The sequence below is a fragment of the Mucilaginibacter sp. UYP27 genome (assembly GCF_040547175.1).
GTDB lineage: Bacteria > Bacteroidota > Bacteroidia > Sphingobacteriales > Sphingobacteriaceae > Mucilaginibacter.
On sequence record NZ_JBEPPE010000002.1, the window covers coordinates 633,498 to 691,168 of the forward strand.

The 57,671-nt window shown below is 43.0% G+C and carries 51 protein-coding genes (1 of these 51 only partly in view); 35 read left to right on the forward strand and 16 right to left on the reverse strand.

All coding sequences use genetic code 11. From position 1 onward, the window contains the following. The first annotated feature begins 250 nt into the window (after positions 1–250). The 8 genes from ABIB39_RS10790 (at position 251) to ABIB39_RS10825 (ending at position 12,503) form a co-directional block, all read left to right on the forward strand. A complete protein-coding gene (locus ABIB39_RS10790) occupies positions 251–1,333 on the forward strand; it encodes an LLM class flavin-dependent oxidoreductase (protein WP_354429822.1) in 1,083 nt (360 codons plus the stop codon). Between the two features lie 159 nt (positions 1,334–1,492). Next, complete coding sequence (locus ABIB39_RS10795; RefSeq protein ID WP_354429824.1) at positions 1,493–2,863, forward strand: serine/threonine protein kinase; 1,371 nt, start codon at positions 1,493–1,495, stop codon at positions 2,861–2,863. A 52-nt stretch (positions 2,864–2,915) separates the two neighbouring features. Next, positions 2,916–3,860: a hypothetical protein gene (locus tag ABIB39_RS10800; RefSeq protein WP_354429826.1), complete on the forward strand. Its 945-nt coding sequence runs from the start codon at positions 2,916–2,918 to the stop codon at positions 3,858–3,860. 95 nt (positions 3,861–3,955) lie between these two features. Next, positions 3,956–5,413, forward strand: a complete 1,458-nt coding sequence (locus tag ABIB39_RS10805) for a PP2C family protein-serine/threonine phosphatase (protein WP_354429827.1) — start codon at positions 3,956–3,958, stop codon at positions 5,411–5,413. Beyond that, a complete protein-coding gene (locus tag ABIB39_RS10810) occupies positions 5,400–9,470 on the forward strand; it encodes an FtsW/RodA/SpoVE family cell cycle protein (RefSeq protein ID WP_354429829.1) in 4,071 nt (1,356 codons plus the stop codon). The genes ABIB39_RS10805 and ABIB39_RS10810 overlap by 14 nt, the downstream gene beginning before the upstream one ends. A gap of 65 nt (positions 9,471–9,535) precedes the next feature. Continuing rightward, positions 9,536–10,327, forward strand: a complete 792-nt coding sequence (locus tag ABIB39_RS10815) for an FHA domain-containing protein (RefSeq protein WP_354429831.1) — start codon at positions 9,536–9,538, stop codon at positions 10,325–10,327. Continuing rightward, a complete protein-coding gene (locus tag ABIB39_RS10820; protein ID WP_354429833.1) occupies positions 10,320–11,735 on the forward strand; it encodes a serine/threonine protein kinase in 1,416 nt (471 codons plus the stop codon). The genes ABIB39_RS10815 and ABIB39_RS10820 overlap by 8 nt, the downstream gene beginning before the upstream one ends. Before the next feature lie 9 nt (positions 11,736–11,744). Then, entirely contained in the window at positions 11,745–12,503 is a 759-nt protein-coding gene (locus ABIB39_RS10825; RefSeq protein WP_354429835.1) for a ThuA domain-containing protein, read from the forward strand. On the opposite strand, the gene ABIB39_RS10830 is transcribed toward ABIB39_RS10825, so the two are convergent. Then, the gene (locus tag ABIB39_RS10830; protein WP_354429837.1) at positions 12,504–13,652 is read right to left on the reverse strand and encodes a hypothetical protein; all 1,149 of its coding nucleotides are present in this window, start codon (positions 13,650–13,652) and stop codon (positions 12,504–12,506) included. It abuts the gene before it with no gap. 224 nt (positions 13,653–13,876) lie between these two features. Here ABIB39_RS10830 and ABIB39_RS10835 point away from each other — a divergent pair, with 224 nt between their 5' ends. The 3 genes from ABIB39_RS10835 to ABIB39_RS10845 all read left to right on the forward strand — a co-directional run bounded on the left by ABIB39_RS10835 (position 13,877) and on the right by ABIB39_RS10845 (position 15,498). Further along, on the forward strand, positions 13,877–14,329 hold the full coding sequence (locus ABIB39_RS10835) for a DUF4395 domain-containing protein (RefSeq protein WP_354429838.1): 453 nt from the start codon (positions 13,877–13,879) through the stop codon (positions 14,327–14,329). Between the two features lie 150 nt (positions 14,330–14,479). Then, entirely contained in the window at positions 14,480–15,073 is a 594-nt protein-coding gene (locus ABIB39_RS10840; protein WP_354429840.1) for a cupin domain-containing protein, read from the forward strand. 77 nt (positions 15,074–15,150) lie between these two features. Then, positions 15,151–15,498, forward strand: a complete 348-nt coding sequence (locus ABIB39_RS10845) for a cupin domain-containing protein (protein ID WP_354429841.1) — start codon at positions 15,151–15,153, stop codon at positions 15,496–15,498. 114 nt (positions 15,499–15,612) lie between these two features. On the opposite strand, the gene ABIB39_RS10850 is transcribed toward ABIB39_RS10845, so the two are convergent. Continuing rightward, a complete protein-coding gene (locus tag ABIB39_RS10850) occupies positions 15,613–15,831 on the reverse strand; it encodes a DUF6965 family protein (protein ID WP_354429842.1) in 219 nt (72 codons plus the stop codon). Between the two features lie 128 nt (positions 15,832–15,959). On the opposite strand from ABIB39_RS10850, the gene msrA reads away from it, so the two are divergent. Next, positions 15,960–16,451 (forward strand): peptide-methionine (S)-S-oxide reductase MsrA, encoded by a 492-nt coding sequence (msrA, locus tag ABIB39_RS10855; RefSeq protein WP_354429844.1) that lies wholly within the window; start codon positions 15,960–15,962, stop codon positions 16,449–16,451. A 272-nt stretch (positions 16,452–16,723) separates the two neighbouring features. Here msrA and ABIB39_RS10860 read toward each other — a convergent pair whose 3' ends face one another. Then, on the reverse strand, positions 16,724–18,193 hold the full coding sequence (locus ABIB39_RS10860) for a DUF3863 domain-containing protein (protein ID WP_354429846.1): 1,470 nt from the start codon (positions 18,191–18,193) through the stop codon (positions 16,724–16,726). 202 nt (positions 18,194–18,395) lie between these two features. On the opposite strand from ABIB39_RS10860, the gene ABIB39_RS10865 reads away from it, so the two are divergent. From ABIB39_RS10865 to ABIB39_RS10890, 6 genes are all read left to right on the forward strand, one after another. After that, positions 18,396–19,394, forward strand: coding sequence for a FecR family protein (locus ABIB39_RS10865; protein WP_354429848.1), 999 nt, complete (start codon positions 18,396–18,398; stop codon positions 19,392–19,394). Positions 19,395–19,434: 40 nt separating this feature from the next. Next, complete coding sequence (locus ABIB39_RS10870) at positions 19,435–23,079, forward strand: SusC/RagA family TonB-linked outer membrane protein (RefSeq protein ID WP_354429850.1); 3,645 nt, start codon at positions 19,435–19,437, stop codon at positions 23,077–23,079. 13 nt (positions 23,080–23,092) lie between these two features. After that, complete coding sequence (locus tag ABIB39_RS10875) at positions 23,093–24,562, forward strand: RagB/SusD family nutrient uptake outer membrane protein (RefSeq protein WP_354429852.1); 1,470 nt, start codon at positions 23,093–23,095, stop codon at positions 24,560–24,562. 19 nt (positions 24,563–24,581) lie between these two features. Beyond that, the gene (locus tag ABIB39_RS10880) at positions 24,582–25,925 is read left to right on the forward strand and encodes a zinc-binding metallopeptidase (protein WP_354429854.1); all 1,344 of its coding nucleotides are present in this window, start codon (positions 24,582–24,584) and stop codon (positions 25,923–25,925) included. A gap of 21 nt (positions 25,926–25,946) precedes the next feature. Continuing rightward, entirely contained in the window at positions 25,947–27,260 is a 1,314-nt protein-coding gene (locus ABIB39_RS10885) for a DUF4302 domain-containing protein (protein ID WP_354429856.1), read from the forward strand. Positions 27,261–27,483: 223 nt separating this feature from the next. Continuing rightward, complete coding sequence (locus ABIB39_RS10890; RefSeq protein WP_354429858.1) at positions 27,484–28,047, forward strand: RNA polymerase sigma-70 factor; 564 nt, start codon at positions 27,484–27,486, stop codon at positions 28,045–28,047. 113 nt (positions 28,048–28,160) lie between these two features. Here ABIB39_RS10890 and ABIB39_RS10895 read toward each other — a convergent pair whose 3' ends face one another. The 5 genes from ABIB39_RS10895 to ABIB39_RS10915 all read right to left on the reverse strand — a co-directional run bounded on the left by ABIB39_RS10895 (position 28,161) and on the right by ABIB39_RS10915 (position 34,792). After that, the gene (locus ABIB39_RS10895) at positions 28,161–28,301 is read right to left on the reverse strand and encodes a hypothetical protein (RefSeq protein WP_354429860.1); all 141 of its coding nucleotides are present in this window, start codon (positions 28,299–28,301) and stop codon (positions 28,161–28,163) included. Between the two features lie 27 nt (positions 28,302–28,328). Further along, positions 28,329–29,219 (reverse strand): hypothetical protein, encoded by an 891-nt coding sequence (locus ABIB39_RS10900; RefSeq protein WP_354429862.1) that lies wholly within the window; start codon positions 29,217–29,219, stop codon positions 28,329–28,331. Positions 29,220–29,266: 47 nt separating this feature from the next. Further along, positions 29,267–30,493 carry a family 16 glycosylhydrolase gene (locus tag ABIB39_RS10905; RefSeq protein WP_354429864.1) on the reverse strand — a complete coding sequence of 409 codons (1,227 nt, stop codon included), beginning with the start codon at positions 30,491–30,493 and terminating at the stop codon, positions 29,267–29,269. Positions 30,494–30,510: 17 nt separating this feature from the next. After that, positions 30,511–32,385, reverse strand: coding sequence for a glycoside hydrolase family 30 beta sandwich domain-containing protein (locus tag ABIB39_RS10910; protein WP_354429866.1), 1,875 nt, complete (start codon positions 32,383–32,385; stop codon positions 30,511–30,513). Between the two features lie 496 nt (positions 32,386–32,881). Then, positions 32,882–34,792: a 7TM diverse intracellular signaling domain-containing protein gene (locus tag ABIB39_RS10915; protein WP_354429868.1), complete on the reverse strand. Its 1,911-nt coding sequence runs from the start codon at positions 34,790–34,792 to the stop codon at positions 32,882–32,884. Positions 34,793–35,131: 339 nt separating this feature from the next. On the opposite strand from ABIB39_RS10915, the gene ABIB39_RS10920 reads away from it, so the two are divergent. The 11 genes from ABIB39_RS10920 (at position 35,132) to ABIB39_RS10970 (ending at position 46,084) form a co-directional block, all read left to right on the forward strand. Continuing rightward, on the forward strand, positions 35,132–35,821 hold the full coding sequence (locus ABIB39_RS10920) for a VIT1/CCC1 transporter family protein (protein ID WP_354429870.1): 690 nt from the start codon (positions 35,132–35,134) through the stop codon (positions 35,819–35,821). A gap of 464 nt (positions 35,822–36,285) precedes the next feature. Further along, positions 36,286–37,164, forward strand: a complete 879-nt coding sequence (locus ABIB39_RS10925) for an extracellular catalytic domain type 1 short-chain-length polyhydroxyalkanoate depolymerase (RefSeq protein ID WP_354429871.1) — start codon at positions 36,286–36,288, stop codon at positions 37,162–37,164. 53 nt (positions 37,165–37,217) lie between these two features. After that, positions 37,218–37,598 (forward strand): holo-ACP synthase, encoded by a 381-nt coding sequence (acpS, locus tag ABIB39_RS10930; protein ID WP_354429873.1) that lies wholly within the window; start codon positions 37,218–37,220, stop codon positions 37,596–37,598. Further along, complete coding sequence (gene flxY / locus ABIB39_RS10935; protein ID WP_354429875.1) at positions 37,595–38,872, forward strand: flexirubin biosynthesis putative acyl-CoA ligase FlxY; 1,278 nt, start codon at positions 37,595–37,597, stop codon at positions 38,870–38,872. The genes acpS and flxY overlap by 4 nt, the downstream gene beginning before the upstream one ends. A gap of 114 nt (positions 38,873–38,986) precedes the next feature. After that, the gene (flxA, locus tag ABIB39_RS10940; protein ID WP_354429876.1) at positions 38,987–40,537 is read left to right on the forward strand and encodes a flexirubin biosynthesis tyrosine ammonia-lyase FlxA; all 1,551 of its coding nucleotides are present in this window, start codon (positions 38,987–38,989) and stop codon (positions 40,535–40,537) included. Positions 40,538–40,547: 10 nt separating this feature from the next. Further along, entirely contained in the window at positions 40,548–41,276 is a 729-nt protein-coding gene (gene flxB / locus ABIB39_RS10945; RefSeq protein WP_354429878.1) for a flexirubin biosynthesis SDR family reductase FlxB, read from the forward strand. A gap of 8 nt (positions 41,277–41,284) precedes the next feature. After that, positions 41,285–41,698, forward strand: a complete 414-nt coding sequence (locus ABIB39_RS10950) for a hotdog family protein (protein WP_354429880.1) — start codon at positions 41,285–41,287, stop codon at positions 41,696–41,698. Continuing rightward, positions 41,698–42,825: a beta-ketoacyl synthase N-terminal-like domain-containing protein gene (locus ABIB39_RS10955; protein WP_354429882.1), complete on the forward strand. Its 1,128-nt coding sequence runs from the start codon at positions 41,698–41,700 to the stop codon at positions 42,823–42,825. Before ABIB39_RS10950 ends, ABIB39_RS10955 begins: the two co-directional genes overlap by 1 nt. Positions 42,826–42,832: 7 nt before the next feature. Continuing rightward, positions 42,833–44,656: a beta-ketoacyl synthase N-terminal-like domain-containing protein gene (locus tag ABIB39_RS10960; RefSeq protein ID WP_354429884.1), complete on the forward strand. Its 1,824-nt coding sequence runs from the start codon at positions 42,833–42,835 to the stop codon at positions 44,654–44,656. Between the two features lies 1 nt (position 44,657). Continuing rightward, complete coding sequence (locus ABIB39_RS10965) at positions 44,658–45,722, forward strand: beta-ketoacyl synthase chain length factor (protein ID WP_354429885.1); 1,065 nt, start codon at positions 44,658–44,660, stop codon at positions 45,720–45,722. After that, the gene (locus tag ABIB39_RS10970; protein WP_354429886.1) at positions 45,716–46,084 is read left to right on the forward strand and encodes an ApeI family dehydratase; all 369 of its coding nucleotides are present in this window, start codon (positions 45,716–45,718) and stop codon (positions 46,082–46,084) included. Before ABIB39_RS10965 ends, ABIB39_RS10970 begins: the two co-directional genes overlap by 7 nt. Here ABIB39_RS10970 and ABIB39_RS10975 read toward each other — a convergent pair. From ABIB39_RS10975 to ABIB39_RS11010, 8 genes are read right to left on the reverse strand one after another with little or no spacing between them, the layout of a single operon-like run. Next, on the reverse strand, positions 46,077–46,340 hold the full coding sequence (locus ABIB39_RS10975) for a phosphopantetheine-binding protein (protein ID WP_354429887.1): 264 nt from the start codon (positions 46,338–46,340) through the stop codon (positions 46,077–46,079). The two genes, ABIB39_RS10970 and ABIB39_RS10975, sit on opposite strands and share 8 nt — an antisense overlap. A 14-nt stretch (positions 46,341–46,354) precedes the next feature. Further along, on the reverse strand, positions 46,355–47,635 hold the full coding sequence (locus ABIB39_RS10980; protein ID WP_354429889.1) for an ABC transporter permease: 1,281 nt from the start codon (positions 47,633–47,635) through the stop codon (positions 46,355–46,357). Further along, positions 47,628–48,377, reverse strand: a complete 750-nt coding sequence (locus tag ABIB39_RS10985) for an ABC transporter ATP-binding protein (RefSeq protein WP_354429892.1) — start codon at positions 48,375–48,377, stop codon at positions 47,628–47,630. The genes ABIB39_RS10980 and ABIB39_RS10985 overlap by 8 nt, the downstream gene beginning before the upstream one ends. Next, positions 48,374–49,387, reverse strand: a complete 1,014-nt coding sequence (darH, locus tag ABIB39_RS10990; protein ID WP_354429894.1) for a BtrH-related acyltransferase DarH — start codon at positions 49,385–49,387, stop codon at positions 48,374–48,376. Before darH ends, ABIB39_RS10985 begins: the two co-directional genes overlap by 4 nt. Then, the gene (gene DarG, locus ABIB39_RS10995) at positions 49,377–49,784 is read right to left on the reverse strand and encodes a flexirubin biosynthesis protein DarG (protein ID WP_354429896.1); all 408 of its coding nucleotides are present in this window, start codon (positions 49,782–49,784) and stop codon (positions 49,377–49,379) included. The genes darH and DarG overlap by 11 nt, the downstream gene beginning before the upstream one ends. A gap of 9 nt (positions 49,785–49,793) precedes the next feature. Continuing rightward, positions 49,794–50,936 (reverse strand): dialkylresorcinol biosynthesis protein DarB, encoded by a 1,143-nt coding sequence (darB, locus tag ABIB39_RS11000; protein ID WP_354429898.1) that lies wholly within the window; start codon positions 50,934–50,936, stop codon positions 49,794–49,796. 10 nt (positions 50,937–50,946) lie between these two features. Next, positions 50,947–51,846 carry a hypothetical protein gene (locus ABIB39_RS11005; protein ID WP_354429900.1) on the reverse strand — a complete coding sequence of 300 codons (900 nt, stop codon included), beginning with the start codon at positions 51,844–51,846 and terminating at the stop codon, positions 50,947–50,949. A gap of 2 nt (positions 51,847–51,848) precedes the next feature. After that, the gene (locus tag ABIB39_RS11010) at positions 51,849–52,343 is read right to left on the reverse strand and encodes a hypothetical protein (RefSeq protein ID WP_354429901.1); all 495 of its coding nucleotides are present in this window, start codon (positions 52,341–52,343) and stop codon (positions 51,849–51,851) included. 227 nt (positions 52,344–52,570) lie between these two features. On the opposite strand from ABIB39_RS11010, the gene ABIB39_RS11015 reads away from it, so the two are divergent. The 6 genes from ABIB39_RS11015 to ABIB39_RS11040 form a co-directional block, all read left to right on the forward strand. Further along, entirely contained in the window at positions 52,571–53,389 is an 819-nt protein-coding gene (locus ABIB39_RS11015; RefSeq protein WP_354429903.1) for an SDR family oxidoreductase, read from the forward strand. 18 nt (positions 53,390–53,407) lie between these two features. Beyond that, positions 53,408–53,878, forward strand: a complete 471-nt coding sequence (locus ABIB39_RS11020) for a 3-hydroxyacyl-ACP dehydratase FabZ family protein (protein WP_354429905.1) — start codon at positions 53,408–53,410, stop codon at positions 53,876–53,878. After that, positions 53,875–55,146, forward strand: coding sequence for a beta-ketoacyl-[acyl-carrier-protein] synthase family protein (locus ABIB39_RS11025; protein WP_354429907.1), 1,272 nt, complete (start codon positions 53,875–53,877; stop codon positions 55,144–55,146). Before ABIB39_RS11020 ends, ABIB39_RS11025 begins: the two co-directional genes overlap by 4 nt. Before the next feature lie 2 nt (positions 55,147–55,148). Continuing rightward, positions 55,149–55,406, forward strand: a complete 258-nt coding sequence (locus tag ABIB39_RS11030) for an acyl carrier protein (protein WP_354429909.1) — start codon at positions 55,149–55,151, stop codon at positions 55,404–55,406. Continuing rightward, positions 55,403–56,053, forward strand: coding sequence for a 4'-phosphopantetheinyl transferase family protein (locus tag ABIB39_RS11035; protein WP_354429910.1), 651 nt, complete (start codon positions 55,403–55,405; stop codon positions 56,051–56,053). Before ABIB39_RS11030 ends, ABIB39_RS11035 begins: the two co-directional genes overlap by 4 nt. 1,297 nt (positions 56,054–57,350) lie before the next feature. Beyond that, on the forward strand, positions 57,351–57,671 hold the 5' portion of the coding sequence (locus ABIB39_RS11040; protein ID WP_354429912.1) for an FAD-dependent oxidoreductase. The gene runs 1,227 nt beyond the window's last position; the window shows 321 of its 1,548 coding nt (coding positions 1–321); the start codon lies at positions 57,351–57,353; its stop codon lies off the right edge, out of view.

The window sequence follows — 57,671 nt, forward strand, 5'->3', positions numbered from 1 at the left end:
GCAACGACCGGGTAGTAAATTAGCCGATGGAGGAGGTTTTTTTCACCCTGTCTGCTTCGCAAAGAGGATGAGAAAAAATATTTTTTTTAAACCCTCTTTCCGCGTAGCGCAGAGAGGGTGGTCTGGCAAAGCAATGACAGGGTGAGTAAATTAGCCGATAGGGAGGCTTTTTGTCACCCCAACCTGATTTTGTGACCGCAACGTCATATAAACGTGGTATAGGTGCAACAGCGCCTGTTTAGCACTAATTTTGAATAACAATTACAACAAAGCGGCTGTTATTATCAGCAGTAATATGACTACCATGAGCGCAAACAATTTAGCAGATATAAAATATTCGGTATTAGACCTGGCGTCGGTTACGGAGGGCAGCACCCCGGCAGATAGCTTCAAAAAAAGCATGGACGTAGCCCAACTTGCCGAAAAGATTGGATACACCCGTTACTGGTTTGCCGAACATCATAACATGATGAACGTTGCCAGTTCGGCTACATCGGTACTTATCGGGTATATAGCCGGTGGTACGTCGAAAATTCGTGTTGGCTCAGGTGGTATCATGCTGCCCAACCACGCGCCGCTTATTGTTGCCGAGCAGTTTGGCACGCTTGCATCACTTTACCCCGGCAGGATAGATTTAGGTTTAGGCCGAGCGCCGGGCACCGACCAGGTAACCGCCCTTGCCATTCGTGGTGAAAATTTTAACGCGGCGCATAATTTCCCCCGGGACATCGTAAAACTGCAAACTTATTTCTCGGCAGATAACGCCAATAGTAAGGTAAGGGCGATCCCCGGTGAAGGGTTGGACATCCCTATCTGGGTATTAGGTTCCAGTACCGATAGTGCCAAGGTTGCCGCCGCGTTTGGTTTGCCGTATGCCTTTGCCAGTCATTTTGCGCCAACTTATTTTAAAGAGGCTATCCAGATCTACCGTGATAACTTTAAACCATCGGAATACCTACAAAAGCCTTACGTAATGGCTTGCGTTAACGTGGTTGCTGCCGACACGGATAAAGAAGCGGAATACTTGTCTACCTCCGTGAAGCAATTTTTTATGGGTGTAGTAACCGGCAAACGCCAACTATTGCAACCTCCTGTTAAAAGCATGGATAGCGTTTGGAACGTTTTCGAAGAAGAAGCCGTAATGCAGATGCTGGCTTATTCGTTCATTGGCGGCCCGGAAAAGATCAAGGCAGAATTAGATGCTTTTGTAGAAGAAACCGGCATAGATGAGATTATGGCGACCACGCATATCTTTGATCATCAATCTCGTATGTACTCTTACAAGGTTTTTGCGGATATCATTCGCACAGCGGCCTTTGCGCCTTTAGCATAATTAACCATAACAGTATATACTGCCCGCATCCGCAAGGATAGCGGGCTTTTTTGTGAAAATTTCTAAATTTCTTAACAATTACCTACAACAAACAGGCGTATTAAATGTACTTTAGTCTGTAAAATGCTGTTTCAATAATTTTCGGCACAATATCTATCAATGAGCAAAGTATTTACAATAACAGAGGGACTTGAAAACTTAGGCGCCATGAGCACCGGTGGCCAGGGCTCGGTATATAAAGGCCGACGCATGGGGCCCGTACTAACAGCCATAAAACTGCTGCCAACACCGATACATACCGAAAGCGAGGATGATAAAAACTTCCGCAATTTTAGGAATGAGGTTACCAAGCTGCAAAAGGTAAACGAGCAGCCAAACCCAAATGTGGTAAAGATCTTAAGTTCGGGTATTACCGATAGCGGCTCGTTCCCTTACATCGAGATGGAATACATCGAAGGTCCCGACCTTTGCGAACTGCTTAAATCGCCACACGAGAAGATCTTCATGCTTAAGGAAGTGATCCGCGTGGCAGATCAGTTGGCGAGTGCCCTGGCGCATTGCCACAACGTAGGGGTAAAGCATGGTGATGTTAAAAGTAATAACGTAAAATATAACATCCATAACGGTAATTACGTGCTCCTGGACTTTGGTTTAGCTATTATGAGTGAGGAGCAGCGCCGCACCAGCATTCGCCATGCGGGGGCTATCGAATTTATGGCGCCCGAGCAGCACGAGGGCAAAATGCTGATGGAAACCGATATTTATAGTTACGGTATTATCTTGTACGAACTGCTTACCGGCGAGGTTCCATTCCCGCTGCATGGCGGTGGCGATGCAGGCCGTAACGCGGTAATGCTGGCTCATATAGAAACCCCTGTACCCGATCTGCTCACCGCCCGCCGTAATTCGCTTCCTGATAGTTGGGATGATGAAAAGAAAGGCCACGAAATGCAGGTACCCAAATGGTTATTGAACCTGATCGAAAAATGCCTGCAAAAAGCACCTAAAGACAGATTTAGCAATGGTACGCTTTTGCACGATGCGATTATAAAGGGCAGCATCAGCGCATCTGATGGTTTCGACTTGACAGGTGGATTAAGTAACGCCGCCCTGCGCAGCGAGAATGAACGCCTCCACAACCAACTGATGCTGTACCAACAGGCTGGCCCGCCGCCTGCACCGGTTGTTAGCGAACCTATTGAAGATTCATCGCGGGTATCGCTGTCCAAGCCATATTATTATACGGTGATGACTTTGCTGGTTTTGTTTATGGGCTTTTCGGTTTATTCAACCCTGTTGAAAAAGCAAGGTCCGCCAAAACAGATCAACCAGGATTCGTTACAGAATAGTGCGAGCAAAGGTGATACAGGTGTGAATTTCGGCTCAAAATTTCCGACGGATAATGCAGCCAAAGTGGATAGTGTACCAAAGGTTAAGGATACGGTTGTTAAGAAGCCTGTAGTAATACCACCACAAAAGCCCGAGCCGGATACTGCTAAAACAGAACCGGACACAACAATTAACCCGTAAGGAATTCCCGTGCCGATAGTTATCGGGATTATTAATTAGAATTGAAATATAAATGACCTCAACACCAAATTTTTGGCAACGAATAGGTATTCAGGATTGGTTTTTGACCAACGAAAGCACTGAGAAGGCAAAGGCCAAAGCCCTTACGCCCGATACGGTTTACAGCTACATTGTAGAAAAATTCCGCGACTCTATCAAGGACCTTTCCTTTGCAGACCGGGTGGTGTTTTATCACGAGTTTATCATCAGCTTTAATGCCGACGATTACAAGGAGTTTGTAGCCGATAAACAGGGCATCTTTGGCTTGATAGTACAGGAAACGGTTACCAAGTTTTACGAGATCCTGAAGGAATACCGCGCTCAGGGTAAAACTGTAAAACCATCGGGTTCTAAGTGGGTGTTCCGCCTGGTATCGCACCCGGATTATGCCCGTGGCGATAAAGGGTTTATAGGTAAATTACTGCCCGATAATAACCAGAAGGAGCAAAACCTGCGGGTGACTTTTATCCCCCGCCAAACGGGTATCGCCCAAACATTTGATGTAAGCCAGGAAGCTTTAAAAGGCTTTACCTACTACAGCGAAGGTTATTTCGAGATCCCGTATGAAGAGGAACTGGAGCCACAAGAAGAAAAAGCCGCCAAAGCATCGGCTAATATCGCAAGGTTAGAAACCATTATTCCCGACCAGCAATTCGCAGGCAAAAAGGTGGAATACTTTATGACGGATGAAGACCTTATCGTATCCGGCAGTGAAGAAACCCGCGAGGATTCGAACATATTTACCATCCCAAGCGATTGGGTGAACGCGCCGCACCTGCACATCAGGTATAACAAGGCCGATGGTAAATTTTACTTGGCATCTTTCGGTGAGATAACTACATTGAATGAAGTTACGGTTGAGCGTAGTGAGATCAACGCGCCAAAATGGGTGGAGTTGCCCGTTAACTCGCGTATGTTGCTGAACGGTATCATCGGTTTAAATCTCTTTAAAGCATAAGTATATGTCGCAAATATTATCCATAGGCTTATTAGGTATAGGGTTTTGCCTGCTGGTAACCCATTTTATTGATATTAAAAAATCAGGTAAACGCAATGGCTGAAAACTATTTTGGATTAACCGACACCGGCAAGGTACGTACCAATAACGAGGATACCTTTATCACCCAAAAGGTAATGGGCGGCCGCATGTTATTGGCTTCGGTAATAGACGGGGTTGGGGGCTACAACGGCGGCGAAGTTGCTGCGGCCATAGCTAAAGATATTTTTATTGATCGCCTTAGCGGCCTGCAGGGCGAGATCATCCCGGGTATGATAGATGCCTTTAAACTGGCAAGTGCTAAAATCTCTGATAAAAAGGCAAGCGATAAAGAACTGGATAGCATGGCCTGCGTAGCAACCATGGCTTTGGTTGATATGGAGCATAACCAGTTTTTTTACGCGCATGTTGGCGATACCCGTTTATATTTATTGCGCGATAATTCTCTGGTGAAGATCTCTGAAGACCATTCTTTTGTAGGCTTTTTAGAGGATAGCGGGAGGCTTACAGAAGATGCCGCCATGAACCACCCCAAACGTAACGAAATAAACAAAGCCCTTGGTTTTACCAGCCAGATAGATACCGACGAAAGTTTTATAGAAACAGGCCAATCGCCGTTTTTACCGGGGGATATGCTGCTGCTTTGCAGCGATGGCCTTACCGACATGGTAGACCGCACCGCTATATTGGATATTATCACCCAGAATATTCCGTTGCAGGAAAAAGCTGTTCAGCTTATAAATACCGCCAATGATAACGGCGGCCGTGATAACGTAACGGTTGTATTGGTGCAAAACGATAAACCACAACAAAGGCCGCAGGCCACCATGCCGGCGTCATCGCCCTTAAAAAGGAATGATGAAAACGATGATGGGATAACATCGGTGCGTACTGCATCAAAACCACTCCAACAAACAGAACCACCTATGGCTCAAAATAAAAGTAACGGACTATCTATTATACTCGGGCTGCTTTGCCTCGTGTTTTTAGCTTCAACCATTTGGTTGTATATGTCGCAACACAAATCGGCAAAAGCAATGGTTGCTGGCGGTACACCAACACAAAAGCTGCGCAACGCCGATGAGGTGAAACTACAGGATGCCATAGATGCTTTTAAGGGTGATACATTAGTACTGTCTGACACTTCATTTAAGAAACCTATCATTATTACCGATACCCTGCACATTGACCAGGATAGCATATATATCCATATAAAAGGTGATATAGTTTTGCAGCGCGATACCGCATACAAAGGCCCGGCATTATCCATAGCTAAGGATAGCAAAGTGGTGGTTTTAGAAAACCTTAAATTTGAGGGTTTCGATGTAGCTATCGACCTGCAAAATACGGACTTGTTTTTAAAAAACACGCAGTTTATGAATTGCCGCCTGCCCCTCCAACGTAAATACGAACTGGTTGCCAATAAATCCGTAACCGCCGATTTCCCGGCTACAAAAATTAACCCGCAAGCTGTTAAACCCAAAACCCCTGAAAAGCCAAATGGAGCCCGATAAGATCCAAACGGAAACCCGCTGGAAGGAAAGGGTTTTCCTTTTACTGATAAGTGTTTTATTTGTGTTTCTGTTCTTCAGGCTTTACACCGTTGTGCAAACCCGTTTTGCTGATGTGGATAAGCGGATGGGCGACGGCACCATGATAAACCTAAACGCGCCCGACCCGGCAGGGCAGTTAAAAACCTTGCTTACCAAAGGCTATTACTTTGAAGATAAGCGCGATATTAACCTTATTACCCAAACGGTTGCCAACAACATAGGCACCGGGCAAAAAATTGATAATATAGGAGAACTAAACAAGCGCAAATATTTTATTACTGCCGATGACGCTTTTCAGCAAGGCGGCGAATCATTTAAGGCGCGGGTTAATGCATCGCGGTCGTTATTAGGATACACGGGCGAAGATTCCACGCTGTTTGTAAGCGAGCGTAGTAATCCTGTAAAAGTACCTGCCGTTACTGATTTGGCTATGGGCAAGTACAGTATCAGCGGCATTATCACTAATAAAAAACAGCCTGTGGCGGGCGTGTTGATCCGTATGGATATGATATTGCCGCAGGATAGTATTTTTACCGATGAAGAGCTTGACGAACTAAAGCCTGTTACCGAAACCGGCAATGGCTTAAAAAAAACTTACCTGCCCGATAGTTCCGGCAAAAAACGCCTGCAAGCCTTAACTGCCTATGCCCGTACTAACGAGCAGGCCGTTGCCGAGTTTAAAAATTTACCCGAAGGCAAAGCCTTTAAATTATTGCCATTGCAACCCGGCTTTCAGTTTGGTACATCGCAGGGTGTGCAAAATTTGGATGAGGATGCAAATTTAACTTTTAGCCAGTCGCCCCATACTATCAGGTTGTTTTCTACAAGAGACTTTAACATCCTTAAGAAAGAGAAATCTCTCATTATCCGTACCCCGGCCGAGTTTAATAAATGGTTCCTGATTATCGCGGGTACGTTTATTGGGGCGTTCCTGTTTGTGCATGTTTTACTGTCGTGGAAGTTCAGCACATCAGATCAGCTGATCTTACCTGTGGTGATGATTCTCGCTGGCTTGTCATTCCTCACCTTGCTAAGCTTACAAGACCCGCTTCGCGATAGGTTTTTGGCGAAAGATATGCTGGTTTTCCTGGGCATTGGTTTGGTGGCCATGCTGGTAATGCTGCAATTGAAGCTACGCCGCTTTACGCCCGATTCGTGGATTTATCGCATGCTGGTATTCAAAAACAGCCGTAACGCGGCTAATGGCTGGCCATGGGTGGTGCTTGCTGCAACCTTATTAGCCATGACCATTAAGTTTGGCACCGGCCCGGAGGGTAGCGGTGTAAAGGTTAACCTCTTCGGTTTTCAGCCTAGCGAGATCGTTAAATACCTCATTATCCTTTTCCTGGCGGGATTTTTTGCCGCTAATGAAAAGTTGATCAGCGAGTACACCAGTTGGAGCAAACGCTGGTCGTTTTTCTCCTTCGCGTTAATAGCCATTTTGGTTACGCTGCTGTTGTTCCTGCTACTGGGCGATCTGGGGCCGGCGATGGTGGTGTGCTTTACGTTTATCGTATTGTTCTCTTTCTCTCGTGGCGATTTTATGTTTATGGCGGGCGCGGTGGTGCTATACGTCATCGTATCATGGGTAGTGAAGAATGTTTGGCTTTCGGCGTTGATAACCGCTGCTATTGCAGCCCTGTTCATGCTTTTCAAACGCAAGCAATTGAGCGAATCTGCCATGATGGTACTCATTATTATGGCGGCCTTTTTAACTATTGATCAGATACCATACTTAGGTAAGCTGTTCCCCGGCCCGGTACAGCGTCTTGTAGATCGTAAAGCCATTTGGCAGGATGCCTGGAATAACGAAGTTTACGGTGGTGACCAGGTTGCCAACGGCCTTTGGGCCATGAGCAGCGGCGGCGTAAGCGGCCAGGGCGTAGGCGAGGGCTTTGCCAAAACCATTCCCGAGGCGCATACTGATATGATATTGCCATCAATGGGCGAGGAATTTGGGTGGACTGGTATCGTCTGCATCTTCGTATTGTTTTTGGTTTACCTGCACCGGTCTATACTTATAGGGCGGCGAACGGGTACACCGTTCCTGTTTTACCTTTGCGCGGGGGTAGGCGTATCTACTTTTGTGCAATTCCTGCTGATTGCAGGTGGCTCAACCGGGGCATTGCCATTGTCGGGGGTGTCGTTACCATTCCAGAGTTACGGCGGGTCGTCGTTGGTGGCAAACTTGCTGGCGTCTGGCTTTTTGCTGTCGGCATCGTTGGTGAGGGGTACACCGATACAAATGAATTATATATCCCGCCAGCAGGATAAAAACCTGGTGCCGGCGTTGATAGCCGCTTTTGTAGCCGTTACATTATTAACGGTAAACGTATCGCGTTACCTGTTCAACAATAAAAAGTGGGTGGTACAACCGGCTTTAGTTGCCGATAAAAGCGGCGCGAGGATGTTCAGTTACAACCCGCGGATAGCTATTTTGATGAACAGGCTACAAGCGGGTGATCTGTATGACCGTACCGGGACATTACTCGCAACCAGCAAGCCCGACATGGTGAAAAAGCAACACCGCAAACTGGTACTGGCGGGTGCACAGGATTATAACATCGATTCTGCCATGCATAAAAGGCTGGACAGGTATTACCCGTTTGACGCGCAAATGTTCTTTTGGACAGGTGATGCCAATACCGGCGTTTTCAACGGCAGCCCCAACGGTTACTTTGCCGAATATGAGCATGCTGCAGAACTTCGCGGTTTTAAAATGCCCACGGAAAAATATAATGTTACCGCCAACCGCTATCAGGAAGACCGCTTTTTAGCGAGAGGCGTTAAAGAAATGGCAGTAGTTAAAAAAGACTATAGCGAGATAGCCCCATTGCTTATTGCAGGTATCAACAGTAAAGAGGTGGAAGCCTTTAAAAACCGTAACCGGGATGTAAAACTGACGATGGATGCAGGCCTGCAAACCAGCATCCAAACTTCTATGGCTACCGATACTTCCTTGCTGGATAACCGCGTATCTGTAGTGGTGATGGAATCTAACACAGGGGATGTGCTTACATCTGCCAATTACCCGTTGCCACCCGTTCACGATTGGGAAAAGCTGACCATGAGTTACTACGAGCAAAACCAGCTTTCGCAATGGACAACCACGCAGGACCTGGGTTTCACCCTCGCAACGCAACCCGGCTCAACAGCTAAATTGGCTACATCCATAGCGTCGTTCAATAAATTGGGGTTGGCCGCTGCCGATAAAAAGTTTAATGTTGAAAGTTACGAGCGCATCCGTACCAAAGGTTTGGAGCCTGATGAAACAGGTTTGATAACCTTGGAGCGTGCCGTAGCTAAATCAAATAACGTGTATTTTATTAAGTTGGCTAACCAGGAACACTTGCAGGAGGATATGGCAACCGTGTACTTAAAAACCGGGATGTTCCTTCATGGGGTAGGCGGTTACTACTACGGTCGCGGTAAAGAAAACGCCGCGCAGGAAGATAAGTGGCGCGAGCTATGGCGCAAAACAGAGTTTAACACCAAACCGAAATACAACCCTAATAATATCCGCAAAACTCGTGCAAAGGGTATCTCGGGTATGGCATGGGGGCAAGGCGAGTTGATCGCTACGCCGGCATCTGTCGCGCGTATGGCATCGGGTATCGCCAATCAGGGTACGATACTGCCAAACCGATATGTGTTAAAGGTGGCAGATTCTGCAACAACGGTTAAACCCGGCATCAAACTGACCAATGATCCTAAATACGCTGCCTTGCTTCGCCAGTATATGATAGAGCAAAGCGCGCCGAAAGAATCGATCTTGGGCCTTGCGGTTGCAGGTAAAACAGGTACGCCCGAACGGATCTGGAAAAAACAGCAAATAAATGATGGCTGGTATGTATTTTTCGCGCCAAAGGCGGACGGCAGCGGTAATATGGTGGTTTGCGTGCGGATAGAGTCGACAAAAGGCTCGTCTGATGCGGTGAGATTGGCAGCCAAGCATGTGATACCGTTCCTTAAAGAAAAAGGATACATTAAAAGCATCAAAGAGCAAACAAGTAAATAACCCTTGGGTTTAGGATAATATATATAGGATTTTTGGTTCAATAATAAGTACTACAGCGCAGCATTATGTTTAATTTGTTCAAGAGTGATAAAGCCGACAGGCCGGCAGATGTAAAGAGCATCCGTTACGAGTTGCTGCAATTTATTAAACAGGAATTGCAAAAGGCCGAAGGCGGCGAGGGTGGCAATATAAAAGGCTTGAACCTTTATGTGAATGCCCCCGCATCTGATATCCCGATGTACGAGGCTGCTGTTTACGCAGAACAACCTGAATTATTTAAGGATGAAGTACAGCGTATTGCCGATGATTACGCGGTTAACCTGCCCCAGAGCTGGTTGATGGAAGTGGTGTTTACAGAAGATTTTCCGCCTGAGGCAATAAAGTCGAACAAACTGGATGCAGCGTTCTTTATCAAAACAAGTAAAAATTTTATTAAGCAAAGCGCTATAGCTTATATCCGTCCATTAAGTGGCGAAACAGAGCAGAAGGAATATCAATTAACATCCGGGGGGGAGAAGATGCATATTGGCAGAGATAAAAAAGCGCAGGGCGATGACGGTTTTTTCCGCACCAACCATATTGCGTTCCCCAGTGAAAGCCAGAGCGATGGCAATAAATATGTTAGCCGCCAGCACGCCCGGATAGAATGGAATAATGATGCGGGCAGGTTTATGCTTTTTGCTGATGAAGGCGGTGTGCCTCCACGAAATAAGATCAAGATCCGCTCGGAAAAAAGTGAGGAGATCATCAAACTTACCTCTACCCATATCGGCCACCAATTACAGGAGGGCGACCAGATCATCCTGGGCGAATCGGCAGTGTTAGAGTTTAGTTATCAACCGGGAGCAAATGAGTAAAGTTTTTACCATAACAGAAGGCTTAGAAAACCTGGGCGCGCTACGCACAGGCGGGCAGGGCTCGGTATATAAAGGCCGGCGCATGGGGCCTGTGCTTACCGCTGTTAAGCTGTTGCCCACACCTATCCACTCGGAAAGCGAGGATGATAAAAACTTCCGCAACTTTAGTAACGAGGTTGCCAAACTGCAAAAGGTAAACGAAGAACCCAACCCCAACGTCGTAAAGATATTAAGCTCGGGCATTACCGAAAGCGGCTCGTTGCCATATATTGAGATGGAGTACATTGAGGGGCCAGACCTTATTGAACTACTGCAGCCCCCACATGAGAAAATTTTCATGCTAAAAGAGGCCATCCGCGTGGCCGACCAGTTGGCTGGGGCTTTGGCGCATTGCCATAAGGTGGGCGTAAAGCATGGCGATATTAAAAGCAATAACGTAAAATATAACGTCCACACCGGTAATTACGTACTGCTTGATTTTGGCCTCGCCATTATGAGCGAGGAAGAGCGCCGGAGCAGCATCCGCCATGCCGGGGCTATTGAATTTATGGCACCCGAGCAGCATGATGGCGCTATGCTATTGCAAACGGATGTTTATAGCTACGGTATCATCCTGTACGAATTATTGACAGGCCAGGTGCCGTTCCCGCTTACAGGCAATGGCGAAACCGGCCGTAATGCCATTATGCTTGCCCACATGGAAGCCCCCGTGCCAGACCTGCGGGATGCCCGGAAAAAAAGCATGACGAATGCATGGACTACCCTAAAGCAAACCCAGGAACTTCAAGTACCCCAATGGCTGTTGAATGTAATAGATAAATGCCTGCAAAAATCACCCGATGCCCGTTTTAAAAATGGGATGGAACTGCATGATGCCATTATTAATGGCAGCCTATCTGCAGATGGTAAGTTAAGCACCGCCGCTATCCAGGTAGAGAACGAGCGGTTGGAGATGATGGTAGCACAATACCAGCAGGACGAAGCTAAAAAAGAAGGGCAACTGATTTCCTTAAAACATTACGCCAACGAAACCGGAGCGCATTTTAATGATGCCAAAGGTGTTTACGAGCGTAACAACGAACTGGTGTTTTTGCCTAAGAAAGCGCTTGCAGGCATTGTAACCGTATCATTAATACTTTTAGCGTTTTCAGTATATTCGTTTTTTAATAGGTCCGCTACAGATAATGTTAAAACAGTTTATATAAGCCCTACAGATTATTTAAAACCGCCGATGATATTGAGGCCATATGCTCACGATAGCGTGATGAGGGCTTACAACCGCAAGCTAAATGCAGCGAAAAGAGCTACCGCAAGCAAGGCAATACTTGCTGCCTCAACAGATTCTATAACTGTAAAACCTTATCCTGTTAAGAAGAAGAAGCGTAAAAAGTTCCTCGGAATATTCTAAATTTCGGAGATGAAAAAGATTTTGCTGCTTTTGTGGATTATTTGCATTGGCTTCACTACCGTTGCTCAAAAGGTTAAGCCCTTTAAGGTGCTTGCGCTTTATGAGAATGGCGGCCATCATGTGGAATATTCTAAACGCGCCAAGATTTGGCTAAACCAATTGGCAACCAAAAAAGGTTTTACGATAGATTATATCCAAAACACCGACGAGATCAACGAGGCTTTTTTAACCAAATACGAACTTTTCATTCAGCTTGATTATACCCCCTATGCCTGGAAACCGGCGGCATCCGCTGCGTTCGAAAAATACATCAACGAGGGCAGGGGAGGCTGGATAGGTTTTCATCACGCCACTTTGCTGGGCGAGTTTGACGGTTACCCTATGTGGGATTGGTTCTCGCGATTTATGGGCGGCATAAAGTGGAAGGATTATATAGCCACATTTGCAAGCGGTAAGGTAAATGTGGAGGATAAGCAGCATCCGGTGATGAGGGGTGTGCCGGCATCGTTCATCGTTAAACAGGAGGAGTGGTACACTTACGATAAAAGCCCACGGCCAAATGTGCATGTGCTGGCCGGTGTTGATGAAAAAAGCTATCGGCCCAAACAAACCAAAGTTACCATGGGCGACCATCCGGTAGTGTGGACAAACCCGCATTATAAAGCACGAAACGTTTATATTTTTATGGGGCATTCACCCTACTTGTTTGATAACCCGGCTTACACCAGGTTGTTTAGCAACGCTATTTTTTGGGCTGCAGGCAGGTAATTATTTAACAGGAGAGTCGATATTCAAACTCTTGAATATGTTGGTATCCGGTTGTTTATCGGTATTGTTATAGCCACCGTTTAAAATACTTTGACCAGTTGTAGCGGGATTAGCACCATAACCTAAAGGCCATTTACCTTTAGTGTTGGTGATGTTTAAACCGGCCATTGAAGCGGCTTGCAAGCAAAAATCAGTACAGTTATTATTGCTAAGATGATAATCCAGGTCGCCGTATTTTTTGGTAAGGTTAAGGATGCGTTCAAAACTCTTTTTAGAAATAAACTTGCCCACTACCTCGTCCCACTGGTGGCTGGCATCGTCTTTCAGTTGCCCTTCGGCAGATGGATCCCACGGAGTGGCGAACAGGATCTTTTCTTTTTTTGGATAAAAACCGAATGAACAGGTTACGTAGGTAGAATCAGCGTTATATTTAATCAGCGTAATAAAAGTATGGCCTGTATTGCTGAATTTAAATACCTGCGGCTTGCCAGATACCGGTTGCTTCACGTGGAAAAGCAAGGCGTACGCAACAGTAGCTTTACCGTCATTAAAAGTACCTGCTATCTTTTTGTAATTTGTAAATTTGCTTTTGGATCTTTTTAAAATCTCGTTTTGCCGGTTAAGTAACGAATCATCTTTGGCATTGATGGGCAGTTCTTCTATATTAAGATCGTCGTCGTCTTCGGCTAAATTAGCTTCGCTTTTGCGGGCTTTTTTATTAGCCTTGTCAATTGTTTTGAAAAAACATTTCATAGCCAGTGGGTACAGTTTTAACCGTGCAAAAAGGTTGGCAAAACGATATAGGGCTTTATTGTTCTTTTCGTTCTCGGCTACGGTGTTGCCTAACTCCAGTTGTTTTAAGTAACTCATTAACTGCTTGCGCTCCTGTGATTTGTTCAGGTTTAGCGATATTGTTTTTTGCAGTTTATTATCATCATCGTCATCAAAAATGTTGGCGGCGGTGGCGGGAGTGAAAGCGGTAGTTTCTTTTCCTTCGCTAAATGGCAGGGGTTGGTTGGTGGTATCGGGCCTTGGTGCACGGTAAGGCATAGATGCCGACATTTGGGCACGGGCTATTGTAAAGCTGCTGCTTATGAGCAGTACTAAAAGTATCGGCTTAAATAAAAAGTTTAGTGTAGGGCTCTTCATTTTTAATATTGTGATTGATAAGGTAACGCGTTTAGGCGGGAGGAATCCTATCAGCAACAACAATATGCTTTTATTATAACACATACCAACATACATGCATTATGTGATAAATATAGTAACTAATAAACGCGTTACACAAACGACACATTAATTTTACATTATTTAACATTGCAACTACATATCTTTAGCTTTGCGCTACGTTTAATAGCTACTAATTAATTTGAATGAGCAACGACCTGCAATGCCCGGTAGACCATATTAAAGTGAACGAGAATAAAATTAGAATGATTGCCTTGTTGGTACTTATTCTTGCCGTGTTCTTTTTGTTCACAGGTTATAATTTCATCATAATGCTGCTGGTGTTCGATTTTTTTACCCGCACTTTTAATAAGCAAAAGTATAGTCCGCTGGGATGGCTGGCCGATAGGTTGGTAGTCCGTTTCAAGATTCCCTACAAACCTACCGACCGTGGCCCCAAGCGCTTCGCGGCAGGCATGGGTTTCTTTTTTGTATCGATAATGCTTACTGGGGCTATCGCAGAATGGACAGTTTTGTTGCTGCCTATTGCCGCGCTGCTCTGCATTTTTGCCTTCCTGGAGTCGTTCAGTGGGTTTTGTGTGGGGTGTTATGTATATACAGGTTTAAAATGGGTAAGAGGGAGGTTTGCTAAAGGGTAATCCAGAACCACTACATTTATAACCTATGTAGTCCTATACAACTAATTAGAATAATTTACTCTTAAAACGGCTAACATTGAATAACAATGCTAATAACCAAATACTTACATTTGTTTAACGTCAATTTTATTTGACGTGCCCGGTTAACTAATGGATATAAAACAATATATAGAAAGCGGCATCCTCGAGGAGTACATCCTTGGTTTACTTAACAATGAACAACAACGAGACGTTGATCGCTTAAGCTTACTATATCCTGAAATTAAATCTGAGCTAACCGCTATTGAGCTCGCTATAGAAAAACTGGCAACCCTTACCGCTATTGCGCCGTCTGAGAATGCTAAAAGCAGGTTGCTGTCTACCCTTGGTTTTTATGAGCCATTGGACATTAACAATCTACCGCTAACCAACAGCGAAGCTAATCACCTGCAATGGTTAGAGGCCTTGAAACATCTTATCCCCGAAAATCCCGACCAGGATGTTTTTGCTGAGGTTTTAACTAACGTTCCACAATTGTCCCAAGTATTAGTGGTGACAAAATGTGATGTTCCCGAAGAGATCCACGGCGATCTAATAGAAAGTTTTTTTATTTTGAAAGGCGAATGTGTGTGTACTGTTGGTGATGAAACATTTCACCTGCACGGCGGTAGTTTCCTGGAGATCCCGTTGAACGTAGAGCATACTATCAAAATTGTATCGCCTTACGTAGTTGGTATTTTGCAGCACAGGATGCTGGAGGAATAAGCTAATCCATAATTATTCTTTGGTTTTATTTAATTGTCAGTTTTTGTCGACCTTTAGAGTTTGCAACACCTAAAACCATGGAAACTCAACACCTCACTATAATTGATATCGCGCAACACGCCAATACTGATGTTTACAAGAATATCCCGGTTGCGTTGGTGAACAGCCATGTGGTGAGAATGAGTGTGATGACCGAAGCTTACTTCTGGCATCTCCATCCAAATTCAGACGAAACCTTTCTGGTTATAGAGGGTTCGATATTTATTGATTTGGAAGATAAAACGGTCGAACTGTCAACAAATCAGATATTTACTATCCCCAAAAACGTAATACACCGCACCCGCCCAAACGGGCGCAGGTCCGTTAACCTAACGTTCGAGAGCGGCAATATGGAAACGGTGCGTATAGAAGCACCTGCGAAGTAAATATATCGCCTTATAAAATAAGTAAATACCCCGCTATCATGGATTAATACGCCTTGAGTTTTGCATGCACATTGGTGACGGGTTATAATGACTTTGGATGTATTAAAAAGCCTTTTAAAATCTAGGTATCTCTGGTCCGTCGTAGGGTTTCTCAAATGCTGCGGCTATTCTGTGCAAACGGTGCCTGCAACGATGGTTACTTAAGTCGGCCATTAGATCCATATTGTTTTTTACGGCCTGTGCTACGTTATGCTGTGTGGTAGCGCGGTCTACACGTAAGGTTTCGGGTAATTTGGCGTGCTCAAAATATGCCATCAGTTCCTCATCTGTCATGCATCAAAAGTAAAAATAAATGCCATGCTGCGGTCAACATTTAAAAACAATTTGCGCTTTACACCGCTTCTGTTTATAATTGATGTAACAGGGGATATGCCCCTGATATGCTATTTAAACTATAATATATGAATATTGAAAAAGCCATTTTGGCTGGCGGATGCTTTTGGGGGGTTGAGGAATTAATAAGGCACCAACCGGGAGTTATTTCAACTATAGTGGGTTATACAGGCGGCGATGTACCTAACGCCACATATCGTAACCACGGCACACATGCCGAAGGTATAGAAGTTACTTTTGACCCTGCAGAAACATCTTATCGTAAACTGCTGGAGTACTTTTTCCAGATCCACGACCCAACTACCCGCAACAGGCAGGGGAATGATATAGGGGCATCGTACCGGTCCGCTATTTTTTATTTGGATGAGGCCCAACGCGAAACCGCAAACGCTTTAATTGCCGAAATGGAAGCATCGGGCAAATGGCCGGGTAAAATTATAACCGAGGTGGTACCCGCAAGCGATTTTTGGAACGCAGAAGCAGAACACCAGGAGTACCTGCAGAAAAACCCATATGGCTACACTTGCCATTTTGAACGCCCGGAATGGAATTTGAGTTAAATGATCTTAATTAAACAAGAAACGCCTTTAGATTTTACCTAAAGGCGTTTCTTGTTTAATTCTGATTGCATAATTTACTTACCTGCAAAAACGAGAGTCATTTTGTTTTTACCGGGTTTGATGCGAAAGATCTTGCCGTTATCGGGTTTAGAAAATTTGGCGTCGGGGGTGGCTACCTTGTATGCTAACCCCTGGAATTTGCTGTTGATGCTTTTACTTTCAATTGTGGTGAACGGCAGTTAGGCTTTTGGGGCTACGTTCAGATCTAAAAACTAATTGGTAGCATCCTTACCATTTACCGTTATGGTTAGTTTACGCTCATCCAGATCCATTACCAACATCCCGTTACCAGATTTTAACGGCCAGGCAATATGAAGCTTGCCAGGTTGGGGGTTGGTAATCTTTGGGTTGCCGCCTGTTAGCAAAACCTCTTTGCCGTTCTCGATAGTTTTAAACCGCAGCCCTGCAATATCATCAGGTGTGCTCCATAAGTAGCCATCAACAAACGGTAGGGTATAAAACGAACACACATTGGTTTCTACCTTTTTGGTAAGATAAGCCGATGGTAGTTTTTCATCAAATAAATGGATATCCCTAAAAAGCAACGTGCCCTTTTCCCAAAGCAAATTGGCGCGGTAAAACCTGCTGTTAAACCAAACGGTTTTACGATCGCTGGTGCCAAGGTCATTATTAACCGTTATGGATGTTGCCGGGGTAGTTTTATACTTTTTACGGAACCAGGTGCCCGATTCTAAAAGTGTTTCAACTTTAACTTTCTTCTCATCCCTCAGCTTTGCTATCAAAGGCATTTGTATCTCAAATCCTTTAAACATGGCATCCCACGTAAACGAATTTTCCTGCCCGGCCTGCGTATATGCAAATTCCATCGATTCGCCCTCTACCATTTCTTTAAAAAACCAATCAACCCATTCCTTGCTTCCGCCTGCTTTGGGGTACACGGGTTCAAGGGTTATAACGCCCTGCCAGGTTGTGCCAAAGCCGGTATCATATTGCCTCACCGGGTCGCTGCCCAGCATCCTGAAAATAGGTACAGGGATTTGGTTCTCGGCGTTTTGGGCCGGCATGTATGAGTTTAACTTGCTTGGGTAATAGGCTTGGTTCCAGTAACCGCCCCAAAGAGTGTACCCATCGGTGCCATACTGGTCCTTACAGTTACTGGATGCAACAATGTGATATTTTTGGTAAAGGTAATTTAACGTATGCTCATCAATAAACCACGAGCCAACAGATTTTGGATAGTAACCAAAGATCTGTTTAAAATCTTCCATGTAAACGTCGGCCAGTTTTTCTCTTTCTTGGGGTGTGTAACCTGTAGAGAAGCCGATGTTGGCGTGCCAGTCCCAGGGGTAGCGGCCGCGCCATTTTAGACCCGCTTTTTCTACCATTGGTTGCGGGATCTCCCACCAGGCGCCAATTTCGAAAGAACCGGGAGCAAGGCTTTTAAGTAATTTTTGATAACGTGTATCCATCAGCGCATCATATTGTAACAAAAAGGTTCCGCGCAGTTTGTACTTGTTCATGATCTGCACTTGCTTTACCACGGTTTGGTACAACACGTCCTCGGTCACCAGCGGGTCTCGTGGCTCTAACAGGCGAATGAAGTTTACAATGTTTACTATTTTGGGTTTGACCTTTGGTTTAGGCTTTTCGTTAAATGATGACAGCGCAGCAATGCAGCTTATGCCCATTATTAAAGCTTTGGCCTTTACGTTTAGTTTCATAGTGATAGTATTGTTTTGTGTATTGTTTAGGCAAACACTACTGGATCAATATCCGAAAGTACGGGTAAAAAAGAATATACAGCCAGTCAACTGTGCCCATCTGTTTCTGTAAGGCTTTTTTTACGGGCAAAAATTAAATTAATTGAAATTTCTTTAGGGGTAAGCATACCGGTTAATTGTCTAATGTCGAAAACCGCGATATATGCAACTGAAAGATTCTGATTTATTAAGAATTACCCGCCATTTAAATGAACCGGCTGATGAACAATTGGGCCATGAAATTGATGTATGGCGGTCTGAATCACCTGACAACGATAAAGCGTACAACGAGCTTTTAAAAGTTTGGAACCTTACCCCGGGCACCCGTGTGCTGGAGCAAATAGATGTAGCGGCAGCTGTTAGCAGGCTCGCTCTTGAATTAACTAATCACGAAGAATACGAACCTGAACCAACAATAACTCCGATACGCAGATCAGCCCTTTGGGGCTGGGCTGCCGGTGTTGCAGCTGCTCTGTTGGTTTCATTTGCTGCTTACTTGTTTTACAGCAGTTACAACACTGTAAATTATCTAACCAAAACCACGCAGGGCGCAAAAGATTCGGTATTACTGGCAGATGGGTCTAAAGTTTATATGGATGCCTATACCACCGTAAAATATCCCGAAGAATTTAAGGGTAACACCAGGCAGATCTCTTTTGTATCAGGTAACGCGTTTTTTAAGATAGCCAAGAATCCGGCTAAGCCATTCCTGATCCAAATGGATAGTGTAACAGTAAAGGTTTTGGGTACATCCTTCAATATTCACGACACTAAAGACATGGTTAACATTGATGTCAAGACCGGGAAGGTAATGTTTTTTGTGAAAGATGTACAAAAAACGGTTTTGGTAGCCGGCAAAGGGGCGGAGTTTAACAAACATAATGGTAGTCTGCAATTTTTTGACAGCGTTAACCAAAACAGCGATTCGTGGTTAACCGGCGAACTGATCTTTGTAGATGAGCCACTTGCCAAAGTGTTCAAAAAATTAGCAGACCAATATAAGGTAGAGATCGACCTTGATACAAACCTTAGCGCCCTGGGCAAGCTTAACGCGAAATTTGACAACAGCAAGTTGGAAGAAATTACCGGCGTACTGGTACAAACTTATCCTATTGTTATTAATCGCCTGCCGGGTAAACTGGTGATAAGAAAAGCAAAATAAAACAACTTTAACTAAACTATATCTACTTACTACTGACTCTATGAAAGAAAACTTTTACAAAAAGAAAGCTTTTACGGCTCGTAACTTACTGCTTCCCGGGCTATTGCTTTTTTCGGCAGTTAGCGGTAACAGCAGCGCGGCACAGGTTTCGCAGCCATCGAATGGAAAACTCGAACCCTATCTCAAAACCCTTGAGGGCAAGTACCATGTTAGCTTTGTGTACGATGCTGCAGAAATTAATAAGGGGGCATTTATCTCTTACAATCCGCGTTCGTCCAGTATTAATGATGCGTTAAGGCAGTTGCCTGCTACAGCCGGTATTAACTACACCATTGTTGGCGACAAAGTAATCCTTAAAAAAAAATCGGTGTCATCTATTCCGGACGATTATGTTATTGTAAGGGGAAAGGTATCGGCCAGGGCAGGAAAAGGCATCGAAACATTGCCGGGTGCAACCGTATCTGAAAAAGGTACTAAAAACGTGGTTTCTACCAACAATAACGGCGAGTTTAGCATTCGGGTAAAAAATGATGCAGTTTTAACCATTACTATGGTGGGATATAAACCACAAGAGCATAAGGTTACCGCGGCAAATCTATTTGTTGATATTTTGCTGGTTGAAGATAATATGCAACTTGAAGATGTAAATATAGTATCTACCGGTTATCAAAAACTGGATAGGAAACTATTTACCGGCGCTGCAGCCAGCTTAAAAGGCGGCGATGTAAAACGCGAGGGTATTACCGATGTAAGCAGAATGCTTGAAGGCCGCGTAGCGGGTGTATCGGTACGAAATGTTTCAGGTACATTTGGTGCCGCGCCAAAGATCCGCGTACGTGGGGCTACTTCTATCAACGGCGATAACAAACCTTTGTGGGTGGTTGATGGTGTGGTGTTAGAAGATGTGGTGAACATATCTAATGAGCAATTATCAACAGGTGATGCCAATACATTGATCGGCTCATCGGTAGCTGGTTTAAATGCCGACGATATCGAGAGCTTTACCATCCTGAAGGATGCTGCCGCCACCGCGCAATACGGCGCAAGGGCCATGAACGGTGTGGTAGTAGTAACGACTAAAAAAGGTAGAAAAACTGATGGTAAGCCAATTGTATCGTACACAGGTAACTTCTCCAGCTACCTGAAACCATCTTACAGTAATTATGATATCCTGAACTCTGCCGACCAGATGAATGTTTACCTGGAAATGCAGAACAAGGGCTGGTTAAATCATTCGTCGGTTGCCAATAACCCTACCGGTGGCGTATTTACCAAAATGTTCAATGAAATGTACAAGTACGACCCGGCTACGCAAAAATACGCGCTAACCAACAACGTACCAAGCCAGAAAGCTTTTTTACAACGTTACGCAAATGCCAATACCGATTGGTTTGATGTATTGTTTAAAAATTCGCTGATGATGGAGCATTCACTAAGTGTAACATCGGGTACCGAAAATTCGCAGTACTATGCATCAACCAGTTTTTTAAATGATAACGGGTGGACTATTGGCGACCACGTAAAGCGTTTTACAGGTAACCTTCGCGGTACTTTCAAGATCAGCGAAAAGCTATCTTTCGAGTTATTAACCCAGGGATCTGTTCGTGACCAGGTTGCTCCGGGTACACTTGGCAGGAACAGCAACCCTGTTTTTGGCAGTTACGACCGCGATTTCGACATCAATCCGTTCAGCTATTCTTTAAATACCAGCAGGGTACTAACCCCTTATGATGGTAACGGTAAACTGGAGTATTTTACAAGGGATTACGCGCCGTTCAACATCATTAACGAACTGCAAAATAACACACTTGGCTTAACGCAAATTGATTTTAAAGGGCAGGCAGGCGTTAAATACAAGATCATTAAAGATCTGCAATACAGCTTTGACGGTGCGTATCGTTTCGCCAAAACCAACCAGGAGCATAAAGTTACCGAAAACTCTAACCAGGCGCAGGCTTACCGCGCTGGTTTGGCCGAGCAAAATGCTACCATTATGGGTGGCAACCGTTTCCTTTACCGTAACCCGGATAACCCGAATGATTTGCCGGTAACGGTATTGCCATACGGTGGTTTTTACAACACGGTAGATGATAATATCACCAACTATTATTTCAGGAACGCGCTCGAGTATAACAAAACCTTCAATGGCGTGCATTTGGTAAATATTTATGGTGCACAGGAGTTGCGTTATATAAACCGCCAACACAAAACATTTGACGGCTACGGTTACCAATATGATCAAGGTGGTGTACCGTTCATCGACCCAAACATTGTAAAGCAAAATGTTGAATCGAACTTCAACTATTACAGCATGAACTATAACTACGAGCGGTATTTAAACTACCAGCTTCGAACGGCTTATTCATATAAAGGCAAATATAGCATCAACGCGACAGGCCGTTACGATGGTTCTAACCTGCTTGGCGAATCGCGTACTGCACGCTGGTTGCCTACCTGGAACATCTCTGGCGCCTGGAACATGGACACCGAAGATTTTATGATGAAAGAAAGCATCAGCAAAATCATTAACCGTGCTACCCTACGCGCTACTTACGGCCTTACAGCAAGCATGGGCCCGGCTACAAACTCGAGCCTGTACCTGTTGGCACGTAATACTAACCGCCCGTATGCATCAGAGAAGGAAACCGCTTTATATATTGCAGGTTTAGAAAACTCTGAACTTACGTTCGAAAAGCAAAAAGAACTGAATATTGGTGTAGACCTTGGCTTTTTTAAAGATCGCCTTACCTTAACGGTTGACTGGTACAAAAGGAGGGGGTTTGACCTGATCGGCTTGATCCGTACATCTGGCATCGGTGGCGAAGAAACCAAAGTAGCCAACTACGCCGACCTACAATCGAAAGGTATAGAGGTAACCCTTGGGGCTGCAATTATCAAACAAAAAGATTTTTCGTGGAACACACAGTTAAACTTTGCACATAATACCAATAAGATCACTAACCTTAAAAACCAACCGTTAATATTTAACCTGGTTAATGCTGATGGTGGTGCGCAACAAGGCTATCCGCAACGTGGTTTGTTTTCTATCGATTTCCAGGGCTTAGACCATGATACCGGCAAGCCGTTGTTTATTAACGAGAATGGAACTTTGGGTACCAACGTTTACATGCAAAGTGATGTTACAAAATACCTTAAGTACGAAGGCCCTATAGATCCAACCTTAAACGGTGGTTTTTATAACGCGTTCAAGTATAAAAACTTTACCTTCTCAGCGTTGGTAACCTTTAGCGCGGGTAATAAAGTAAGGTTGTCTCCACAGTTTAAAACAAGTTACAGTGATCTGGATGCTATGTCATCGGTATTCCTGAACCGTTGGGTGATGCCAGGCGATGAGACCCGTACCAACGTACCATCTATTTTAAGCCCGCGCGAAGTGGGTCAGTTGGACGGTTACCCATATAATAATTACAATTATTCATCGGCACGTGTTGCAGATGGTGGCTTTGTGAGGCTTAAGCAAGTATCAATGGGATATTTTATCCCAACCCAGTTGATCAAAAAGTTTGGCTTTAATAACGCATCTTTAACTGTAGTGGCCAATAACGTATTATTGCTTTACAGCGATAAAGCATTAAACGGGCAAGATCCTGAATTCTTTGGCTCGGGCGGGGTTGCTTTACCTATACCACGTCAGTTCACTTTATCACTAAAGGTTGGATTTTAATTAGCATCATATCATGACAAAAAAATACTTTATTATCATACTTACACTTGCAGCTGTATCAGCCACATCCTGCAAGAAATTTTTGGAGCAGGCACCTGATCAGCGAACCAAGTTAAACACGGTTGAAAAGGTTAGCGAAATACTGGCTACAGCTTACACCCAGGCAGATTTTGCAACCTTTACCGAAGCAGCATCAGATAATGCCGAGGATAAAGGTGTAAATGTTGGGGAGTTAAACCCTGCCAACCAGGACCCTTACTTGTGGAAAGATGTAGAAAGCAGGGATACCGGCACACCAACGTTTTTCTGGAATGCAAGTTACGCCGCAATTGCCGCGTCGAATGCTGCACTTGCCGCTATTGACGAGGCGCCCGATCAAACAGATTACCTGCCATACAAAGGCGAAGCGTTAATTGCCCGCGCATATGCACACTTTATGCTGGTAACGTTATACGCCAAGGTGTACGACCCTACAGCGGCTAACGATTCGCCGGGGATACCTTACGTAACTACTCCCGAGAAAGTAGTTTTTCAGAAATACAGCCGTGGAACCGTAGCATCAACTTACGCGGCTATAGAAAAAGACCTTTTAGAAGGTTTGCCGCTAATTAAAAACAGCGCTTACAGGGTAGTTAAATACCACTTTAACCAAACCGCGGCTTATGCTTTCGCGGCACGTTTTTACCTGTTCAAACGCGAGTACGATAAGGTTATCCAATATGCCACGCAGGCTTTCCCGGGCAATAGTTATGCAAGTAACCTGCGCCCATGGAACACCAAGTATTACGAAGCATCGGCAGGTGAGCAAGAGATTATGTTTACCCAGGCAGCAGAAAATCCAAACCTTTTGTTAACAGAAGCGCCTTCATCATGGGCACGCAGCTATGCAGGTTTCAGGTACGGTATGGGTTTAACCTTAAACGTTGCCCTGCAGCAGCCAAATGTAACCGGCAGCAACTGGAGCGGTATTAAGGTTTACTCGGTTGGCGTGCCAAACTATAAGATACTGAAATACAGGGAACTATTTATCCGTTCGAGCCCCAACGCCAACATCGGTTTGGCTTTTACCATTTTGCCACAATTTACGACCGATGAAATGCTTATAAACAGGGCAGAGGCCTACATTAACACCGGCGATTACACCAAGGCCCTTGCAGATCTTAACACTTTTGCGAGCGTACGGATAAGGGATTATGACCCGGCTACCGATGCGGTAACTCTTGAGAAAGTAGCGCTCTTTTACAATACCGACGATATTAAACAGGGCTTGATAAATACCGTGCTCGATTTTAAAAAGACAGAATTTATACAAGAAGGCTTACGCTGGTTAGATATCGTAAGGCTTAAGTTACCTGTAACGCATAATATAAAAGCGGTTAACGGTACCAACACTTATATCACTTTAGAGGCTGAAGATCCGAGGCGTTTATTCCAGCTCCCATCAGAGGTCTCGCTTTCAGGCATCCCGTTAAACCCAAGATAATCACTCTTAATACAAGAAAATGAAAAAGATATTTTACAGATCAATCTTAATGCTCGCGATAGTAGCGATGGCATCATGTAAAAAGGAGGGCACGCTAAATGCTAATCTGGATGCTATTGACCGTAACAACCCGGCTAATATCGCGGTTGATACCTGGCTGAACGATAATTATGTTGTGCCTTACAACATCGAGGTTAAATACCGCTGGGATGCTTTTGAATTAGACCTTTCAAAAGATATGACCCCGCCAAAAGAAGAAATGGTGATTCCCGCCATGGAAACCGTACGCGATATATGGATAAAGCCTTACGAAAAAGTTGGCGGTGCCAATTTTATGAAGGTTAACTCGCCCAAGCAATTTGTTTTGGTGGGTAGTCCGCAATTTAACGGTGATGGTACCATAACATTAGGTACTGCAGATGGTGGCCGTAAGATAGTATTGTATGTGATAAACAACTTCTCTAAAACCAACCGCAGCGGTATCAAAGGCATGGCTAACCTGATGTACCACGAGTTTACGCACATCCTAAATCAAAAGCTTGCTTTTCAAACACAGTTTGCTTTGATAACCAAGGCAGATTATACCGCCAATTGGAACATCCCAAGTTTGGAAGAAGCACGCTCGTTAGGTTTTATCACCCAATACTCGCGCTCTAACCCTATTGAGGATTTTGCCGAGATGGTTTGTAACATGATCGTAATGGGCAGGCCCTTGTTTGATGCTACCGTTGATGCCCTGCCTGATGATCCGCGTACCAAGCTTCGTAAAAAAGAACAGTTAGTGGTAGAGTATTTTAAAACCGCATGGAACATCGATTTTTATGAGTTACAGAGCACCGTGCAGGATGCGATAGACCAACTGGCACCTGTCATCCTTAAAAACTCTATCGGCCCCAACAATTTGTATTCCACCTTTACTGCTAAACCTTCAGAGGAGCCGCAATCGGCAGATTTCCTGGCCAAATGGAATACAGCTAAGGCCTCTATGGACGCTGTTGGCTTTAAGTTAAAAGAATATAGCTTTACTTACCTGGCTAATAACATTGTAACGCTGCGTTACACATTCACCAATAGTGCCGGTACTACAACTTACTATGGTGATGCCGATTATAAATACACGATAGACAATGCCGGGGTTACGAAGTTTACGTTAGTTAATCCTCAAACCAGCGGAACAACCTATGGTAATATGGGTGTTATAAAACCATTTATGACAGCTGTTGACAGTTATATACAAGGCAACGATTTTAAAATTGATTGGGCGCCGGGTATCGATAACAGCACCAAAGGGTTGCCGGGGGCGAGGGGCGCGTTCTATAAGGTAACCGATCCAAGTTCGTATTTAACCGGGGCTTTAAACTAACCTCTTTAATCTTACTTACAAATGAAAAAATATTTAATATATAGTTTTATCACTATCGCCCTATTTGCAAGCTGCAAAAAAGGCGTAGACCCTGCCGCAGGCGAAAGGCCCGAAGAGCGAACAGCCACAGCGTTAAAAACGTACGATGATGCCCTAACGGGAGCTCCATACGGCTGGAAAGCGTTCCTTTACCCGTCAGGCGGCAGTGGTTTCTCTTTTTACATGACGTTTAACACCAGCAACCGGGTAAGCATGTATGCCGACATCAACAGCACATCTACCCAAACAAGCTCGGAAAGCAGCTACCGTTTAAAAGCAGTGCTGGCGCCGTCGTTATTGTTCGACACTTACAACTACATGCATATCCTTGCAGATCCTGCGCCTGAAGTTAACGGTGGGACAGCGGGGTGGGGCTTGTATTCAGATTTTGAGTTTACGTTCGATAAGTTATCAGGCGATAGTATCCTGTTGCACGGCAATATGTTAAAAAGCCAGTTAATATTGGTAAAGGCAACTTCGGCCGAGGCTGATGCCTACAAAGCCAAGCAACTAAATATATTGGTGAACAGCATTGTTGATTATACAGCCGCCAACAAAAACTTATACCTGCAACTTGGCGACGATATCAAGGTCCAAACCACGCTTAACATTACCTCAAAAGTATTGAGCTTGAACTGGGTTAAAGATAATACGGTATCGCAAAGCACTTCGGCATTTGCATTTACGCTTACCGGCGTGGTGTTAAAGCAACCCGTGGTTTACGAGGGTAAGAAGATAACCGAGTTAACCTGGGATGCAGCAGCCAAAAACCTTTACACTACAGTAGGCGGGGAGAAGGTTGTTATACAAGCATCGCCAACACCTATTTTGCCTTTACATTTACTTATTGGGGTAAGTTATAATAATATTATTGTACCTAACGCCACCAATTATGCGGGCTGGTCTGTAGATTTTGTAACCAGGCGCGCAACTGCCGCATTGGCAACACAAAAAGGCCCTTACGGTTTAAGGTTGGATAGGATGCAGTTTATATTTAATGTGTTAGAAAGTAGCCTAACCGTTACTGTAGATATTTACCAGGGCAACAATAAATTTTTGGCCGATTTCCCTTACGCTTACATCAAAACCGGCGACGGCGTTTACAAGTTTAACGCAATCCCGCCTACGGGTAATGCAGGGCTTATTGTAAATGAGATGGCACCGCTTACAACACAACGTATAGGTGCCGACCACTTTATATTAGACTATTTCTTTGACGCTAATACCGGCCAAACATTAGGGCAGTTCAAAAGTGTTGAACATCCCGATTTTGCTTTTACTGGCTCACTAAATTAAATAACAATTCAAACAGGGCCGGCTAATTACCGGCCCCGTTTTATTCAAATCGTGCGCTGTTGTCGTTTAAGTAAACATTTCATAAATTAATTTCGTATCTTGAAATATCATCTGTCCTGAAAAAATGCAATTAACTGTTAAGCTTAACAGGGTGTTTATCAATTGTCTGTGTCCAAATAATGTTTTAATTATTTGATGTTTTATGTTTTAATAACGTACGGAATTGAATATTGTAACTGATCAAAACACTTTTACAAAATTTTACGGCACTCATTTTCAAACATATGCGCTACTTGCTATGCAATATGTCGACGATATATTTGTGGCAGAAGACATTGTACAAAACGTATTTGTTAAATATTGGGAAAACCCCGCTGTATTAGAAAATCCATCTGCATTAAAGGCCTACCTGGGCCGTATGGTAATAAACAATGCTATCAATCATTTGAAAAGAAATAAAGACCTGGAGAGGCACCACAACACTATCGGTAATGACTTTGACGAACAAGATGTTTACCAGCAATTTTACGAGCAGGAACTTAAAGTAGCCATCTATAAAGAAATTGATCTGCTGCCCGAGCAGTGTAAAAAAGTATTTAAACTAAGCCGGTTTGATGGCTTAAAGTACAAAGAGATAGCCCACATGCTTGACCTGAGCGAGCGTACTGTAGAAAACCATATTGCCAATGCGTTAAAAGTGCTCCGTAAAAAGATCTTTACCGATACCGTAACCGTAGAAGCAAATCTGGCTAAATATAAATTTCTGCTGGTTTTTATTGGTGTTTAATAGTCTGTTAAAAAATATAACCACTATAAGCCAAACCCTTTGCTACGCTTTTAAAGTTATCGCCCGGGTTTAAGTTAACATGCGGAAAACGCTTCTGGAGCAACTTTTGAATACTACCAACTATAGATATACCACCCGTTAAAACTGAGGCTATCGATGTTTTTTGGGTCGATATCATTTTGCAGCATAAACGCATCAAGATAGTTTGCTATGCGGTTTACATCCTTTGCAATAATACCTTTATAAACCTTCATTCGCTTCAAAAATTAAGGTTTGCATCGTTACAGGGTTAATGTTATCCCCATTGATATCTGGTAACCATTACGTTCCACTTTATTTAGTTGTGTTTTATTGCTTTCCCCACTATTAAAAAAAAGTTCATCTATGCCTTTGCCGGTTTGCCATGTGTAGTAATTACCCCCGGCTTGGATAGTGATATTTTTAAAAAGTCTGTATGCCAAAAAAAGCTCACCGTCGATACCAAAACCTTTAGCGGTGTGACGGTAGCTGACTGGGTGCTGAAAGGTTTGGATCAGGTTCCAATCCGCGGCGGCATTATAGCTTACCTGGTTGTAGGTAGCAGCTAAGGATACTTTAAGTTTATTGGTGATGCCAAATGCTGATTCCGCTCTACCGAAAGGGCCTTTCCAGTTGGCTTTATAGGTGCTGTTAAGGTCAGGGAAGTTACCGGTCCGGTCCAAAATATAAAATGACTGTGTGCTGATGCCGTAACCTGCATAAGCATTCAAATTAAACCTTGATTTGTTGATTAGTTGGTATCCTGCCGCCGCCGACCAATCCCTTGAATATCCTTTATCAGCATTGAAGCGTTCATTATAGACCACATCGGTCCGGTTCTCGCCGTTATAATCATTATCTGTAACCGTACCCGAATGAACAAACACATGTGAGTAACGGGCATCTAACAATAGCTTGCCCCAATAATTCCATTGCAAAGCCGCGGTAAAAGTTTTTCCGGCAACTTTTTTCCATTGCAATTCCGAGTAAACATTGGGGCTTTCGCCTGCAAGATTACCCGCGATAGACCACTTTAGGTTCTGCTGGGCATAGCCTGTAGTTAAGCTTAACGATATTTTTCGGGGTATATTTTGCGCAAACACAGTGCTTATGCAGGTGACTGCAAACAGGCCGGTAAAAAAGGATCTTCTCATCAGAAAAATAAAAAGCCTGCCCTTTAGGGCAGGCTTAAACAGGTGATCTATTGGTTAATGCCAAACGCTTCCCAACCAGATGCCGTAGCTCTTGTACAGGTCATGGCCTGGGTGCCGTTCTCGCTGGAAATGAACTTGCCGTTATTGCCCCTAAGCGTTATTTTACCATCGCCGGTGGGCACCCAGTCAAACTTTTCCCAGTCGCCAATGGTGGTTCGGTTACAGGTGATCGCTTGTGTTCCGTTTTCTGATGATACGTATTTATTCATAGCGCGCAAGGCAACCTTACCATTGCCCGCATCAACTATAGTAAATTGCTCCCACGCTTGCGCGGCTGCGCTGGTACAGGTCATAGCCTGAGTGCCATTCTGGCTATTAACGTACTGGTTGTTAAAGCCTTTAAGCGTAACCGTTTGGCCAACTGGCGCTGTGGAACCAGTGCCGCCGGTTATGTTGTACACACGCACATAATCTACCAGCATGTTGGCTGGCAGCGCGCCGTTATTGATCGTGTTCCCGGGCAGGTCGCCGCCTACTGCAAGGTTCAGGATCAGGAAGAAGGGTAACTGAAACTCTTCGGTGCTATTGATGTTGTTTTGGATACTGCCCGTATGAAACAGTGTGCCATCTACAAACCATTTAATACTGTTGGCGTCCCATTCAACCGCGTACAGGTGGTAATCTGTAACGTTATTGACCTGGGTGTTGCCGCCGTAATAAACATGGCCATTATTGTTCCAGTGCATGGTGCCCAGTGTAGTATTGCTGGTATTGGTTTGCTCCATAATATCAATTTCGCCACACTGCGGCCAGTTTACCTGGCCTATATTGGCGCCCAGCATCCAAAATGCAGGCCAGCTCCCCTGAAAAGCGGGTAGTTTAATACGCGCCTCTATCCGGCCATACCTGACCGTAAACTTACCTGCGGTGGTTATTTTACCTGATGTGTACGGCTGCCCGCCCATGCTTTGGTTTTTACCAGTTATAACCAGGTTGCCACCGGTTACGGCAACGTTTGCCGATGAATAATACTCTTTTTCGTTATTTACGTTCGGGTTGCCGTTGTCAACGTTCCATTTGCTGCCGTCTACGCCGCTGCCGTTAAATTCGTCCGACCATGCCAGCGTTAAAGCCCTTGGCGTGGTGGTAGCATTTTCGGCACCTGCCTTAACATCCGCGGATTGGCTGATATCCTTCTTACAGGATATTAGAACGATCCCCGCCGCCAGGACAAGGCCGGCGCCTTTTAGCATTTTCATTAATCGCTTTTTCATATAGTTTAGTGTTTGGTTTATTGGTTAATGCCAAATGCTTCCCAGCCCGATGTAGTAGCGCGGGTACAGGTCATTGCTTGTGTGCCGTTTTCGCTGGAAATGAATTTGCCGTTATTGCCCCTGAAGGTAACTTTGCCATCGGTTGTAGGCACCCAATCAAACTTTTCCCAGTCACCAATGGTAGTACGGCTACAGGTTATGGCCTGCGTGCCATTTTCTGAGGACACATATTTATTCATTGCGCGGAGCGCAATTTTACCGGCGCCGGCATCAACTACGGTAAACTGTTCCCAGGTAGAAGCAACAGCGCTGCTGCAAGTTATGGCTTGCGTGCCGTTTTGGCTATTTACATATTGGTTATTAAAACCTTTTAGTGTGATGGTTGACCCTATTGGTGCACCGGTTCCGCCACTACCGCCGCTGCCCGGTGAGCCGGTCCATATAAAGGTTGCAACTGCACCCGCAGCTAAAGTATAACTAAACGATTCGCTGCCCCATTTTACCTTGAAGTTTACATCGCCGCTACCGCTGTTTGAGGCGATAAGCACTTTTGAACCATCACTATTTTTAAAGGCCACGTTCTGGATGCTCCCCGCGATGTTAGAGCTGATACGCACTGCGCCCGGCCTAACAAATTTTGAAGCATGCGCTATAATATAGTAGCCCACATTACGGGTTATAGATGTACCGCTAACCGTAATGCCACCTAAACACGTGCTGCAACCGCCGTTGGTGTGCGGGTTGTTATTTGGATCGGCGGCTAAATTCCATTCCAAAACATTGCGGCTCCAGTTACGGGTTGCGCCAATGATCAGGGTGTTGATATGCCAGCCAAGGTCGCCGCTAAAGTTGCTTGGTGCGCCTACCCATTGTTCGGTGAAATACACATTTTTATTTGGATAAGCATTGTGCACATCTGTAAGCGTGCCAATATTTCCTGCGTATAAGTGAAAAGCAGAGCCATCTACATATTGGCCGGCATTACCTACAACAGTAGTAGCATAACTTGGCACATCTGTGTTATGGTCATAAGCAATGATCTTGGTATTTAACCCCGCGTTGCGCAATTGCGGGCCAAGGTTATTGTTAATGAAATTTACCTGCTCATTTGCCTGCATAACCATACTTGGATTGTTGTAGGGGTTAAGCGGTTCGTTTTGCGGGGTAATGGCATCAATGGTGATACCCTGTGCTTTCATGGCCTGGATATATTTTACAAAATACCGGGCGTAGGCATCATAATAAGCGGTGTTTAAGCTCCCGCCGGTATAACCATTGTTGCCTGTAGTATTAACCTTCATCCAGGTAGGGGCGGTCCACGGCGTAGCCAATATTTTAATGTTTGGGTTTATGGCCAGGATAGCCTTGAGGATCGGCAGGAAGTCGGTGTTTTCCTGCGCCAGGCTAAAGTTATTCATGTTTACATCGCCCGACGTTTGGTTATAGGTAAAATCGGATGAACTTAGATCAGAAGCACCTATACTTATGCGAAGGTAACTGATGCCTATTTGCCCACTGCCGGTGCCAAATAACTCGTTTAGTACGGCGGCTTTATTGCCGCCTAAGCCGTTTAACAAGCTTGCGCTGCCACCAGTAAGGGTAAAGCCGAAGCCGTCTATCCCCTGGTAAGTTACGCCTTCGTCAACCGTAACGGTATTCGCGTTTGTACCAGCGTCGGCGGCAAAATTAACTGTGCTCTGGGATAAGAGCGCGCTTTTATCCCCTTTGGTTAAAAATACGCTAACCGGCCCGGTGGCAGCGCGGGCCGTAGTACCAGTTGCGCCGGGGACATCTGCGGCCGGCGGCCGAACGTCTTTTTTACATGCGTAATTCAGCAGTACAAAGGCGAGCAGCACCGCCGCGATCAATTTTAAACTGTAATTAATTTTCATAATAGTTATTTGGTTTGAGTAATTGGTTTGCATATTTTGGTTTTAACGGGCAAAAGGGCTATTAACTGATATTTAAAAAGCAAGCATACGTGATTCGAAAGACGAAGCCTTGAACTTTAGGTTTTTCAGTAAGATAGCAGATGTCGTTACAATTGGTTAAGACAAATTTAAAGCAATTTCTACGTTATAAACAAATATTTATTTTTATAAATAGCTGATAATTAGTTAATTAAATATTATCTGATACGCTTGAGTCACAATGGGTTTTTATTAATAGCTATCTTTAAATGATTTAAAGCACTATTGATAAAAAATAAAAAAAAGTGTTGATACGCTTTCGTCGCAATTAATTATAGCGAAAAAGGTGTAAATTATACACCAACTTAACTATTAGATAAATAAAGTTGCGGCGATTTTTTAATTTCGTAAGGAAAGTGTTTTCGGGTTGCGTGCTATCAGAGAAACCGGCGCATCCCAAAAACTTTAATTTATGTAATTATTCTGCTGCCGATGTATCTATAACAAGTTTACTCCAGCCCTTACTACCAGCGTTACGCAGTTCTTTTTTCATACCATCCATCGCCTTTTTAATACGCGTGCTGTACGCCCAGCAGGTACTTTGCCGGATAGCGAGTAACTCAGATAATTTATGCGAGGAGATCTGGCCTTTTGTGGAATACATCAGGAAGATCATATAAAATGCTTTGTTGATGGGTATACGGGTGTTTTGCAGAATAGTATAAGCGATAACCGATTCCTCGTACCCGCATTTAGAACATCGGCGGCTATAAGGCTGGTGCCCGTTACCATAGTGATCGTTCGGGCATTTTTTGCAGGCGTACCCATTGACCCATTTGATTTCAGCCAGGAATTTGAAACAGGTATCTCTATCCGGGTAAATTTTGCTAAACTCTTCAAAACCAACCTCAGTGAGCATAACCCGATCATATGTTATTTTTTCAATATTGTTATATAGTAAAATATTGTCCGTTTCCAGTAAAACGTTCATCCTGGAGATCTCCCCGGCCTGTTCTTGCAGTAGCTTATTCACCTCGGTAAGTTTCGTATTCTGTGTCGCAATTACCGATGTTTGGTCCAGGATCTCTTTTGTGCGAACGGCAACTTGCTCTTCCAAGCTCCTGTTAAGCATGTCTTTCAATTCCTCGTTCTTTTGCAGTTGCCTGATCATGCGCTCCTGTGCCTGGTCTTTTTCGCGCTTTAGCAGGCGCAAGCGGTCGCCAATGGCGAAAGTAATGAACAGCATTTCCATAATGAAACAAAAGCTAAGGCTGTAAAAATTAATAGCGGTAACCGGCAACCACCAAAGATTTAAAGCAATAAGCGTTTTTATAACAAAACCGAAAAACAGGAAGCTATAGCCGATCACAAAGAAACGCGCCGGCCTGTAACCTTTATATAATACATACCACCCTGCCGCATACGAGGCAGACAAAGGAATCAATTCTATGATTTTGTATTCGAACCAAGCCTTGTTGATAAGCAGGCATGCAATAAAAAACAGGCACCGCGCCAGGAGTATACCCGTTATGATTTTATTGTAGTGCGGGGCACGCTCTTTTAAATTGAGCAGGCTTTGCGCAAAAAGGGTGGCGAATATACTGGCCAAAAATAGTGCTATTCCATAAGCATAATGGTTCCATGCGGGGGCCATTTGCCACAAATATTGGTAAGCAATACCGTCGGTACACATTTCATAAAGGCCTATGCTTAGGTTATAAGCTATGTAATAAAGGTATTGCCGTTGCCGCATGGCAATGAACATCATAGAGTTATAGAGGCCAAAGACCAAAATCATACCGTAGAATATCCCGAAGAAGAAATACTCGTCAAGCGCATAGCTTATAAACCAGTTTACAGACCGCAGCACGATAATAACATTAGCAGACTGGTTGGAGCGCAGGCGAAAGTAATATGTATTCCTTTGCCTAAGATCGTCATCAAGGTTAAGTCCGAAGTTTTTATGGCTGTATACGCGGTCAGAGAATGGGCGGTTACTGCCCAGTTGCTTTACCGCATACCTGTTGTGAGCAGCCGGCGAATAAACGGTGATACTATCGATGGTTTGATCAAAAAACTCCAGGATCCAATTGTTCTTTGTGGCGATAGATTGATCGAGCGTAATGCGGTACCAATAGGTCGCATTAATATCGTTTAGCTGCGGGGTAGGATTAAGATTGGGTTTGAACTTGTTATTAAAAGCGGGGCCGCTAACCCGATTGATGTTTAACTGGTTGCCACGCTCTATATAATATTGTATTTCGCCGTACCGGAATACGTGCTGCTTTGCAGTATCGGTCACGGGGATAGCCACCTGCGCTTTAAGCGGAGTTAAACAGCCGTTCAATAAAAAAACAAGGCATAGAAAGCCAGGGTAAACTTTATACATGCTAAAGTAGGTATGTTGTAGCTGTTTTGCTTTTGCGCCCGGGCAGGCCTGCAAAAGCAGGTTTATAATTCGAAAAGCAATCTAATGATTTTATTACAATTCATAGGTCGTAATACATTTATTATGTAAAAAGTAACCGGCCTTCATTAAATGTAAGATGATGCTTATGATATAAATAGCATAAAATTTCTTTAGACATAAAACTATAGAGTCAACTAAATTAGCATAGTGGACCTTCATTATTTTTATATGTCTTAGTTCAGAATGAAATCAGATTTTCAGTATATCTTTAGATAAGATTACATTTTATCTGCTTGAATACCATTTGATTTACAAGAAATGCATAAAGAACATCATGTTACCGGCTCAGAAACGATCAGGGATATAGTAATAGGCATGTCCGATGGTTTAACAGTACCATTCGCGCTTGCTGCCGGTTTAAGTGGCGCCATAAGTTCGTCGACTATCGTTGTTACGGCCGGTATCGCCGAGATTGTTGCTGGGTCTATCGCAATGGGTTTAGGTGGCTTTTTGGCAGGCCGTACCGAAGTGGATCATTACAATTCTGAATTAAAGCGGGAATATGATGAAGTAGACCGTGTGCCCGAGCAAGAAAAAGCTGAGGTGAAAGAGGTTTTTGCTGGTTTCGGATTATCCGAAACCCTGCAACAACAAATTGCCAATGAAATGGCAAAAGATAAAGATAAGTGGGTTGATTTTATGATGCGTTATGAATTAGGCCTTGAGGAACCCCACGCCAACCGCGCTACAAAAAGTGCAATTACTATTGGATTATCCTATATAGTAGGCGGTGTAATACCTCTTTCGCCCTACATTTTAGTTGAGAGTACTCAAACAGCATTATACTACTCCTGCATAGTTACCTTGATAAGCCTATTTATTTTTGGCTATTTTAAAAGTAAGTTAACAGGGCAACCTGCTATAAGCGGTGCTTTTAAAGTGGTGATTATTGGCGCGCTGGCGGCAGGCGCTGCATTTGCTATGGCAAAGCTTATCAATGGTAACTAATAGCTGTGGAACTTTTATGTAAATATAAAGACCCTGGCCGATGCTGAACTTGCGCGAAAGTCAGTAAGGTTAAGCGGTGTTCCCGCCTTCGTTACAGTCGCCAACGAAATTATTTTAATGACGGGATTTATTGTATCATTAATTATGATGATAAACTCTTATTCGGCGGCGATGCAGTACAACTGCCGGTCGCCTACGGCGTGGTGGAGCAGGTGGGCGTTTTAGATGTAAACTTATATGCGGTAGAGGCGGATGGGGCGGTGGTGGTGGTAATCTCAATTGCGCATCGGCCTTAGTAAAAACAAACATAGCCACAAAGGCCAAAATCAATACTTTAAAGGTTTTCATTTGTTGCGATGTAAATTATATAAGCATAACCGTGTTTGCATGGTATTGTTTAAATTAAATCTATGTTAAAACTAAATGGCGTTTTTTACAGTATGTAATAAGAAAAACTTATTCTAATGAATTGTATTCTTTTATCGCTGTGTTTGTTTTTTAATAATCCGAATAAGTACAATGGCGATCAAAAACGAGAAAGCATGGATGTTAACGGCATCGAACGCGCGTACGTAAGGTACATTCCACAAACGGCCAAGAAAGAAATTGTAAAAATGCCCTTGGTTATTTCGTTGCATGGAGGCTTTGCAACACCAAAGGGGCAGTTTCATTTAGCTGATTTCAGGCGATTGGCAGATAAAGATAAATTTATTGTTGTTTGCCCTGCATCAAAACACATATGGCATGACGGGCGTAATAATAAAGGTATTGATGATGTTAAATTCATAGATCAACTTATCACCTACATGGTCAAAACATACCATGCCGACCCGGAACGTGTTTACGTTACAGGTATATCTAATGGAGGGTTTATGACTTCGCGCCTTGCGTGCCAACTGAGCAACCGGATTGCGGCGATTGCGGTTGTGGCGGGTAGTATGAACGAAAATGAAGGCTATGCGCCGGTAAAGCCAATGCCGGTAATATACATGCACGGAACCAAAGACCCGGTTTTTTCAAATAAAGGAGGTAAGTTTTTTGGCCGGCTAACATATTCACAAGATCGGGTAATTAAGTTATGGGCCACAATTGACAAGTGTTCGTCGACACCAGTTGTTAGTAGTTTGCCCGATACGGCAAATGACGGAACCAGCATTGTTAAAGAAGAATACAGCAATCCAAATAATGGGGTTAAAGTTGTAGGTTACACCATTAATAATGGCGGGCACACTTGGCCCGGCGGTTGGCAGTATCTGCCCAGATTTATTGTGGGAAAAACCACAAAAAATTTAGATGCCTGCCAGGTTATTTGGGATTTTTTTAGGCAATATAAATTAAATTAAACTGGTTTGGTTAATTTAGCCAAAGCGGAAATTTAGTATTATCAAATCCAATTATGCTTAAAGGAGTAGGGACAGATCTTGTGGACGTTGAACGTATTGCTCAAAAGTTGATAAAAGCCAACGGATTTAAAGAACTGGTATTCTCCGAACGCGAAATAACTTATTGCGAATTAAAAACGAATAAATTTGAACATTACGCTGCTCGTTTTGCTGCCAAAGAAGCATTTTTTAAGGCGTTGGGAACCGGCTGGGCAGAGCACACCAGCTTTAACGAAGTAGAAGTGATAAATGATCTCTCGGGCAAACCGGATTTGATTTTAACAGGCCAAACACAAAAAACGCTGAGCGGACAACGCATTGCTAAAATTTTGGTTTCTTTGTCTCACACCAAATCGATGGCTTCGGCAGTAGTTATAATAGAAATAGCAGAATGAGTTCGTCTACATTAGATAGCTTCGTAATAGTACAAGAGCAAAAACTGAAGCAACTGCTACAGTACGTTAACCAACACTCCCCTTTTTACAAGGAATTGTTCGCTAAAAATGCGGTAGACGTTTCCAATATTAAAACCATTGCAGACCTTTCGGCGCTGCCAACTACAACCAAGGAAGATTTACAGCGACGGAATGATGACTTTTTATGTGTAGATAGCGATAAGATCATTGAGTACGCGTCCACATCAGGCACGTTAGGCAGCCCTGTTATAATTGCTCTTACTGAGAGCGACCTACGTAGGCTGACGCTGAATGAATATAATTCGTTTGTGTGCGCCGATGGATCGGCCAGCGATATTTATCAGTTGATGCTGACGCTGGATAGGCAGTTTATGGCAGGGATAGCTTACTACTCGGGTTTACGCAAATTGGGCGCGGGCATTATCCGGTTAGGTCCGGGCGTTCCGTCCTTGCAATGGGAAACTATAGAGCGTTTAAAACCTACGGGTATTGTGGCAGTTCCCTCATTTATTTTAAAACTCATTCAATTTGCCCGGGATAACAATATAGATATCAATAGGTCGTCGGTAAAGAAAGCGATCTGTATCGGCGAAAATATTCGTAATGCCGACTTTAGCTATAACGTTCTGGGGAAAAAGATAACCGAGGTTTGGGATATTCAACTATATTCCACATATGCTTCAACAGAAATGCAAACCGCGTTTACAGAATGTAGCGCCGGTAATGGCGGCCATTTGCAACCTGAGTTGCTTATTGTTGAGCTACTTGATGATAATGATCAACAAGTACCTCCCAATACGCCCGGCGAGGTTACCATTACAACTTTAGGTGTTGAAGGCATGCCCTTACTACGATATAAAACAGGCGATATTTGTATGTATTTTGACGACGCCTGCGCCTGCGGCCGCAACAGTTTGCGTTTATCGTCCGTCATTGGGCGGAAAAGACAGATGATCAAGTTTAAGGGCACCACTCTTTACCCCCCTGCGTTATTCGACTTGCTTACCGAGATTGAAGATGTTCTTGATTTTGTTGTTGAAGTTTACTCAAACGAGATAGGGATGGACGAAGTGTTGCTGTATATAGTGCCGCTTAACACGACCAAAGCCTGTGATAACGGAATAAGGGCTTATCTGCAGGCCCGCCTAAGGGTTAGCCCCCATGTAGAATATGTAACTTATGAACAACTAAAAAAAATGCAGGACCAGGAAACTGGCCGAAAAATAACTAAGTTTTTTGATAAAAGAATCTGAACCTATAACAACGTCTACCTAAGTTTTGACCCTCAACGGGATTATAAACCACCGATTGAATAAACAAAAACCTATATTTGATGGTAGATGCTTTTGAACTAACATAATTAGCCTATGATACCAATTGGACAAAGCGTCCTTACTTTAAATGACCTCTCTGACGTCCTATTCAAGAACAAAGCTATCACCCTACCCGAAGCTGCTTTAGAAAAGATAAACACCAACTTTGAGTTTCTCCAGCAATTTTCGTCAAACAAACTTATCTATGGTATAAATACGGGCTTTGGGCCAATGGCCCAATACAAAGTAAGTGAAGAGAATTTATTGCAGCTGCAATATAATTTAATTCGCAGCCATAGTTCGGGCAGCGGGGTGCTTTTATCTCCGTTACTTGTAAAAGCGTTAATGGTGGCGCGGTTGAACAGTTTAATGCAGGGCTTTTCGGGTATACATCATGATATTGTGGAACTACTTCGCGATCTGATCAATAAAAATGTAACGCCATGTATTTACGAACACGGAGGTGTAGGCGCCAGCGGCGACCTGGTTCAATTGGCCCATTTGGGTTTGGTGCTCATAGGCGAAGGTGAGGTGATATACGAAGACTCCTTACGCCCCACTGCCGACGTATTTAAAGGCCTCGGCATTAAACCTTTGTCCATTCACATCCGCGAAGGTCTGGCAACTATCAATGGCACATCGGCAATGACAGGCATTGGCCTGGTGAACATTATACAAGCGCAGAAACTATTGGGTTGGTCGGCAATGCTTTCGGCAATGACCAACGAGGTAGTTGAGGCATATGATGATCATTACTCACAACAATTAAACGTTGTTAAGCATCACATAGGCCAAAACAAGGTAGCGGCAATGCTACGCGATATTTTAGAGGGTAGTAAAATGATACGAAGCCGCTCAAAACATTTGTACCATGCAGATGGAATAAAACATGATGTTTTTGAAGATAAGGTGCAAGAGTATTACTCGCTCCGTTGTGTTACGCAGGTTCTGGGCCCAATATACGATACCATAATCAATGCCGAAAACGTATTGGTGAATGAGCTGAATTCTGTTAACGATAATCCGGTAGTGGATCATGTTAATCAAAATATTTTTCACGGAGGCAATTTTCATGGCGATTATGTATCGCTTGAGATGGATAAGCTAAAGATCGCCATTACCAAATTGTCCATGTTGGCAGAGCGCCAGCTAAATTACTTGTTGAATGATAAGCTAAATCAAAAATTTCCACCGTTTATAAATCTTGGTGTTTTAGGTTTAAACTTCGGTATGCAGGGAATGCAGTTTACAGCAACATCAACCGTTGCCGAAAACCAAACATTGTCGTTCCCGATGTATGTTCATAGTATCCCTAATAATAATGATAATCAGGATATAGTAAGCATGGGGTGCAACGCCGCGTTAATGACAAAAAAAGTTATAGATAATACATTTGCGGTGTTAGGCATACAACTAATGACCATAGCGCAAGCGATTGATTACTTAAATTGCCAGCAAAAACTCTCGCCAAAAACACTGGAGTTGTATAACCAGGTTCGTGAGATGTTTCCTAAATTTATTGAAGATCAGCCGAAATATAAAGAAATGGAGGCGGTACGGCTGTTCCTTGAAACAAACCACCCTGCAATTTCAATTAAATCTTAAACTTGGTAAGATGAAAACTGCATTAGTTACCGGAGGATCAAGAGGGATAGGCAGGGCAATTTGCCTTGAATTTGCCGCTATGGGTTACCATGTACTGGTAAATTATAAAAGCAATGCACCTGAAGCGCAACAAACTCTTTTGCAGATAGAGCAAAGTGGCGGTACCGGGGTGTTACTGCAATTTGATGTGGTAAACAGAGATGAAATAAAGAGTGTTTTGAGTGGTTGGATAAAAGATAACCCCGAAAATGTGATAGAGTTATTGGTGAACAACGCCGGCGTTAGAGATGATAGTCTAATGGCTTGGATGACAGATGAACAGTGGGATAATGTGATGCATACGGGTGTTGACGCTTTCTTTTTTGTTACCCGCATGTTATTGGATGGCATGATGATGAACAGGTATGGGCGGGTGATCAATATTGTATCCTTATCAGGATTAAAAGGCTTGCCTGGTCAAACTAATTACTCAGCCGCTAAAGCAGGTATTATTGGTGCTACCAAAGCCTTGGCACAAGAAGTTGGCCGAAGCGGGATCACGGTGAATGCGGTTGCCCCCGGTTTTATAAAAACTGATATGACCGCGGATCTCGATGAAAAGGAACTCAAACGATCAATACCTGTAAACAGGTTTGGCACAGCCCAGGAAGTTGCATCTGCAGTGGGATTTTTAGCCTCCGCGGATGCATCGTATATTACCGGCCAGGTGCTGTCTGTAAACGGGGGCTTGTATTCTTAAATATTGAGATGACGTACCCGGAAATTTTATTATTTATCCCTCAAAAACCACCTTTTGTAATGGTTGATGAGTTGCTTTACGCGGATGGTACGGGCACGCAAACCGCTTTCACGGTTAGCGCCGAAAATGCATTGGTTGTAGACGGCCGGTTTACTGACGGCGGTCTTATGGAAAATATGGCGCAAACGGCCGCTGCGGGCTTAGGGTATCACAATTCGATTAAAAACAAAGTGATAGGTAAAGGATTTATTGGGTCCGTAAAGAATTTTGAGGTTTTTGACTTGCCCCGTGTTGCCGACAAATTAATAACCGATGTGCGCATAGTAGAAAAAGTGCTTAACGCAACCATCATTTCCGGGGTTGTAAGATCTAACGGCAACCTTGTTGCACAATGTGAAATGAACGTTTATATTGATCAATAATGGCAGATGTTTTTATTACTGGCGATAATATTTTATCGCCAATTGGTGCTACCACCGCCGATAATTTTGAGCGCCTCAAAGCCGGTAAAACAGGCATCCGGAAACATCATAATAAGCTACTTGCTGACGAGCCATTCTATGCGTCTCTGTTTGATGGTAATGAAGCTATCTTAATGGGGGGGAGTATGCATTGCACTAAATTTGAACGGCTGATCATCGCATCCATAACAGATGCGCTTAAGCAGTATTCCTGCAATTTAGCTTACAGAACAGCTCTAATTATTTGCTCAACTAAGGGCAATATTAGCCTATTAGAGACAGGGGACAATGCCCCGGCGTTGCAGCGTATTTCTTTGTCCGCGTCAGCTAAATTGATAGCAGATCATTTTGGTTTTACCGGCCAACCTTTGGTTATTTCCAATGCCTGTATATCTGGTTTAATGGGTATTATTACCGGGAAGCGATTAATACTATCGGGCGAATATGACAATGTAGTAATTGCCGGGGCCGATGAGATCTCGAAGTTTATTCTTTCAGGTTTTGGGTCATTTCAAGCCATCAGTTCAGGCCCGTGCAAACCTTTTGACATTCGTCGTGATGGCATTACGTTGGGCGAAGGTGCCGCTACCATGATTTTATCTGCACATCAAAATAGCGGCGATGACGTTAAAGTGACTGGTGGCGCTGTAAGTAACGATGCTAATCATATTTCGGCCCCATCACGCACGGGCGAAGAACTTAAACAGGCAATCACCAAATCGCTTGCTGAGGCAAATTTGAGTAACACCGATATCGATTTTATTTCGGCGCATGGTACAGCCACCGTATATAACGATGAAATGGAAGCCAAAGCCATAACCCTTGCCAATATGCAATACATACCTTTAAATAGTTTAAAAGGCTATTATGGGCATACACTGGGAGCCGCGGGTTTAATAGAGTCCATTATCGCCATACAATCATTAAAGCAAAATATTATGGTTCCTTCGTTAGGTTTTGAGGAAACCGGCACAACCAATAGCTTAAATATTTGCACCGAATTATTGAGTGGACATTATCAAAACTGTCTTAAAACGGCCTCAGGTTTTGGCGGATGCAATGCCGCCGTAATATTCAGCAAAAAATAAAAAGGTTTTGAAACAGGATAACTATATTACGTCGAGTTGTATTATTAGTAACCATACGGTTTACAAAAACGGCGCTGTTTTATTTTCAGAGCAGGCTGCTACGGATGTTCCGGTATTTTTGAACGCCGTTTATAAAACGCTGGATACCAACTACGCCAGGTATTATAAAATGGATAACCTGAACAAGTTAGGTTGGCTCGCATCCGAAATACTGTTAAGTGGTGGTTTTGATAAAACAAAATATAGGCCCGAAGATATTGGCGTTATCTTGTCAAATCGAAATTCGAGTTTGGATACCGACCAGCGATATTTAAAAAGCGTAGCTGACGGTGCTAGTCCATCGTTATTTGTTTATACACTTCCCAATATTGTAACCGGCGAAATATGTATTCGTAATCATTTTAAGGGCGAAGACGCCTTTTTTATCGCGGAAGATTTTGATGCCGATTTCATCACAAATTACGTTGGTAAGCTGCTTGATGATGACGTTTTACAGGCTTGTATTTGCGGCTGGGTTGAATTGCTCGGCAAGGAATACAAAGCTGCATTATTTTTGATAGAAAAAGTAAAAACTGGCGATGTGCCGCTGTTTACAAAAGAAAAAGTGACTAAGATATTTGAGAATAAAAAGCCCCTGCAAGACGTGTTTATAGCTGGTATTGGAGTTATTACTGCAATCGGCAATAATGTTGCCGATTGCTTATCATCCTTTGAGAAAGGCGAGGCGGGGATGGCTGATATTACGCATTTGGATACCGTACATGCGGGCAAAGTGCCTGTAGCCGAAGTAAAAATGACGAACGTAGAGCTTGCTGATATGAATGGCATGGAGGTGTCAATGAGCCGAACTACCATGTTAAGCTTAACTGCTGCCAAAGAGGCGCTGAAGGACGCTGCGGTTCCCGGCATAGAAACATTGCGCGTTGGCTTTGTTTCGGCCAATACCGTGGGCGGAATGGATAAGAGTGAGGATTTTTTTATCGATTTTATTGCCGATAACAGCAAAGGAAAGCTTAAAAATGTTTTTGATCACGAATGCGGCAGCATGACAGAAGTTGTGGCAAACCAACTAGGGATAAAAGATTATATGACCACCATTAGCACCGCTTGTTCGTCATCGGCTAATGCCATATTTTATGGAGCGAGACTCATCAGAAATGACGTGGTAGATGTAGTGGTAGCAGGCGGGGCAGATGCTTTAACAAAATTCACACTCAATGGCTTTAACACCCTAATGATATTAGATAAAGAATTTTGTAAACCCTTTGATGAAAATCGGCGCGGCTTAAATTTAGGTGAGGGTGCCGGGTATGTTGTATTGGTTTCTGAAAAAGTAATGAAAACATTAAACCGTTCTGCTTACTGCAAATTGAGCGGATATAATAACAGTAACGATGCTTTCCATCAAACAGCATCGTCGCCTGAGGGAACTGGCTCATACCTGGCTATGAAGGGGGCTTTAGAAAAGGCGGGATTAACAACATCTGATATTGATTATATCAATCTTCATGGAACGGGTACGCCAAATAACGACAATGCCGAAGGAACAGCCGTTAAACGTTTGTTTGATCCCCATTATCCGCCTATGAGCTCTACCAAATCATTTACAGGGCACACTCTCGGAGCCAGCGGGGGGATCGAAGCTGTATTTTCTGTATTGGCTATAAAACATGGGCTAATTTATCCAAACCTGCGGTTCGAAACACGCATGCACGAGTTTTCATTTGAGCCCGAAACAAGGTTCAAAAAAGGGGAGGCGGTTAGCCACGTTATGTCTAATTCGTTTGGTTTTGGCGGTAATTGTTCATCATTAATATTTTCTAAAATTTAATATGAAAATTTATATCCGCTCGGCCGCCTGCATTTCACCGCAAAAAACATTGCACCAAGACGATTTGCTTACCAACCCGGTTGAATATAATGATACACGATTAAAGGCAATTGAGCCGGATTACTCTGCCTATCTCGACCCGAAACTTACCAGGAGAATGAGCCACATGATTAAAATGGGTGTGGGGGCAGCTATAGAATGTTTACGAAATGGCGAAATAACTATGCCGGGTGCCGTAATAACCGGTACAGCTTATGGCTGCCTGGAAGATACGGTGACGTTTTTAACCAGGATGATTGATATGGATGAAGAAATGCTTCCGCCGACGGCATTTATTCAATCAACCCATAATACAGTTGCAGCGCAAATTGCCTTAATGCTAAAATGCCATAGCTATAATAACACTTTCGTACACAAAGGGATTTCGTTTGAAAGCGCGTTACTTGATGGTATAATGTTATTGAACGAAGGCGAGGCTGATAACGTGCTGGTTGGCGGTACCGACGAAATGACGGATGTTAGTTATACTATTTTGACAAGGCTCGGGTTATATAAAAGGTTTCCCGTTTCAAATTTATCGCTGTATAAAACCAAGTCTACGGGTACTATTGGAGGCGAAGGTGCTGCCTTTGTTTTGTTGAGCGATAAGCCATCTGCCGTTAACATGGCGGAGTTAACAGGATTTCAAAATTTCTATAAACCGACAGACATAGAAGATATAGAAGCACGCATAGTAGCATTTTTAAAGACCTATAATTTAAGTATTGCTCAGGTTGACCTGGTAATAACCGGAAAAAACGGCGATCTTAAAAATGATGCGGGCTACAATCAATTAGCGAACACCATTTTTAACAATTGCGCCAGAGCAAATTACAAGCATCTATGTGGCGAATATCCAACCTCGTCTGCTTTCGCTCTTTGGCTGGCTGCCAACATTATTAAAAGCGGAAAGGTGCCCGCTTCAGTATTGGAAGCTGGGGCTGAAAACATCAGGCCCAAAACGATACTTATTTATAATCACTACCTCAACTTATATCATTCACTAATGTTGGTATCTACATGTTGAAAAACAGCCTTTTTGCTATCACTACAATAGCACGCCAAGAAACGGTAATTGAAGCTGCGGTTATTATTAATGCAGATGATAGGATATTTGAAGGCCATTTTCCAGGCCACCCGGTTTTGCCGGGTGCCTGTATGCTGCAAATAATAAAAGAGGTTTTGCAAGAAGCTCTCGGCGAACAATTAATACTAAAAAAGGCAAGCAGCATTAAATTTTTAATACAGGTAGATCCAACTATAATTAATTGTTTAAAGGTTATTATCAACTATAAAAAAATAGATGCATTAGTCGAAATCATCGGGGCTATGATAGCCGGCGATTCGGCGTGCCTAAAACTAAAAGCGATTTTCGCGAAGCTTACTTAGTCCTGTTTTTATGAATGTAATCAACTATAGTGTTCACGTCTACTAATATTTTGCGGCCTTCTTTGGGGTCCTGAATAATTATCCCATACTCTTTTTTGAGTAAAACGATCAGTTCAAGCGAATCTATCGAATCCAATCCAAGCCCGTCGCCAAATAATGGTTCATCGTCTTTAATTTCTTCGGAGGTTAGAGGCGACAGGTTAAGAAACTCTATAATTTGTAATTTTAATTGTTGTTTTAATTCTTGAACTTCCATTTAGCTTTATTTATTCAAATTAAATTTTTCATTTTCAAACCAGCAATACTTAACGCTTGCAGGCATATTGTAATCAGCAATAAAGGTATAATATTTATCAAAACATCGTTCAGTGTGCCACCCTCTAAAAACAAACCGTAGTAAGCTTCAAGGCACCAATGCATCGGTGAAAGCTTCATCACCAGGGCAAATGATTGGGGCATTGCAAAACTGGGCACCATTAATCCACCAATAGCGGCGAGTATAACGATAGACACCGCACCAAACCCGTTCGCCTGCTCTGGCGTATGTGCAAAAACGCCAATACAAATGGCATAACTAACAGCGCACCAACCGCATATTAAGGACACAATGACTAATCCAAAAACATCAACCGGCAGATTTAGCGCCGGTAGATGGATCAACGGAAATAACCAAATACCTATAGCAAATATGACAGCCGCCTGCAACATTGTAACGGCGAGGTAGGTTATTTGTTTGGAGATTAGCGTAACCATGTAGTTAGTAGGAAGCGTTTTAAGTCTGATAAAGCTTCCACTCAATTTTTCGCGAACCATGCTTCCACCTAAGGAAATTACTACGAAAAACATGGCGAAGAGGGTCCACGCAGGCACATTATGCTGCGACGCATTGGGGTTGCTGTGGCTCCCACTTTTGGAAACTGGTATTTCGTTTATTGTTATCTTGTTATCAAGTAATTCGTTCTCCAGCCGTGCCGGCAACGGCTTTTCGTTTATAGAAAAGTATAGATTTTTTAATATTAGCTTACTTTCAATTAGTTGTAGCGCGCTATATATGGCACCTTGGACAGATCGCCGGAACGACTCTTGTAGTATAGGTTGGTAATATAAAGTTATAGGGCCAACATCGCCAGCGTTGGGGTCAGTTTTATTACTCTCCAAACCAAAGGTATTTAGTGCTTTATCTGCTATTATTTTCGCCTTTCCTTCCATCTTCACAGAAAAATTGTTTGGGATGATGATGGCAAGCAACGCATCTTTACCTTTCATGCGCGCCATTACTGTAGCATTACTCTCGTTTTTTGGGAGCGGGACGAGTTTGAACATTCCTATTTTATCTATAGATTGAATAAACTCTTTGCTAACCCTTCCTGTATCTCTATTGGCTATCAATAACGATATTTTATTTTTATCGATCAATTGGAACGTGCTGTTCTGGATGCTGGTAACAATAATTACCAAAAGTATGGGCATGCCGAACATCAGCAATATTCCAACCTTGTCTCGGGTTAGTATGCGAATGTCCTTAATAATGGTAGCCCAAAGTTTAAACATCCCTGTAATTTTTGCCCGTTAAATTTAAAAACAGGCCCTCAAGCCCAAGTTGTTTGTGCTTTACCAACAAAGCGTTCAAGTTATCGTTAGCGATTATTTTTCCATCATCAATTAGTGCTATCCGCTCGCACAGGCCTTCAGCCTCACTTAATTGGTGTGATGTGTAGATTAGGGTGGTGCCGCTTTCGTTTAATTGTTTAAGGTAATCAATTATAGCAAAACGGGTTTGCACATCAACACCCACGGTCGGCTCGTCTAAAAATAGCAACTCAGGGTTGTGCATTACACCTATAGCCAAATTCACCCGCCTTTTCATACCACCGGAAAATTTCTCTACCGGCTTATTTCGTACGTCCTCCAATCCTAAAACATTTAATAACTCATTTGTTCTAAGTTTTATCTGTTGCCTGCTTAAGCCATACCATGCGCCAAAAAACTCCAGGTTTTCGGCCGGGGTAAGTTCCTGGTAAAACGAAAAATCTTGTGGCACATAGCCAAATAACCTATTTGCCAATTTTCGATGGCTTTTGATTTTAACACCAAGAAGCTGAATACTACCTGTTTCGAAAATCAACAAGCCGGTCATCAAATTCATTAGGGTTGTTTTGCCAGCGCCATTTGGCCCAAACAAGCCAAATCGCTCGCCTTTGGCTATTTCAAGATCGAAGTTTGACAGTACTGGAACAAGTTGCCCGGGATAGCTAAAGCTTAAATTGCTGATGTTTATCGCAGATAGCTTCATGCTTTCCAGTTAATTTTAGATAAAGCTACAAAGGCTCTCCGTTCTATTTCGGATATCTCTAATAAATAATCTCCCATTACATTAAAATCGTGCTGGCTGCCAATGCGGCCCTTAAAAATACCAGCCGCCTGTACAGCAGCAGTGCGCCATAGATCGCCTGATTGGGTAAATGTTTTTGAGATCTCCAATAACTCATCGACCTGGTGATAGGCGTGGGCCTCTTGCAGAAACGCAGCATAAATATAACGGAAACCGCCGCCACCGGTGCCTATCTCTTCCTGCATGCGTACAAGTTGTGCAAGGTATAAACCTGATTTTTTTTCGCCCAAGCTGTCGCGCCATTTTTTTATACGGTTGCCGGTATATCTAATTCCATTTACGCCCAATATTGGCATTGGCGATAGCATATCGCTTGCAGTTTTTTTAATTCCGGTTACGATCCCTTTTTTTATTTGGTCGTTAGTAACAACGGACGCGGTTTTTGGATAGTAGATTTGCCCATTAGGAGCCAGCGTCCCTTTAGCAAATCGAACACGCTCCAATTCATAATCGCTTAACGCGGTAGTATTTTCCATTATGGGATCGCTGATCATATAATGATCTTCAACGTGCCCATAAACGATAAGGTTATGTGCATTAAAGTGGAAGCGGTATTCTTTAGGGAAATACGAAAGATAGTATACGCCAACCTGGCAACCTACCGGATGCCCATAGGCAAGGCATTCATCTAAAAATACTTTTGCTTTTTCCTTCGAGCTAAACTTTTTTCGAACAACCTCAATCCCCAAAGCTTTGCAAGTGCGTTTAAATATCAATCCGGGCATTACCCTAAAAGCTATAACCGGCCCGTTGTTTATTTTGAGTAATGGAATGTAAACGAAGAATAATCCCGACCCAATGCCAAATGCCAGCGGTTCTGTTATCTGGCTAACGCCTATGTTGTTTAACAAACTTCGGGTAACCCCATTTTCGCAGTGCGCCGACTGTAAGTGTTCAAAACTAAGTTCCATGTACAGTCATGTTTTTAAGATCATCAACACTTACATTAAATACTTCAGCGTAGTTTTGTAACTTTTCAAGAGGTAATTTGGCAAACACATTGGGTTGTAAGTGTCGTTTTATCTGCCATTTCCAAAAGCCGGTATAACCAGCTAAAATACCAATATCCATTAAGCCTTTTTCCATAAAAAACAATATCGGGCTTGCTTGCTTATTCAATACTTTTTGGCGTGCATCCGCAATCCGCAATTCAACGTCGCCCCATGCAGTATCGAGCGCGGTAATTTTTATATCCCAGCCACGGCTAAGTTCTGTCACGTACTTCCCCAATTCGTCAGTAGCGTAGCATACCTCTTTGGTTACCTTACCCAACGAACTCAAGTCCTGCGGAACGTCTTGCTTTTTCATTTAGCTGTGTTAACAAACGGTAAGCATGGCGTACATGTAAGAAAAACGGGCACTTTCTGGAACGAGTAATAAAATTTTCTCGCTTTTTTTTAATGTGCCGTTATTAAATAATTCGTTTATCATCAGAAAAACTGAAGCAGCACCTACATTTCCAACAGTATATAAGTTAATAAACCATTTTTCGTAAGGTATACCACCACCATACAGCTCTACCATATCATAGATTTTAGACCTGAAAAAGTCACTGGAGATGTGGGGTAAAAAATGATCAATATCGGAAGCTGCAAGGCCTTTCCTATCGAATATTTCTTTGATTTTTTTTCCGCCAAGGGGTACTATATTATCACTCAACAAATTAATATCCTGTTTAACGCTGAATATAGATTGCGTCATGATCTCTTCAGGGGTATAATCCATAAAACCCTTTAACGTACCGTCTGGCAGTTTATCGCCGCCCATATACATACAGGTTTGCATTTCGTTAGCATAAGATACACCCTCGATCCAGTCTAACCGAAGGCTAAGCCCGGTTTCATTCGGTTTATTAGACATCAGGAATGCGGATGCACCATCGGATAGCATCCATCGTAAAAAATCTTTTTGAAAAGCAATATAGGGGTTGTCGCTCAACTCTTTTAGCTTTAGCGCTTCTTCTTCAAAAACATCTGCCACAAGCAACCCCGAAAACCTTTCAGAACCGGTTGCCACAGCTAATTGCACATCGCCGGTTTTAATGGCCAGGTAGGCATATTTAATAGCATGCATGCCCGCGCAACACACTCCCGATGGGGATACCACTTCAATAGCTTCCGCCTCGGGCAACCACCCATGCGTCATTACGCCATGGCTGGGCATTACTTGGTCAGGCGAAGATGTTCCGCAAGAAAGCAGTTCAATGCCCTTTATTTTGCTGGGGTTGGTTTTAAATAACTCTTTTACCGCCAGCGCGGTCATCTGGGCATTTGTGTGGGTAGGTTTACCGCCTTTAGTTAGGGCGTAATAACGATTTTTTATACCGTTATTCCGCAGCACGATATTTTTCGACTTGGAAGGTTTACCATTAATAAACCCCAGATATTCTTCCATAGCATCGTTGGCAACGGGTTCGTTCGGAAAATAAGCCGATGTACTGTTAATAAAAACTTCGGGCATGAGACATATATCAGTTTAAATTTAAAAAATATTGTTTTCTTGCTGCTATTCGTTTAGGGCTACAAAATTTAAAAAAAATGGCATCGATGGTTATAACTATAGGGGCAACTATCCAAAAAGCTATTAATAAATAGTACTTGAATGCGGATAGCCAAAACGCCCTGTTTCTTCTTTTTACTATAAAATTGGCCCAGAGACCGAATATTTTGCCGGCTACAGTTTCAATGATCATTAAATTGTAATTCAATTTAACAGCGCCTTTTTTAACAAGCTCAGTTTGTAACCCATCCCAATTGTCATTATTCAAATGCGTTAGAACACTTTGGCCAAAAACGCCGGTATGTTTGATATCACTTTCCGAAACGCCCGGTGGGGGGAAAATGTTTAGGTATTTGTCTTTTTTTCCGTGCAGCATCCAATGGAAAATGGTGATAAAACTAATTGGATTTGGATGCGTGTCAACTAAAGCAATATTACCAACAAGTTTAGCTCCCGCCGCGTTAATCAGTTTTTTTACCCTCACAAAAGCGTTGAGCCACATATTTCGCGCTCCTGTAACCGTAATAACGGGTATGTTTTGTATTGCTGCCTTTAGTTTTGCTTGCTGCATTAAAGAGTTAAAAGGGATGCTGGGCGATAAAAACCAGGCTTGATAACCTAATATCACCAGGTCATAACTTGTTTCTTTTAATTCAAATGGTTCCAATTCGGCCGTTATATCCAAAACGCAATCGGGCATAACACTGAAAAAAGTATCAGCGGTCCACGGAAAAGGAAAAGGCTTGGTAAGTTGGATATTTACTATCTCGACTGAAGCACCTGCCTCAACAAGGGGTGTTGTTAAATAGTCAATAATCTGACCCAATTGGCCGGATTGTGAGTAATAAATAGCCAATACTTTTTTATTCATGCTTACAAAGAAAGATCTTGCGGGCGCAGTATTTTTGAATTTTTGCTGTAATCAGAGATCGCCTGCTGAACATTAAATGGCAGACTCTTGTACGTTGTTTTTACTAAAAGCTTATCTGCTTCAATTTCCTTCCTGTATTTTACAATCTTAGGTGCATGCTCTTGTATGATAAGGCGTAAAAAATGAAATTCGCCGTTATTGTTATTGTTGAGTAAAGCAGATTCTAACTTAATCCGGCCTTTTTTAAAAAATATTAATTTTTGGCCGGGTATTTTTACTAATCCCGCTTTTCTCATCAGCAAAGTGCCTTCATAAGCTTGTTTTTCAGGCAATTCAATATCGGCCAATAATGTTAATTCCTGGTTAATTTCTTCAAGCTTACCGGATGCCAGTATGGCGTAAAAAGCAGTTTTACTAAAGTTTTGTGCCTGGCTTTTATTAGTTGCCGAATGCAGCACCGAACTACAAAACAAGAATATTAATGTGGCTATTTTCATAGTTTGTATGCGTACGTATCTGCAAATATATTAATTATAATGGTTGCCAGCTAATAACCGCAATGCCGTGTTTTTGTTGTGTGGACCGCCGATAAAAAAGTAAGATGATTTTTATTGGCTGTAGATTTCGGATCTTTTGTTATCTTAACACCGAATATCTTAACGCCAATGGTAGCGATAAACTGAGTAGCTAAAACAATTGGTGATAAAAAGCATTAAATAATTACGTGTACGATAAAAGGAAATTTAGTGATTCCTGGGCAGTCATCCTGGGCGGATCAAGCGGTTTTGGGTTGGCAACCGTTGAAAAACTAGCAGAATATGGTATGAATAGCGTGGTAGCGTACCGCGAAACGGCTATGCAAGAACGCATTCTGAGACTCAGAATGGCGGCGCTGGCCGAGAAACAAAACGTTTCAATTGAATTATTTAACGTCAACGCCTTGGATACGGTAGGCCGGCAGGCGCTTATCCAAAAATTAACAGAAGATAAGCAAAAGAAAGGCGCGGTGAGGCTATTACTTCATTCGATAGCCAGGGGAAACCTAAAACCGTTGATGCCGCAAACGGGTATGAATGTTGAATCTATTGAAACGCTGTCAGTTGAAGATATAACATACACTTCATACGCAATGTCTACAAGTTTGCTCGATTGGGCAAGAGAACTTTTAGCAGTCGGACTTTTCCAAAAAGACGGGCGTATTATTGGTTTAACCAGCGAAGGAGCCCATAAATATTGGGATGGCTATGCCGCGGTATCAATCGCTAAATCATCACTGGAAAGCTTAAGCACTTATATGGCAATAGAGTTGGGGCGGTTTGGCCTTAAAACTAATTTGATTCAAGCGGGAATAACAGAAACGCCCTCGCTTAATAAGATACCCGGAAGCGAAAAACTGATACAGATAGCAAAAGAAAAAAACCCTTTGGGCCGTGTAACCAAAACCACAGATGTTGCCAATGTTATTTACCTGTTGTGTATGGATGAAGCGGGATGGATAAATGGTTCGGTGATTCACGTGGATGGGGGCGAACATTGCCGGTAATTTGTTAAAGTTTTTGAGATGTATAACAAAATCATAGCCTGTTTACCTTACAAGTCATCGTTCCTTTTTGTTGATAACGTTACGGCGTTGAGTGATAATGGCGTTACCGGAGACTATACTTTAAAACCCGATTCTTTTTTTTATGAAGACCATTTTATAGGAAACCCGGTAACACCGGGCGTGATTATCACCGAAATAATGGCGCAAATAGGATTAGTTGTATTGGCCACCTATTTAATGATAGATAATAAGATCAGTACAGATGTAGTAATGAGTGAAGATTCATTTCCGCTGCTAACTTCAACCGAGGTGTCTTTTTTTAAGATGGTATTGCCTGGCGAAAAAGTAACTGTAAGTTCTGCAAAGGAGTATTTTCGTTTCGGTAAATTGAAATGCAAAGTGGAAATGCATAATGAGCATGCAGAATTGGTGGCGAGGGGTGTATTTTCGGGCATCGTAAAAAATGCGCTAATAAAAAAACAAAAATGAGCAAGCGTGTAGTTATAACTGGTTTAGGTGTGATATCACCAAACGCAATGGATTTGCCCAGTTTTCTCCATGCGATCAAGAATGGTGTTTCGGGCATAAAATTTATGCCGCAATACGAAGAGCTAAGATTTAATTGCCAGGTAGCCGGCTCACCGGCATTCGAGTGGGACGATTTGAGAAACTATCTCACCGAAACGAGTTTGTATGGTTTGAAGGGTAAGGGCATAGCATTTGGAATAAAAGCGGCGCTTGACGCCTGGATGGATGCCGGTAATGAGATAGCCAGCCAAGAAACACTGTGGGAGACAGGGTGTGTTTTTGGCAGCAGTGTGGCTGATACTGATGTAATAAAAAACGCCATTACCCGGGTAGACGCTAAGGAGTCCAGGAAACTGGGGTCGAGAGTGGTAGAGCAGATTATGAACAGCGGTGTAACCGCTTACATATCTGGCAGGCTTGGATTAGGCAATAAGATCATAAGTAATTCGTCGGCCTGTGCCACAGGTACGCAGGCTATATTAATGGGATATGAGTATATCAAATACGGCATGGCCAAACGAATGGTGGTGGGTAGCAGCGAATACGTTGATGCTTACATATTTGGGGCATTTGATTCTATGCGGGTGTTATCCAGGAAATACAATGACGAACCTGCGAGGGCGTCAAGGCCGATGAGCCTCACAGCCGGTGGTTTTGTTCCCGGCTCAGGCGCTGGCGCTTTAGTATTAGAAGATCTTGATTTCGCACTTGCCCGTGGTGCACGTATTTATGGCGAAGTGCTCGGCGGAAGTAACAATTCGGGCGGCCAGCGTGGTGGTGGATCAATGACCGCGCCAGCTGCTACAGGCGTTATCAGGTGTATACAGGAGGCTATGAATAATGCCGGCATAAACGGACAGCAGGTGGACCTGGTAAGCGGACATTTAACCGCTACGATAGCAGATACCTTAGAGATACAAAACTGGGCGCTGGCTTTGGGCCGTACAGCCGATGATTTTCCGATGGTTAATTCATTAAAATCAATGATCGGCCATTGCCTTAGTGCTGCCGGCTCAATTGAGACCGTAGCCGCGGTTTTACAAATAGTTCATGGTTTTGTACATCCAAATATTAACCTGGAAGATGCTAACCCAGAAATTATAAATTTAATTGGTGCAAACAATTTGCCCACAAAAATCGTAAACAAAAAGATTAATATTGTTGCAAAAGCTAATTTTGGCTTTGGCGATATTAATACCTGTTTAATTATTTCCAGATACGACAAATAAATATGGATAGAACAACTATTTTAACTGAACTAAAAAAAGTGCTTGCGCCTTACACGGAAGATAAAACAATGCTTGAGGGGATCACCGAGGAAACAGATCTTATAAAAGATCTTAAAATAAACTCGGCTAACCTGGTTGATGTCATTATAGATGCAGAATCGCAATACAATATCGAAATTGATTTTGATTCCGCAGAAAAAATGTACCTGATAGGAAATTGCATAGATATAATATCTGATAAACTAAATAGACCTGCTTGATAAGCACCGGCAACGATATTGTAGCCCTTGATCTGATAGATATCAACCGAACCAAACAGGTTCGGTTTTATACACAAATACTTTCAAGCTCCGAACAAAGATTATATCAGCAGCTGGTGTGCCCGCAACTGAGTTTTGAACTTTACCTATGGCTGCTATGGTCAGCTAAAGAGTCCGCATTTAAGTATCTCAAAAGGTTGACTCCAGAATTAGCGTTCTCGCCAACGCAGATCATCATTCAGGACCTTAAATTTACAGATAGCCAAAAGAATGATGTAAATACAGGGCATTGGGAAAGCATAGATGGCGATGTGTTTTATAACGGTACAATTATGCACCTGTCAAACACTCTTTATTTTCGCTCAAAAATTTCTGCAAGTTGGATAGCTACCGTCGTCAATCATCACGAAAGTTTTAAAAATATTTATTGGGGCGTTAAATCGATTAGAGAAAACTCAGCAGAATCTCAATCAGTTGAGGCGCGTTTATTTTTGATAGACAAACTGCGCCCTTATTTTAATGATCTTCACATCAAAAAAAGCCCAATAGGATACCCTGTTATCTTCAATAATGGCAATGAGCTTAGTGTACCTGTGTCTATTGCGCATCATGGTAACTACGTAAGTTATTCTTTTGTATTGGATTAGGCTGATCAGATTAAGAGTGAAATTTATCGGAAGGCGTAGCCTCGACCCCTCCCGCAGGGTTCATAACAGCTGTATTAAATTCGCTTCTCGGGCGAGCCTTTTGAAAGTACAGGGAATTTGGCGCGCTGATGGTATTACTGATACTCTCCGGTACGTGCTGTAATCAAGATGTTCAATCGATGAACGGGTTGTATTACAGCAACTTATAAGGTTTGTGTTGACTTGGCGGTCTTTACATGCAACAGGTTACCAATAGGATGCGATTTAATGAACAATTCGGATAGGTCTTAAAACAAAAAACGCCTTAAATGATGCATTTAAGGCGTTTTGAAATTGTTTGATATACAATCAGCGGAGAGATAGGGAACAAAAATAGATTTACTATCTCCTATAAATCAATGCGTTATATATCTAAAATCTATGAAGGTAACCTAACAGGTCACCCGAAAAATGTTCAATTATCGCTAATGCTTATAATGTAGATATTAAAAAATCTTACTTACAACGAATATTTAATTTTCTTTAGATAATGAATGTTATTTAACACTTAAGGAAATGTTTCAGACATCACTTAAAGGTTTGCTAAAACGTTGCTTAATGAAAGTAGTTGCGGGTAGAAAATTTAGTTCTTACTACGCGTCCAATATTTCAACCACAGTAGCTTTTGCCAGCAATTTTGAACTCCTGGCAATCCTTAAACTTACCCTATCGGTTTGCTGCATTTTGTAAGGCTTGTCGTCCAGTCCCCGGCTAATTTCGACGGCTCTTAGTTTAGGCTGATTATTTAAAATTTTAAATTTTTGTAGATTGAGTTATGATTATGTTCAATATGTCACAAATGCGCCTTTTATTTATTAATGATTAATTTAATTAACTTCAACAATAAACAATATTTGAACAACCCTGTTCAATAAAAAAGGATGTTATGAATACAAAGCCAATTTCTTCTAAAGTGCACAGCCTTATTGATTATGCCCTGGTCGGCAATTTACTATCCGTTGCTTACTTGTTAGGGTGTAGTAAAAAGTAAGCAGTTATACACAGTCGAGGGCTTGGTGCTTTAGTGTATGTAGCGCTAATTAAACAACCTGCTGCCGGTAAACTGATTATTCTTTTACGGTGCATGATAAAATAGACCTTTTTAATGTATGACAATTTGTTTTGCAAACATTTTTAAAACCGTTTAAAAAAAGGAAAACAGGTACGGTTATTTAATACAGGTTTCACCATCGTTGCAGTACTTACATTACTGCTGACTGATTGGCATGGCCGAACAAAAATTAATTAATACTGTCAAATGAAAGCTAAAACACAAAAAGATACAACTTCGCCAAGAGATGGCAACAAATTAAGCCCTTGGCAAACAGGTATCCAACAAAAGCCTGCTGCTACTGTGTTATACGGCACCGATAAGTTTGATGTGCTCATTATTGGTGCAGGCATCACCGGGGTATCGGCCGGGTTACTTTTACAAAAAACCGGAAAAAAGGTACTCATAGTTGATGCACACACGCTGGGTTTTGGCACTACCGGCGGTACAAGCGCGCACATCAACACCTTTGCCGATACTACTTACAAAGAAGCGGAAAGCGCATTTGGAAAAGAGGGCGCCCAACTG

Bases quoted from the DNA above. Each gene is read 5' to 3' on its own strand.
- ABIB39_RS10795 (WP_354429824.1), top strand. From the start codon at position 1,493: ATGAGCAAAGTATTTACAATAACAGAGGGACTTGAAAACTTAGGCGCC.
- ABIB39_RS10800 (WP_354429826.1), top strand. From the start codon at position 2,916: ATGACCTCAACACCAAATTTTTGGCAACGAATAGGTATTCAGGATTGG.
- ABIB39_RS10805 (WP_354429827.1), top strand. From the start codon at position 3,956: ATGGCTGAAAACTATTTTGGATTAACCGACACCGGCAAGGTACGTACC.
- ABIB39_RS10810 (WP_354429829.1), top strand. From the start codon at position 5,400: ATGGAGCCCGATAAGATCCAAACGGAAACCCGCTGGAAGGAAAGGGTT.
- ABIB39_RS10815 (WP_354429831.1), top strand. From the start codon at position 9,536: ATGTTTAATTTGTTCAAGAGTGATAAAGCCGACAGGCCGGCAGATGTA.
- ABIB39_RS10820 (WP_354429833.1), top strand. From the start codon at position 10,320: ATGAGTAAAGTTTTTACCATAACAGAAGGCTTAGAAAACCTGGGCGCG.
- ABIB39_RS10825 (WP_354429835.1), top strand. From the start codon at position 11,745: ATGAAAAAGATTTTGCTGCTTTTGTGGATTATTTGCATTGGCTTCACT.
- ABIB39_RS10830 (WP_354429837.1), bottom strand. From the start codon at position 13,652: ATGAAGAGCCCTACACTAAACTTTTTATTTAAGCCGATACTTTTAGTA.
- ABIB39_RS10835 (WP_354429838.1), top strand. From the start codon at position 13,877: ATGAGCAACGACCTGCAATGCCCGGTAGACCATATTAAAGTGAACGAG.
- ABIB39_RS10840 (WP_354429840.1), top strand. From the start codon at position 14,480: ATGGATATAAAACAATATATAGAAAGCGGCATCCTCGAGGAGTACATC.
- ABIB39_RS10845 (WP_354429841.1), top strand. From the start codon at position 15,151: ATGGAAACTCAACACCTCACTATAATTGATATCGCGCAACACGCCAAT.
- ABIB39_RS10850 (WP_354429842.1), bottom strand. From the start codon at position 15,831: ATGACAGATGAGGAACTGATGGCATATTTTGAGCACGCCAAATTACCC.
- msrA (WP_354429844.1), top strand. From the start codon at position 15,960: ATGAATATTGAAAAAGCCATTTTGGCTGGCGGATGCTTTTGGGGGGTT.
- ABIB39_RS10860 (WP_354429846.1), bottom strand. From the start codon at position 18,193: ATGAAACTAAACGTAAAGGCCAAAGCTTTAATAATGGGCATAAGCTGC.
- ABIB39_RS10865 (WP_354429848.1), top strand. From the start codon at position 18,396: ATGCAACTGAAAGATTCTGATTTATTAAGAATTACCCGCCATTTAAAT.
- ABIB39_RS10870 (WP_354429850.1), top strand. From the start codon at position 19,435: ATGAAAGAAAACTTTTACAAAAAGAAAGCTTTTACGGCTCGTAACTTA.
- ABIB39_RS10875 (WP_354429852.1), top strand. From the start codon at position 23,093: ATGACAAAAAAATACTTTATTATCATACTTACACTTGCAGCTGTATCA.
- ABIB39_RS10880 (WP_354429854.1), top strand. From the start codon at position 24,582: ATGAAAAAGATATTTTACAGATCAATCTTAATGCTCGCGATAGTAGCG.
- ABIB39_RS10885 (WP_354429856.1), top strand. From the start codon at position 25,947: ATGAAAAAATATTTAATATATAGTTTTATCACTATCGCCCTATTTGCA.
- ABIB39_RS10895 (WP_354429860.1), bottom strand. From the start codon at position 28,301: ATGAAGGTTTATAAAGGTATTATTGCAAAGGATGTAAACCGCATAGCA.
- ABIB39_RS10900 (WP_354429862.1), bottom strand. From the start codon at position 29,219: ATGAGAAGATCCTTTTTTACCGGCCTGTTTGCAGTCACCTGCATAAGC.
- ABIB39_RS10905 (WP_354429864.1), bottom strand. From the start codon at position 30,493: ATGAAAAAGCGATTAATGAAAATGCTAAAAGGCGCCGGCCTTGTCCTG.
- ABIB39_RS10910 (WP_354429866.1), bottom strand. From the start codon at position 32,385: ATGAAAATTAATTACAGTTTAAAATTGATCGCGGCGGTGCTGCTCGCC.
- ABIB39_RS10915 (WP_354429868.1), bottom strand. From the start codon at position 34,792: ATGTATAAAGTTTACCCTGGCTTTCTATGCCTTGTTTTTTTATTGAAC.
- ABIB39_RS10920 (WP_354429870.1), top strand. From the start codon at position 35,132: ATGCATAAAGAACATCATGTTACCGGCTCAGAAACGATCAGGGATATA.
- ABIB39_RS10925 (WP_354429871.1), top strand. From the start codon at position 36,286: ATGAATTGTATTCTTTTATCGCTGTGTTTGTTTTTTAATAATCCGAAT.
- acpS (WP_354429873.1), top strand. From the start codon at position 37,218: ATGCTTAAAGGAGTAGGGACAGATCTTGTGGACGTTGAACGTATTGCT.
- flxY (WP_354429875.1), top strand. From the start codon at position 37,595: ATGAGTTCGTCTACATTAGATAGCTTCGTAATAGTACAAGAGCAAAAA.
- flxA (WP_354429876.1), top strand. From the start codon at position 38,987: ATGATACCAATTGGACAAAGCGTCCTTACTTTAAATGACCTCTCTGAC.
- flxB (WP_354429878.1), top strand. From the start codon at position 40,548: ATGAAAACTGCATTAGTTACCGGAGGATCAAGAGGGATAGGCAGGGCA.
- ABIB39_RS10950 (WP_354429880.1), top strand. From the start codon at position 41,285: ATGACGTACCCGGAAATTTTATTATTTATCCCTCAAAAACCACCTTTT.
- ABIB39_RS10955 (WP_354429882.1), top strand. From the start codon at position 41,698: ATGGCAGATGTTTTTATTACTGGCGATAATATTTTATCGCCAATTGGT.
- ABIB39_RS10965 (WP_354429885.1), top strand. From the start codon at position 44,658: ATGAAAATTTATATCCGCTCGGCCGCCTGCATTTCACCGCAAAAAACA.
- ABIB39_RS10970 (WP_354429886.1), top strand. From the start codon at position 45,716: ATGTTGAAAAACAGCCTTTTTGCTATCACTACAATAGCACGCCAAGAA.
- ABIB39_RS10975 (WP_354429887.1), bottom strand. From the start codon at position 46,340: ATGGAAGTTCAAGAATTAAAACAACAATTAAAATTACAAATTATAGAG.
- ABIB39_RS10980 (WP_354429889.1), bottom strand. From the start codon at position 47,635: ATGTTTAAACTTTGGGCTACCATTATTAAGGACATTCGCATACTAACC.
- ABIB39_RS10985 (WP_354429892.1), bottom strand. From the start codon at position 48,377: ATGAAGCTATCTGCGATAAACATCAGCAATTTAAGCTTTAGCTATCCC.
- darH (WP_354429894.1), bottom strand. From the start codon at position 49,387: ATGGAACTTAGTTTTGAACACTTACAGTCGGCGCACTGCGAAAATGGG.
- DarG (WP_354429896.1), bottom strand. From the start codon at position 49,784: ATGAAAAAGCAAGACGTTCCGCAGGACTTGAGTTCGTTGGGTAAGGTA.
- darB (WP_354429898.1), bottom strand. From the start codon at position 50,936: ATGCCCGAAGTTTTTATTAACAGTACATCGGCTTATTTTCCGAACGAA.
- ABIB39_RS11005 (WP_354429900.1), bottom strand. From the start codon at position 51,846: ATGAATAAAAAAGTATTGGCTATTTATTACTCACAATCCGGCCAATTG.
- ABIB39_RS11010 (WP_354429901.1), bottom strand. From the start codon at position 52,343: ATGAAAATAGCCACATTAATATTCTTGTTTTGTAGTTCGGTGCTGCAT.
- ABIB39_RS11020 (WP_354429905.1), top strand. From the start codon at position 53,408: ATGTATAACAAAATCATAGCCTGTTTACCTTACAAGTCATCGTTCCTT.
- ABIB39_RS11025 (WP_354429907.1), top strand. From the start codon at position 53,875: ATGAGCAAGCGTGTAGTTATAACTGGTTTAGGTGTGATATCACCAAAC.
- ABIB39_RS11030 (WP_354429909.1), top strand. From the start codon at position 55,149: ATGGATAGAACAACTATTTTAACTGAACTAAAAAAAGTGCTTGCGCCT.